The sequence below is a fragment of the Microbacterium oxydans genome (assembly GCF_000956525.1).
Lineage (GTDB): Bacteria > Actinomycetota > Actinomycetes > Actinomycetales > Microbacteriaceae > Microbacterium > Microbacterium oxydans_A.
This window is the reverse complement of record NZ_JYIW01000023.1, coordinates 115,344-171,472: the sequence shown is the minus strand read 5'-3', so window position 1 is coordinate 171,472 and position 56,129 is coordinate 115,344. Positions and strand designations below refer to the sequence as shown.

Below are 56,129 nucleotides of genomic sequence, written 5' to 3'. Positions count from 1 at the left end.
ATCGCCGGAGCTCCGTCGGGCGACGGAGCGGTTCGGGGCCGTCCGTGACTGAGCAGTCGGCGACGGCCGCATCGGCGGGGCCGAGCGTCGGCTACTACGGCGATGACGTCACCGGGAGCGTCGACGTGCTGCTGCAGTTCGCCCGCCACGGCGTGCGCGGATGCCTCTTCATCGGCACGCCGTCGCAGGCGGCGCTCGATCGCGCCGCAGAGACATATGCCGTGATCGGCATCGCAGGCATCGCCCGCTCGCTCACGCCGGATGCGCTCGACGCCGAGGTACGACCGGCGCTCGAGGCGCTGCGCACGCTGCACCCTGCGATCGTCCAGTACAAGGCCTGCTCGACCGCCGACTCGTCGCCCACGATCGGCAGCATCGGACGCGTGATCGAGGTCGCCCGCGACATCTTCGGCGAACGCACGGTGCCGGTGCTGTTCGCGCAGCCGGACTTCGGTCGGTACACCGTGTTCGGGCATCACTTCGCGGCCGAGGGCGGCGTCGTGCACCGTCTCGATCGGCAGCCGACCATGTCGCAGCATCCGTCCACCCCGATGGACGACTCCGATCTCGTCGCCCACCTCGCGCGCCAGACTCGGCTGCCGATCGGCGGGCTGCCGCTCACCGGCTACAGCTCGGCGGGTGCGCTCGCGACCGCCATCGACGGCTCGACGGATGCCGCGGTCGTGCTCGACGCGCTCGACGACACCCACCTCGCGCTGATCGGCGATGCCTTGACGCGGCTGGCCGCCGAACAGCATCCGCTCTTCGCCATCGGGTCCGGCGGACTCAGCAGGGCGTTCGCGCTCGGACACACCCCGACACCACTGCCCGCGGTGCCGGCGCCGGCGGGCCCGGTCCTGGCGATCTCGGGCAGCCGCTCGCCGCAGACCCGCCGACAGGTCGATGCAGCGAGGTCCGCCGGCTGGGCGGTGCTGCCGCTGTCGCCCGATCCGGCGCTGCATCCCGAGGTCATCGAGCTGCTGCGTGCCGGGCGCAGTGTCGTCCTCTCCTCCGAAGGCGCGGCGGCCTTCGCGGATTCGACCGAGGTCCTCGCCGATATCGCTGCGGCGACCACAGCCGTGGCCCACGCCGCCCTGGCCGCCTCGGCGACTCGCCGCTTGATCATCTGCGGCGGAGACACGTCGAGCCGGGTCGTGCGCACGCTGGGCATCGCGAGCGTGTCGATCGCGGCGAACCCCGGTGCGAATGTCGTGGTGCTTCGCGCGCGCAGCGACGATGCGGCGGTCGATGGCATCGAGCTGCTGCTCAAGGGTGGCCAGGTCGGCGACGACGACCTCTTCGAGTCGATCCGAGTCGGGAGCGGACGCCTCGACGGTTGACGGATCCGTGCGGTCGACCCTAAGATATGAAACGATTCATATTTACAGAAAGCGAGTGACAATGTCCGTCCTCACCCCCGATCACCTCGCCGTGCTGGAACAGCAGGCCATCGAACTCCCGAGCTGGGCGTTCGGCAACTCCGGCACCCGCTTCAAGGTGTTCGGCACGCCGGGCACGCCGCGCGACCCGTGGGAGAAGATCGCGGATGCCGCGCAGGTGCACGCCTACACCGCCCTCGCCCCGAGCGTCGCGCTGCACATCCCGTGGGACGTCGTCGACTCGTACTCCGACCTGCGCGCGCACGCCGAGGACCTTGGCGTGCAGCTCGGCACCGTCAACTCCAACACCTTCCAGGACGACGACTACAAGTTCGGCGCACTCACGCACGAAGACGCCGGAGTCCGGCAGAAGGCCATCGACCACCACCTCGCGTGCATCGACGTGATGGATGCCACGGGCAGCCGCGACCTGAAGATCTGGCTGGCCGAAGGCTCGAACTACCCCGGCCAGGCCGACCTGCGCGGGCGCCAGGACCGCCTGCAGGAGTCGCTCCAGCAGATCTACGCCCGCCTCGGCGACGACCAGCGCCTCGTGCTCGAGTACAAGTTCTTCGAGCCGGCGTTCTATCACACCGACGTTCCCGACTGGGGCACGTCGTACGCCCAGGTGAGCGCACTCGGCGACAAGGCGATGGTCTGCCTCGACACCGGCCACCATGCTCCTGGCACGAACATCGAGTTCATCGTGATGCAGCTGCTGCGCCTCGGCAAGCTCGGCTCGTTCGACTTCAACTCGCGCTTCTACGCCGACGACGACCTGATCGTCGGTGCGGCCGACCCGTTCCAGCTCTTCCGCATCCTGTTCGAGGTCATCCGCGGCGGCGGGCTGAACAACCCCGACGTGGCGTTCATGCTCGACCAGTGCCACAACGTCGAAGACAAGATCCCCGGCCAGATCCGTTCGGTGCTGAACGTGCAGGAGATGACGGCGCGCGCGCTGCTCGTCGACCGCGACGCACTCACCGCCGCCCAGAAGTCCGGCGACGTGCTGGCCGCGAATGCCGTCTTCATGGACGCCTTCTACACCGACGTTCGCCCTGCACTCGCGGAATGGCGGGAGTCGCGCGGGCTCGCCGGCGACCCGATGGCTGCGTACGCGGCATCCGGCTACCAGCAGCAGATCGCCGCAGACCGCGTCGGCGGCGTGCAGGCCGGCTGGGGCGCCTGAGCGCGCTGCTCCTTTACCTCTCTCGCGACTTCGAACCAAGGACACGACACGCATGACGAACCCCACAGCCGCCGCCCTGATCGCGCGGAGCAACCGCCTGGGCGCCGACCCGAAGAACACGAACTACGCCGGGGGCAACACCTCCGCGAAGGGCACCGAGATCGATCCGGTCACCGGGCAGCCCGTCGAGTTGCTGTGGGTCAAGGGGTCCGGCGGCGACCTCGGCACGCTGCAGGAGCAGGGCCTCGCTGTGCTGCGCCTCGACCGCATGCGTGCGCTCGTCGACGTGTACCCCGGCATCGAGCGCGAAGACGAGATGGTCGCGGCCTTCGATTACTGCCTGCACGGCAAGGGGGGAGCCGCGCCTTCGATCGACACGGCCATGCACGGGCTCGTGGATGCCGCGCACGTCGATCACCTGCACCCCGACTCCGGCATCGCGATCGCGACCGCTGCCGACGGCGAGGCGCTGACCTCGACGATCTTCGGAGAGAAGGTCGTCTGGGTGCCGTGGCGCCGCCCAGGGTTCCAGCTCGGACTCGACATCGCCGCGATCAAGAAGCAGAACCCGCAGGCGATCGGCTGCATCCTCGGCGGGCACGGCATCACCGCCTGGGGCGACACGTCTGACGAGGCAGAGGCGAACTCGCTGTGGATCATCGACACCGCAGCCTCGTACATCGCCGAGCACGGTGCGCCCGAGCCGTTCGGCGGGGTCCGCGCAGGGTTCGAGGCATTGCCCGAGGCCGAGCGTCGTGATCGCGCCGCAGCCCTCGCCGGCACGATCCGCGGGATCGCCTCGCAGGACCGCGCCATGGTCGGACACTTCACGGATGCCCCCGAGGTGCTCGACTTCCTGGCATCCGAGAAGGCGCCGGAGCTCGCGGCCCTCGGCACCAGCTGCCCAGACCACTTCCTGCGCACCAAGGTGAAGCCGCTGATCCTCGACCTGCCGGCCGCGGCATCCCTCGACGAGCAGGTCGCACGCCTGCACGAGCTGCACGCCGAGTACCGCGCCGACTACCAGGCCTACTACGACGCCCATGCTTCGGCCGAGTCTCCCGTGATCCGCGGCGCAGACCCGCTCATCGTGCTCGTTCCCGGTGTCGGCATGTTCTCCTACGGCGCGAACAAGCAGACCGCCCGGGTGGCCGGCGAGTTCTACGTGAACGCGATCAACGTGATGCGCGGCGCCGAGGCGCTGTCGACATACTCCCCCATCTCGGATGCCGAGAAGTTCGCCATCGAGTACTGGGCACTGGAGGAGGCGAAGCTGCAGCGCATGCCGAAGCCGAAGTCCCACCAGGGCCGCATCGCCTTCGTCACCGGCGCCGCCTCCGGCATCGGGAAGGCCATCGCCACGCGTCTCGCCGCCGAGGGCGCCTGCATCGTCATCGCCGACCTCGACCTCGAGAAGGCTCAGGCCGCCGCGGCCGAGCTCGGGAACACCGATGTCGCGATCGGCGTCGCCGCGAACGTGGCAGACGCCGACGCGATCCAGGCCGCGCTGAACGAGGCGGTGCTCGCATTCGGCGGGGTCGACCTGATCGTCAACAATGCTGGACTCTCGCTGTCGAAGCCGCTGCTCGAGACCACCGAGAAGGACTGGGACCTGCAGCACGACGTCATGGCGAAGGGCTCGTTCCTGGTGTCGAAGGCCGCGGCGCGCGTGCTGATCGACCAGAAGCTCGGCGGCGACATCATCTACATCTCGTCGAAGAACTCCGTGTTCGCCGGCCCGAACAACATCGCCTACTCCGCGACCAAGGCCGACCAGGCCCACCAGGTGCGGCTGCTCGCGGTCGAACTCGGCGAGTTCGGCATCCGGGTCAACGGCATCAACCCCGACGGCGTCGTGCGCGGCTCGGGCATCTTCGCCTCGGGCTGGGGCGCCAACCGTGCGGCGACCTACGGCGTCGCGGAAGAGGATCTCGGCCAGTTCTACGCGAACCGCACGATCCTCAAGCGCGAGGTCGTGCCCGAGAACGTGGCCGATGCCGTGTACGTGCTGACGGGCCCCGAGCTCACCCGCACGACCGGCCTGCACATCCCGGTCGACTCCGGCGTCGCCGCCGCGTTCCTCCGATGACCCCCCGTCGCCGACCCACCCCCTTGTGTGCGAGCGGCCCCCATCCGGGCAGCACGTACCGGGGTGGCTCGCACACAGAGGGGCCGGTCGGCGAGGGAGAGGTGAAGTGAGCGTGCGCGCGGTCGCCGCAGTCGATCTGGGGGCGACCAGCGGACGCGTCATGATCGGGCGGGTCGGCGACGCATCGCTCGACCTGGAACTGGTCACGCGGTTCCCGAACGGCCCCGTCGAACGCGAAGACGGACTGCACTGGGACTTCGCGGCGCTGGTCGAGCACGTGCTCGACGGGCTCGCCGAGGCCGTACGCCGTGAGCCGGCGATCGAGAGCATCGGGATCGACTCGTGGGCGGTCGACTACGGCCTGCTCGACGGCGACGACCTGCTCGCCGAGCCCTTCCACTACCGCGACGACAGAACCGCGCGCGGCGTCGACGAAGTGCACGAGCTGGCGCCGTTCGCCGAGCTCTACGGACGCAACGGTCTGCAGTTCCTGCCGTTCAACACGCTCTACCAGTACCGCGTCGACGCGCGACTGACGGATGCCGACACCGCACTGCTGATCCCCGACCTGCTCGCCTTCCTGCTCACGGGAGTCCGCGTCGCCGAGCGCACGAACGCGTCGACGACCGGGTTGCTCGGCGTGCGCGACGGCGAGTGGGACACCGAGCTCGCCGCGCGCCTCGGCATCCCGACCGCCGTGCTCCCGCCGCTCGTCGACCCCGGCACCGTGATCGGTCGGCTGCGTCCCGACGTCGCCGCCCGCATCGGCGCGGACCTGCCGGTGATCGCGGTGGGCTCGCACGACACCGCCTCCGCCGTCGTCGCCGTACCGATGAGCACACCGAACTCGGCGTACATCTCCTGCGGCACCTGGGGACTCGTCGGGGTCGAGCTGACCGAGCCGGTGCTGACGGATGCCGCGCGCGAGGCGAACTTCACGCACGAGCTCGGGGTCGACGGCCGCTACCGTTTCCTGCACAACGTCACGGGGCTCTGGCTCCTGAGCGAGACCGTGCGCGCGTGGGAGGCGGAGGACGGATCGCCGATCGATCTGCCGGAGCTCCTCGCCGCCGCATCCGCCGTCTCCGGCGACGTCGCCCTCTTCGATGCCGATCACTCCTCGCTCAGCGCGCCAGGCGACATGCCGGCGCGGATCGCGGCGCTCCTCGGCGCGAACGCACCCGCATCACGGCCGGCGTTCACCCGATCGATCGTCGAGTCGATCACGGCCGCGTTCGCGCAGGCCGTGCGCACCGCCGCCGACCTCTCCGGTCGTGACGTCGACAGCATCCACCTCGTCGGCGGCGGTTCGCTGAACCGGCTGCTCTGCCAGGCCACCGCAGACCGCACCGGGCTGCCGGTGCTGGCTGGACCGGTCGAGGCCACGGCGCTGGGCAACGTGCTGGTGCAGGCTCGCGCCCGCGGCGCGGCGCCCGCGTCTCTCGAGGCGTTGCGCGCCCTCGTCGCCGCGACGCACGAGCCGCAGCGCTTCGACCCGCGCGCCTGAGTCGCACATTCCGCGACGACGCCCCCTCGCGCTGCGCAGCGGGAGGGGGCGTCGTGGTGCGCGCAGGTGGTCAGCCCGCGTTCGCAGCGGCGATCAGCTGCTCGACCTGGTCGTACGTCACATCGACACCGGGGAAGCCGACGAGACGGCCGATCGGGAATGACGCCATCATCTTCTGCATCGCCTCGTCGTTCGGGATCATGGATGCCGCCGACGAGTCGGCGCCGCTGAGCTCCTCCATGAAGCCGCCGAGCGCACCCATCACGATGGGACCGGCGACCGGGTGCGCGAGCACGTCACCGACCGAGGAGTTCATCGTCAGCGCGATCTGCACATCGTCGCCCGCGACAGCGACCGAGACGGACGAACGGATGTCACGGCTGGAGGCTGCGACGTCGATCGTGTAGTCGCCGCCCTCGACGACCCAGCGGTCGACCCGCACGTCCCAGTAGGCCAGGTCTTCGCGTCGGACGACCAGCTCGACCGTTCGGCTCTCACCCGCGGCGAGGGCGACCGAGGAGAACGCCTTGAGCTCGCGCGGCGCGCGCTGCACGCTCGACGCCTCCGGAGCGACGTAGACCTGCACGACCTCTCGACCGTCGCGGTCTCCCGTGTTCGTGAGCTCGACCTGCACGGCGATGTCGCCGTCCGCACGCACGGATGCCGTCGTGGCGCCGTACTCGAACGTCGTGTACGAGAGCCCGTGCCCGAACGGATAGGTGACCTCGAGCCCCTTGGCGTCGTACCACCGGTACCCGACCAGCAGGCCCTCGCCGTAGCGCACGTGCCCGAACTCGCCGGGGAAGTTGCCGAACGAGGGGTTGTCCTCCAGGCGGACGGGAACCGTCTCGGTGAGCTTCCCCGAGGGGTTGACGACTCCGTACAGCACATCGGCGACGGCACCGCCGCCGGCCTGGCCGAGCAGCCAGCCCTCGACGATCGCCGGCACCCGGTCTGCGAAGGGCAGGGCGACGACACCGCCGTTGGAGAGCACCACGACCGTGTTCGGGTTCACGTCGATGACGGCGTCGAGCAGCGCGAGCTGATCGGCGGGAAGATCGATGTGGTCGCGGTCGAAGCCCTCGGACTCCTCGGCGGCCGGGAGCCCGAGCAGCACGACGGCGACGTCGGCGGCAGCGGCCACCTCGACCGCTTCTGCCCGAAGATCGTCGGCGGAGCGTCCGGATGCTGCGACGACGCCACCGGTCACGGCGAAGCCTGGTGCGTACGACACGGTGTCGCCGCCGATGGCGCGCAGCTCGTCGAGCGCGGTGTCGACACGCGTCGGGTTGATGAGCGAGGAACCGGCGCCCTGGAAGCGCGGTTCGGTCGCGAACGCACCGATCACCGCGACCTTCTGGTCGGCCGTGAGCGGCAGCACCGCGCGCTGCTCCCGTCCCGCATCGGGTCTCTGAGCCCCGCGAAGGGCTTCGTTCTTCAGCAGCACGATCGAGCGACCGGCTGCCTCGCGGGCGAGGGCATGATGCGCGTCCACATCGAGCGGACCGCTCACTGCCGGGCGCTCCCCTGCCTTGCGCACGAGGTCGATCGCGCGTGATGCCGCGGTGTCGAGCACGCTCTCGTCGAGCTCGCCGGCCCGCACTGCGGCGACCAGCTGCGCATCCGTCCGTCCACCGGAGGCCGGCATCTCGAGGTCGAGACCGGCCGCGACGCCGGCGACGCGGTCGTTGACCGCACCCCAGTCGGACACGACGAGGCCATCGAAGCCCCAGTCGTCGCGCAGCACGCTCGTGAGCAGCCACGGGTCTTCAGAGGTCCAGACGCCGTTGAGCTTGTTGTACGAGCACATGACGGTCCACGGCGATGCATCCTTCACCACGCGCTCGAAGCCGCGCAGGTAGATCTCACGCAGCGGACGAGGGTCGACGTCGGAGCTCGCCCGCATGCGGTCGAACTCCTGGTTGTTGGCGGCGAAGTGCTTGAGCGAGGTACCGACGCCCTGCGACTGCACGCCGCGAACCGATGCCGCGCCGAGGATGCCGGAGACGATCGGGTCTTCGGAGAAGTACTCGAAGTTGCGCCCGCACAGCGGCGAGCGCTTGATGTTGATGCCGGGGCCGAGCACGACGGCGACGTCTTCGATCGCGGCTTCCACGCCGATCGCGGCGCCCACCCGCTCGATGATCTCCGGGTCCCACGACGAGCCGATGCCGACCGCTGGCGGGAAGCAGGTCGCCGGAACGCTGCTGGCGAGGCCGAGGTGGTCGGTGCCGCCGGCCTGCTTGCGCAGCCCGTGCGGGCCGTCGGTCATCATGACCGCGGGGATGCCAGCACGTTCGATGGCCTTGGTGGTCCAGAAGTCGGCGCCGCTGGTGAGCGATGCCTTCTCCTCGAGGGTGAGATCGGATGCCGAGATGTCGGTCATGGTCTTCCTTTCGCGGGCGACGGCGGTGTCCCTGCGAAAACTATATGCCTTTCAGTTTTAGATTCCAAACGACGTTCAGGATTAGGCTGACACCATGGCACGACGAGGTTCATATGCGAAAGGCGTCGCACGACGCGAGGAGATCCTCGAGAGCGCGCTCGAGGTGATCGGCCGGAAGGGCTACCAGAACGCCTCGCTCAAGGAGATCGCCGAGGTCGTCGGCGTGACACCGGCAGCGCTCCTGCACTACTTCGGGTCGAAGGAGGAGCTCTTCACCGAGGTGCTCCGCAAGCGCGATGAGCACGACGGCATGGATCTGAGCTTCCGGGATGCGGCTGAGGCGAAGGCCGGGTTCGTCGACGTCATCCGCCACAACACCGAGGTTCCAGGCCTCGTCGCACTGTTCTCACGCCTCGCGGTCGACGCGGCCGACCCGGAGCATCCGGCCCACCGGTACTTCCTCGACCGCAGCGAGCACATGCGGGAGACCTTCGCGGAGAGCTTCGGCGCCGGGCGCCTCGGACAGCCGACACTCGACCCCGAGACGCTGGCTCGCATCATCCAGGCCGCATCGGACGGGCTGCAGCTGCAGTGGATGATCGATCCGAGCATCGACATGCCCGCCATCATGGAGGCGCTGATCGACGCCCTCCAGTCCGCAGCACCCGAGGCCAGTCGCTGAGCCATCCGCATCCGTGAGGGGCGCCGCCGGAGTACTCGTCCGCTACCGCGCGCGGGCCTTCTCGTCGCGACGGTGTGAAGCGTCAGTCGCGAGCGTCCATCCCGCGAATGCGAGCAGTGGAACCGCAGAGAGCACGCCGATCCACTCCGGGGCTCCGCCGTTGCCGATGAAGACGATGTTCAGAACGATGGCGAAGATGATCGCTCCTCCGAACAGGATCGCCCGGAGCGGCGAGAACAGCACACTCATCCGACGACGGAAGGAGGAGCTGTACGGAGGCGGAGTGGTGCGGCTCCCCTGATGACCAGAGCGTCTAGCGGACATTGCCGTTCGAGCAGGTCTGCTGGGCCGCGGAGTTGCCCTTGATCGCGTTCGGCAGCGCAACGACGTTGTCGGGCGTGGCCGAAGGATCCGGCACTGCACCCTCGGTCGGCGTCGTACCGGGGTCGACCGGAGCCGCTTCCTCGACGACGACACCGTCGCTCTTGGTGTTCTCGTGCGTGATCTGCAGTTGCGCGTTCGCCTCCAGCGCGTCCCACAGGGCCTCGGCGGCGTTGTAGTTCGGGACCACCTTGTTGGGGTTCGCCGAATCCGTGCCGGTCGGATACTGCACGAAGACGATGTCTTCGAACGGGACTTCCTTGACCGCGAGAGCTATCTGCACGATCGTCATCGGGTTGTTCGCGAGCGAGGTGCTCGGCTCGAGGTTGCTGAGCGCCGTGTTGGCCAGCTTGAGCATGACCGGAACGTTGCCGAGCACCTCGCCGCTGATGAGCTTGCGGGCAAGGCTCGACATGTACTGCTGCTGATTGCCGATACGGCCGAGGTCGCTGCCGTCTCCGACTCCGTGTCGCGTCCGGAGGAACTGGAGCGCCTGCAGCCCCTCGACCGTGTGTGTGCCCGCGGCCATGTCGAGGCCGGTGTAGCGGTCCTTGATCGGACTCGCCAGGCATACGTCGACGCCGCCGATCGCGTTCGTGATCTCGATCACGCCGCCGAAGGTGACGGATGCCGCGAACTGGACATCCTGTCCGCTGATCGCCGAGATCGTCTTCACCACGCAGTTGAGCCCTGCATCGGAGTACGCGACGTTGAGCGGCTGCTTGCTCATCGAAGAGTGGACATTCCCCTGCTCGTCGGTGCACTCCGGGATCGGCACCATCAGGTCACGCGGGAAGCTGACCACCGTGATGCGACGCGGCGCCTCGGAGACATGCACCAGCAGGTTCACGTCGTTGAGCGAGCCCTCGGAGTCACTGCCGCTGCAACGGTCGCCGAACAGCGAGGCGTACTTCTCCTCGCAGGTGTCGACACCGGCGAGGACCATGTTGAAGCCGCCCTTGTACTCGGCGATGTCCGGCGGCACGGCTTTCTGGCCCTCGAGTTCGACGGCGTTCGCCGCGACCGTGCTCGACAGGTCGTACAGGACGTATGAGGCGACACCGAACCCGCTCACCAGGACGACCGCGAGGCCGATCGCGATGAACTTCAGCAGTTGGCTGACGGAACTCGGGGTGGGCAGCTGGCCGTGGCGCGCGATCGTGCGGCGTCGGGTCTTCTCGCTCACTCGGGGACCTTTCGATTCAGCATCCGGTGCGGGGCCACCGTGCTCACACTGCGGAGGGTGTGGGATTCGAACCCACGAGACATCTCTGCCCACTGGTTTTCAAGACCAGCTCCATCGGCCGCTCGGACAACCCTCCCGACAGACGAATCTGCCGACAACGCGTGAGTCTAGCCGAGTTCTATTCTCCCGCGTGCACCTGGGCGGGTGCTGGAAGCGTGTTCAGCGCCAGCGCGAGACCGCCGTCGACGACATCCGCCGTCACTTCCGTCGCAGCATCCTTCACCACATCGGGCGCCTGCCCCATCGCGACCGCACGCCCGCCGAGCGAACTCGCCCAGCCGAACATGCCGATGTCATTGCGGCCGTCGCCGGCGACGAACACCTGCTCCCCGGCGAGCCCGAGCTCGGTGCGCACCTGCTCGAGCGCCGTGCCCTTGTCGACGCCCTGCGGTGCGATGTCGAGCCAGGCGGTCCACCCGATCGCATAGGAGACCTCGTTGAGACCGGCATCAGCCACCAGCCGGTGGAAGTCCTCTTCGTCGTGCCCTGGCGAGACCACCACGACGCGCGACACCGGCTCGGCTCCGAGTTCGTCGAAGGTGACGCGCCGACCGCCGTCGAGCGTCCAGTCGTCGAGCTGCTCGGTGTACAGCCGCTGCCCTGAGGCCAGTTCGACCATGTACCGCGCGTCGGGCAGGCGCTCCTGCAGCAGCGCGAGCACGGGGCGGGGGTCGAAGGTCTCGACGTTCCACCGCTCCCACTCGTCGCCGACCCGACGCATCGTCACCGCGCCGTTCGAGCACACCACGTACTCGGCGGTCATGCCGAGCTCCTCCACGTAGCGGCGCGTGGCCATCCAGCTGCGGCCGGTGGCGATCGTGACGACGTGTCCTGCGTCGCGGACGCGCTCCACGGCCTCGGGCACACCGGGGCTCATGGTCTCGTCCTGCAGCAGGATCGTGCCGTCGACGTCGAGTCCGACGAGCCAGGTGGAACTCATGCTGTCGACTCCTGCTCCTCGGCGGGCTCTGCGACCCACCCCTCCGGGCGCAGCACGTCGAGGCCGCCGAGGTACGGGCGAAGCACCTCGGGCACGCGCACGGATCCGTCGGCCTGCTGGTGCGTCTCGAGCAGCGCGACGATCCACCGGGTGGTGGCGAGCGTGCCGTTCAGGGTCGCCACGTGCTGGGTCTTCTTGTCCTGGCCCCCTGAGCCGCCAGCCTGGGTCCCTGCGCCGCCACCCTGGGTCCCTGAGCCTGTCGAAGGGTCCCCACCGGGGCGGTGCCGCACGTCGAGCCGCCGAGCCTGATAGGTCGTGCAGTTCGAGGTCGAGGTGAGCTCGCGGAACGCTCCCTGCGTCGGCACCCAGGCCTCGATGTCGTACTTGCGGGCGGCGCTGGATCCGAGATCCCCGGCGGCCACATCGATCACACGGTAGGAGAGACCCAACGAGGTCAGCATCTCCTCCTGCAGGGCGACCAGACGCAGGTGCTCCGCCTCGGCATCCTCTGGGTTCGTGTAGACGAACATCTCCAGCTTGTTGAACTGGTGCACGCGGATGATGCCGCGGGTGTCCTTGCCGTGCGAGCCCGCCTCGCGCCGGTAGCAGGTCGACCAGCCGGCGTAGCGCAGTGCACCGCGCGACAGGTCGACGATCTCGTCCTTGTGGTATCCGGCGAGCGCGACCTCGCTCGTGCCGACCAGGTAGAGGTCGTCGTCCTTGTCGAGGTGGTACACCTCATCGGCGTGCTCGCCGAGGAAGCCGGTGCCCTGCATGATCTCAGGACGCACGAGGGTCGGGGTGATCAGCGGCACGAAGTCGTTCTGCAGCGCCTTGTCGAGTGCGAGGTTCATGAGCGCGATCTCGAGACGGGCGCCGATGCCACGGAGGAAGTAGAAGCGTGCGCCGGAGACCTTCGCCCCGCGCTCCATGTCGATCGCGCCGAGGATCTCGCCGATCTCCAGGTGGTCGCGCGGCTCGAAGTCGAACGTGGGCACCTCGCCGACGCGGCGCAGCTCGACGAAGTTCGCCTCGCCACCGGCGGGGACGCCGTCGATCACGACGTTCTCGATGCGGGCGAGCGCGGCGGCTGCGGCATCCGATGCCTCGCCGGCCGCCTGCTGCGCCTGCTTGACCCGCTCCGCGAGCTCCTTCACCTGCGCGACGAGGGCGGCCTTCTCCTCCTTGGGAGCCTTCGCGACCAGCTTGCCGAAGGCGTTCTGCTCGGCCCGCAGCTCCTCGAACGCGGTGAGCGCGGCTCGACGCGATCGATCTGCCTCGAGTGCGACGTCGACGGTTGCCTGGTCGTTACCACGGGCAGCCTGTGAACGGCGGACGAGCTCCGGATTTTCGCGGAGCAGTGCGAGGTCGATCATGACCCAAGTCTAGAGCGCGCGTCCGACCCTGATCCCCGCCCGGTCAGCTCCCGCCATGCCTGTGCGAGACGGGCGACGCCCTCGGTCAGGTCGTGCTCGCTCACCTCCGAGAACGACAGCCGGGCGAATCCCCGGAACGCCTCACCGGATGCCGCGAACCACTCCCCGCGCTGATAGGTGACGCCGAGGTCCTGCGCTCGCTCGAACAGCTGCGTGAAGTCGATGTCGCCGTCGAGCCGTGCCCAGGCGAAGAAGCCGCCCTGCGGGTCGGCGACCTCGACCGCATCGCCGAACTCCGAGCGCAGGGCCCCGGTCAGCACCGTCGCCTTGCGGGCATAGCCGGCGCCGGCGGCGGTGATCGAAGGGTCGAGCCGATCGTCGGCCAGCATCCGCTCGACGACCGCCTGCAGAATGCCACTGGTCTGACCGTCGAGGCGGTTGCGCAGCCAGGTGACGCGTTCGGTCAGCGCGGTCGGCACCACGATCCACCCGAGCCGCAGGCCGGGACCGAGCGTCTTAGAGAAGGTGTTCACGGCGAGCACGTGGTCGGAGCCGCGGAACGCTGTGCGCGTCGGCACGGTGGTTCCGGGGAACGCGATGGCCCGGTACGGGTCGTCGGCGATCACGACGAAGCCGTACTGCTCGGCGAGCGCGACGAGCGCGGACTCCCGCTCGGCGCTCAGCGTCACGCCCGAGGGGTTCTGGAACGTCGGCACCGTGAACAGCGCCTTCGGGCGGAGGCCGTCGCGCAGACGCTGCTCGAGCTCGTCGGTGTCGATGCCCGCTGCGCCGACCCGAAGCGGCACGACATTCACGCCGATCAGGTCGAGCACCCGCAGGAAGAGCGGATACACCGGGTCGTCCACGACGATCGTGTCGCCAGGGTCGAGCACGCTGAGCACGGCGAGCGCGAGCCCGTGGGCGCCGCCGTTCGTGATGAGCACCCGCTCGGCGTCGACGCCGTCTCGCGCCGCGATCGCCGCGCGCAGTGAGGCCAGGCCGGGCGCCGGCGTGTACTTCAGCAGGGCGCCGAATCCGTCTCCCTCGGTGACCTCGCGGAAGGCGACTCGATAGAGGTCGAGCGGAAGCAGATCAGTGGCAGGGTTGCCGCCGCCGAGGTCGATGGAGCCGGGCGCGAGTCGGATGAGCGTCGCGTCGCCGAAGCCCTGGCGGACGGGGAGTCCGGCCAGCAGAGCGCTCGGGGTCAGGGCAGTGTGCGTCATGGGTGTCCGATCGGGTCAGGGGCGGAAGAGATCGAGTCGACCAGTCGACGCCGGGTTTAGAGTAGCGCCATGACGATGCCTGCAGTTCGACGCCAGGCAGCGCTCATCTACAACCCGATCAAAGTCGACGAGAAGCGACTGCGGGCGTCCGTGAAGGACCTGAGTCGCGACGCCGGGTGGGAGCATCCGGCCTTCTACACGACCACGATCGAAGACGCAGGGCAGGCCGCGACGGCCGCTGCGCTCGCACGCGGCGTCGACGTCGTGCTCGTGGCCGGCGGCGACGGCACCGTGCGCGCCGTATCGGAGGCGATCGCGAACACGGGCGTGCCGCTCGCGATCCTCCCCAGCGGCACCGGCAACCTGCTCGCGCGCAACCTCGGGCTGCCGCTGGGCGATCCGGCCGAGATGATCCGTGCGGCGCTCGGCGACTTCCGGCATCCGATCGACATCGGCTGGGCGAAGCTCACCCGCGCCGATGCCACGGAATCGGAGCACGCCTTCGTGGTGCTCGCCGGGATCGGGCTCGACGCCGACATGATCGCGAACACCCGACCCGACCTCAAGAAGTCGGTCGGTTGGATCGCCTACGTCGACGGCGCGGCCCGGTCACTCGCGACCGCGAAGCCGTTCAGAACGGTGTATCAGGTCGACGAGGGTCGCCTGCATTCGACGAAGGTGTACAGCATCCTGTTCGCGAACTGCGGCACGCTGCCGGCAGGCATCGCGCTGATCCCCGATGCCTCGGTCACGGACGCGACGCTCGACGTCGCCGTGATCCAGCCGACCGGGGTGCTCGGCTGGCTCGGCGTGTGGCGCAAGATCTGGTGGGACAACTCGGTGCTCCGACGATTCCGCGCCGGCCGCCTCGTGCTCGAACGCCGCGGGAAGGATGCCTCGGTGCACTACTTCCGAGGGCTCGCCGCCGAAGCCGCGGCTCCCGGCCCCACGCCGATCGAACTCGATGGCGACGAGTTCGGTGAGGCCGTGCGCATCACGTGCCGCGTCGACCCGTCGGCACTCCTGCTCGCGCTGCCGGCAGGGCACCCGATCGACTCGCTCTGACGAGCACCGTCGCCGTCGGCGCGGTCAGCTGTTCAGGACCGCGACGTTTCCCTCGAGCCCACCGCCGACGAGCGTGAGCATGAAGCCGTCGTCGTCGACAGCATCATCGGCGAACGCGATGATCGTCGCCCTCGGCGCCATGTCCATCGTGCACATCTTGCCGTCGTCGGTGACGAAGGTCACGGTGCCGGCGTTGCCGGATCCCTCGACCGACTCGACCACGGGAGCGCACGACGAGGAGCCCCAGGTGAGCAGCACCAGGCTGCCGTCGTCGAACCAGCCGGCGGTCGGCTGGTACTCGGTCGATGTGCCGGGTGTGCCAGTGAACTCGGCGCTGCCATCGAGGTCGACGTCGTCCGCGATCTCGCCATAGGTGACCTGCAGCGTGATGTCCTGCGTGGGATCGACGCCTTCCGGCAGCGCGCCGATGCTCGCTCGCGGCGTGAAGTCGGTGGTGCACGCCTTCTCTCCGCCGTCTTCGCTCTCGAGCTCCACCAGCGTCACCGTGACGGTCTGTCCAGCTGCCGAGACCTCATCGACCTGCGGCACGCAGCCCGACGAACCCCAGGTGACGACCGCGAACATGCGACCGTCGTCCAGCAGCGTCGCCTCGATGTCGTTGACGTCTTCGCCGCTCGCTCCCGAGCTGGGCGTCGGCGAGCTCGTCGGCGACTCCGCACCAGGGGTCGCGGTGCAGCCGGCGGTGACCAGCAGGACGGCGGCGAGAGATGAGAGGACGGCTGCGAGACGCGTGCGTGTGGCCATGCTCACAGGGTACTCGTCCGGTATTCCGGATACATCCCGGCGTTCAGGACGCCGGGGGGGGCTACTGCAGCGCCGAGGTCAGGCGAGCCAGGTTGTCGAGGACCGTGGACCGCAACGGCTGCTGCATCCACTCGTCGAGCGTCAGCTCGCGGCTCAGCGAGCGGTACTTGTCCTCCACCTCGCGCATCTCGGCGACGAACTCCTGGCCCCGCACGAGCATCGACACCTCGAGGTTCAGACCGAAGGATCGCATGTCCATGTTGCTCGACCCGATCACCGCGACCTCGTCGTCGATCGTGAGGCTCTTGGTGTGCAGGATGTACGGCTTGCGGTACATCCAGATGCGCACGCCCGACTTGAGCAGCACCTCGTAGTAGCTGCGCTGGGCGTGGTAGACCATCGCCTGGTCGCCCTCTTCCGACACGAAGAGCTCGACCTCGACGCCACGGTCGACCGCGGCGGTCACCGCGAGCAGCAGGGCCTCGTCAGGCACGAAATACGGACTGACGATCATGATCCGCTTCTTCGCGGAATACAGCAGGGCGAGGAACAGGCGCAAGTTGTTCTCGACCTCGAACCCCGGCCCCGACGGCACCACCTGACAGTCGAGGTCGCCGGATCCGATGTCGGCATGACTGATGTCGATGCCCTCCAGCACGGTGTCGGTCTCGCTGTACCAGTCGGCCACGAAGATGGCGTTCACGCTCAGCACGACCGGGCCGTCGAGCCGCACCATGAGATCGACCCAGTGCAGGCCGCGCTTGATGTTCTTCGGCAGGTTATAGGTCGAGTCGGTGATGTTCTGCGAGCCGAGGTACGCGATCTTGCCGTCGACCACGAGGAGCTTGCGGTGGTTGCGCAGGTCGGGACGCTGCATCCGTCCCTTCAGCGGCTGCACCGGCAGCATCAGATGCCAGTCGGCCTTCATGGCGTTCAGCCGCCGGACCGTCGCCTTGTACCGAGGCTTCCAGCGGTTCGCCCAGTGATCGAGCAGCACGCGCACCTCGACACCTCTGGCCGAGACCTCTTCGAGGGCACGGAAGAAGTTGTCGGTGGACTGGTCCGACTGCAGGATGTAGAACTCGACGTGCACGTAGTCCTCAGCCGCGCGGATCGCGTCGGCCATGTCGTCGAGCGACTCCTGGTAATCGGAGATGAGGTGCGCGCCGTTGTCGCCCGAGAGCGGAAGCGCGCCCAGCGTCTGGTTCATCTGCACGATCGGTCCGAACCAGTCGGGAGCGTGCGGACGCAGCGTACCGAAGTGCAGATGCTCACTGGTCTCGGCGATGTACTCGTTGATCTGATCCTGCTTGCGGCGACGCGCTCGCGGGAGCCGCGGGTTGCCGATCAGCAGGAAGAGGAAGACGCCGACGAATGGGATGAAGAAGACGGCGAGCAGCCACGCCATCGCCGCGGTCGGACGCCGGTTGCGCGGGATGACGATGATGGCCGTGATGCGGATGGTGAGATCCAGCACCAGGAGGAACGCGGCGATCCACCATGCCCAGGCCTCTGGCGTCATGGTGTCCCCTCACTGATGCGGTGTCGATCACCGCGGGTCCGCGCCCACGCCTGCGCGTTGGCTACACAGTAGCCGATGGCGGCGACGTCGCTCAGGAGCGGGGAGGGAGGCCTCGCGCTGCGCGCTCCTCGGCCTCGATCTCGGCGTGCACCTTGCGTTCGGTGCGGTCGAAGCGGAGGATGCCGCGGACGACCATGAAGAAGACGATGCTGACGCCGACGGTCGGCAGCAGCGACCAGGCGACCGCGAGCCAGAAGTTCTCCATCCCCCTATCGTACGCGCCCGCCGTGGCCTCGACTTCTCGTCCCCAATCACGGATCGACGCGGAACGCATCCACAGCCCCTCGATCCGCCCTCCGGAACACCCCGGCACGACCACACTCGCAGCATGACCACGGTTCTCCACGCCTCAGATTCCGCCGACTTCCTCGGCATCGTCCCTGCACTGGCCGGCTTCACCCCGCGCCGCAGCATCGTCCTGCTCCCGTTCCACGGCAGTCGCTCGCACGGGGCCATGCGGCTCGACCTGCCGGCAGACGAGACAGACCTCACGCGGTACGCGGATGCCGCGGTCGGTCTGATCGCCCGCCTGGACGGAACGGACGCCGTGGCGCTGGTCGTGTACACCGACGAGCACCCGGAAGCCACGCCGGACGGCCTGGTGCTGCCGTTCGCGGTCGCCGTCGACGCGGTGCTCGGATGCGCCGAGGACACGGGTCTGCGCGTCGTCGACGCGCTGTGCGTGACGCCCGCCGGCTGGTCGAGCTATCTGGTCGACGACCCCCGGCTGGGCGCCTTGGATTCGCTGCCGCCGACGCCAGAGGTGCCAGGGGTGGGCGACGTCGCCGGCGATCAGCTGAGCGGGCTCGACCTCCCCCGCGCCGACCTCGCCGCGAAGGAAGGGGTCGCCCGCGCGCTGCGCGACATCGCGGAGGTGATCGACCACGATGCCGGCGGCGGATTCACCGGGCGGGAGAACCCGCAGGCGCTCGCGGCGTTGGTATCGCTCGACGACATCCCTGCATTCTTCGAGACTCTGCTCGAGCGCCCGGACACCAACCCCACGTCCGCGATCGCAGCGCTGCTCTGGTGTCTGGAGCGACCCGTCTTCCGCGACGTCGCGATCGCGCAGTGGGCCACCGATCTGCACGGAGGCGCGCGCACGCTGGAAGCGCAGCTCGCGTTCGCCCACCACGGACGAGCACTCACCGATGATCTCGGGGCAGTGTTCCTGGGCATGGGGCCGGCGCCCGACCGGGACCGCCTGCGGCTCGCGCTCACCGTGGTCCGTCATGCGGCGGCAACCGCACCTCGCTCGGCGCGGCCAGGACCCCTCACCGCGGCGGCATGGCTCTCATGGGCGCTGGGCCGCTCCAGCCATGCGGCGCACTACCTCGATCTGGTGCGAGCGATAGACCCGGAGTACGGGCTCGCCGCGCTGCTGCAGACCATGGTCGATGCGGCGATGCTGCCGGAGTGGGCGTTCCGCCGAGGGAACACCCAGCTCGCCGACGGTGACGCTACTTGACCAGCGGGAAGAGGATCGTCTCGCGGATGCCGAGCCCGGTGATCGCCATGATCAGGCGGTCGATGCCCATGCCCATGCCACCGGACGGCGGCATGCCGTGCTCGAGCGCGCGCAGGAACTCCTCATCCACGGGCATGGCCTCGACATCTCCTCGAGCAGCGAGCTTCGCCTGCTCGACGAAGCGCTCACGCTGGATCACCGGGTCGACGAGCTCGGAGTATCCGGTCGCCAGCTCGAATCCGCGGATGTACAGATCCCACTTCTCGACGACGCCTGCGATCGAACGGTGCTCGCGCACGAGCGGCGAGGTGTCGACAGGGAAGTCCATCACGAACGTCGGACGCACCAGGTCGCCCTTCACGAAGTGCTCCCACAGCTCTTCGACGAGCTTGCCGTGGGTGGCCTGCGGAGGCAGGTCGACACCATTCGCCTCGGCGAACGCGATGAGGTCGTCGACCGAGTCCTGCGGGGTGACGGTGCGGCCGGATGCTGCCGACAGCGACTCGTACATCGAGATACGGTCCCACTCGCCGCCGAGATCGTACTCGGTGCCGTCCGCCCAGGTGACGGTGGTGGAGCCGGCGACAGCGATCGCGGCCTGCTGCACGAGCTCCTGCGTCAGTCCGGCCATCTGGTTGTAGTCGCCGTACGCCTGGTAGGCCTCGAGCATCGCGAACTCAGGGCTGTGCGTGGAGTCGGCGCCCTCGTTGCGGAAGTTGCGGTTGATCTCGTACACGCGCTCGATGCCGCCGACCACCGCGCGCTTCAGGTACAGCTCGGGCGCGATGCGCAGGTAGAGCTCGGTGTCGAAGGCGTTGGAGTGCGTGATGAACGGTCGAGCCGAGGCGCCGCCGTGCTGCACCTGCAGCATGGGCGTCTCGACCTCGAGGTACTCGTGCGAGGTGAACGTCGCGCGGAGGCTGGCGTTGACGGCGGCGCGGGCGCGCACGGTGGTGCGGGCCTGTTCGCGCACGATCAGATCGAGGTACCGGCTGCGCACGCGGCCCTCTTCGCTGAGCTCGGCGTAGGCGTTGGGCAGAGGCAGGATCGCCTTCGCGGCGATCGCCCACGCATCGGCCATGATCGACAGCTCGCCGCGGCGGCTGGAGATCACCTCGCCGTGCACGAACACGTGGTCGCCGAGGTCGACGTACTCCTTCCAGTCCGCCAGCGACTCCTCGCCGACGTTCGCGAGCGAGATCATCGCCTGGATGCGCGAACCGTCACCCGCCTGCAGGGTGGCGAAGCACAGCTTGCCGGTGTTGCGGCTGAACACCACGCGGCCAGCGACGCCGACCTGCACACCGGTCTCGGCGCCGGCCTCGAGGTCGCCGTACTCGGCGCGCAGCGCGGGGATCGCATGTGTCACGGGAACGCTCACCGGGAACGCACCGCCACCGGCATCCGCGCGCTTCTCGATCAGACGCTCGCGCTTCGCGAGGCGCACGGCCTTCTGCTCGTGGATGTCATCGTCGCCGACCGCTGCAGGGTCGGTCGGGGTCGGCTCGGGCGCGGCGGACGCGTCAGTCATGTGCGGGGCTCCTTGAAAAGTCGTTCCCAGTTTACCGAGGTGGGGTGCCGGCCAGTGAGCGCCCGGTGGGTAGCCTCGAAGAATGGCCTCCACACGGATCATCCGCCTGCTCGCCGTCCTCGCTCTCGCCGCCGCCGCACTCGCGGCGCCGACCGCCGCCACCGCGGCATCCGTGCCATCGGCGGAGTCCGCGGTCTCCGCCGATGTGAACGACTTCTCCTACGCGTCCTGGGATGCGGAGTACGAGCTGAGCCTCGACAGCGAGGGCCGCTCATGGCTGCACGTGACCGAGACCCTCGTCGCGCGTTTCCCCGACTTCGACCAGAACCGGGGCATCGTCCGCGGACTCCCGACAAGCTACGAGGGCGCCCGCATCGACACCACCGTCGTCTCGGTCACGGATGAGGACGGGGCAGCGGTCCCATACGAGACCGAGACCGACGACGGCGTGCTGTACGTGTCGACCGGCGACGACGACTTCGTGCAGGGCCTCACGACGTACGTGATCGAGTACACGATGCGCGATGTCGTACTCGCAGCAGACACCGGCGTCGACGAGTTCTACTGGGACATCCTCCCCCTCGACAGCACGCAGGCGATCGAGCGATTCAGCGCATCGATCGCTGTCGACCCGGCGATGAGCGCGCGGCTCAGCGGATCAGCGCGGTGCTACACGGGGGCGGCGGGCTCGACCGACGAGTGCGATCTGCAGGGACCGGAGATGGAGAACGGCGCGGCCGTCTTCCGCGTCGAGTCCGGCCAGCGTCCGGCCGGCGACGGCGTCACAGTCGCGATCGGCTTCGAATCCGGCACCGCGGCACCCTCCCCAGCACGGCAACCGAACCCGCTGGCCGACGTCGTGCCCGTGGTCGGAGCGGCCGGAGCCGCCGGCCTCTCGGTCGCCGGCTGGGTCGCGGTCTCGATGTTCACGCGGCGCCGCCGGGTCGCCGACGGGATCATCGTTGCACAGTACGACGTGCCGGACCGGATGCCCCCGCTGCTCGCCGCAGCGCTCATTCCCGGCGCGAAGGATCCGGTGCCTGCCGAGATCGTGCATCTCGCCGTCCGCGGCACGCTGCGCATCGAGGAGACCGCCGACACCGAACGCCCACGCCTCCGGCGACTGCCGGGCACCCGCATCCCCGACCAGCTCGATGTCCAGGCGCTCGATGCGCTGTTCGTCGGCGCAGATGCGGACGGCGTGATCGACCTCCCAGCCGAGAGCGAGACGTTCGCTGCTCGCATGGGCGGCCTCGTCAGCAGCGGCGGCGAAGCGGCGAAGTCGCAGGGGTTCATCACCACCGCGCGGTCCCGAGGCGCGATGATCCTGCAGTGGTGCGCGATCGGCGTCGCCGTCGTCGGTCTCGGCCTCGCGCTCTGGGGCGTGATCAGCGGACGCGACTCGGCGATCCCTGGCCTCGTCGCCGTCTCGTTCGGCGCCGTGCTGGTGATGATCTCGAGTTTCTACGTCTTCTCCAAGCACAGCGTGCTGACCGTCGATGGCGCGCGCGAGCTCGAATACCTGCTCGGCGTGAAGGAGTTCATCCGCGTCGCCGAAGCCGACCGGCTGCAGATGCTGCAGTCGTACAGCGGCGCCGAACGACGCCAGGACGGCAGCGCGAACGTGATCGTGCTGTACGAGCGGCTGCTCCCCTACGCGATGCTGTTCGGCATGGAGGACGAGTGGGGCCGAGTGCTCGAGTTCGTGTACTCGCACGAGCAGCACGGCGCAGGGTGGATCGGCGACCCGACGTCGCCCTTCCTGCGGACGCAGCTCACGGTCTTCGCCGTCTCATCGCACGCAGCGGCGACGTACACCGCGCCGTCGACGGGCAGCTCGTCGAGCGCCGGCGGATCCTTCGGTGGCGGTTTCTCCGGTGGCGGCGGTGGCGGTGGCTTCTCGGGCGGTCGCTGAGGCGGAGCATCCGTCCCGCGACGCGCGGTTCTGCGCCCCCGCAGGTGTCGCAGCTGGCCGCTTCGGCACGAGCGACGCGGCCGTCTGCGACCCCTCCGCGGGATGAGCAGAGGTCGAGAGCGCAGATCGCGATCGAAAGTCAGAGCAGGGGCGGCGGATCGGATGCTTCGCGCAGCGCGCGCTCGACCGTGGACTGCACCAGCGCCGAGAGGTAGCCGCCGGGATTCTCGACGCCGATCTCGCGGAGTCGCGCCGTTGACTGGCCGATGATCGACTTGGAGAAGTCAGCAGCGGCCTGGATCGCGTCGGCGTAGACCGCGCGGTCCTCCTCGGCGATGACCACCGGCTCGCAGCCCATCTCGACCGCGAGCGCCTGGGCGATGGGCAGCACCGCCGCCGGTGCCGTCACCGCGGCGAAGCTGGCCGGCAGCTGTCGGAGGTCGATCGAGGTTCCGGTGAAGGTGATCGCCGGGTGCACGGCCAACGGAATCGCGCCGCGCTCGGCGGCAGGGCGCAGCACCTCGATGCCGAATGCGGGGTCGGTGTGCAGCACGAGCTGTCCGACCTGCCACCCGCCGACCTCGGCGATCCCGGCCACGAGCGACGGCAGTTCGTCGTGCGGCACCGCGAGCACGATGAGCTCTGCTCGGCGCACGATCTCGAGCGCGTCCAGCACCGGGACGTCAGGGAGCACCGCAGAGGCGCGCTCATCATCCGACCCGCTGGTGATCCCGACGACCGCGTGCCCTGCCCCGCCGAGCGCAGCGCCGATCACCGGTCCGACACGGCCCGCGCCGATGATGCCGACGCCGAGGCGCCCGTCACGCACCACCGGGTCAGTCCTCGGTCGGTGGCGTCGCCGACCGAGCCGATCGACGCGTCGCGGGAGGCGCCGGCGGGGCGACCGGAGGAGCCGGAGGCAGCGAGACGGGCGGCACAGCGGGTGCGACCGGCGGCGCAGGAGGCGGTGCCGGGGGTGCGGCAGGCGGTGCCGGACGGCTCACCGGTGGCGCAGGCCAAGCGGGCTGTCCGACGGGAGGAGCAGGAGGAGCCGGCCAGACGGGCTGCCCGACGGGAGGAGCCGTCGGCCACGCTGGAGCCGGCGGGTTCGGTGCTGCTGGATATCCGGGCGGCGGAACGGGTTGGGCCATCGGCTGCGCAGCGGCGGCGTGCTCGCTCCAGCGATGCGTCGTGTCGCGCGACGCTGCGGCAGCCGCAGCACGGCTGACGCCGTCGAGCAGCGAGAGCGCGTCGTCGCGCTCGAGTCCGGTGAGCAGCCCGGTGATCGGACCAGGAGCGGTGTGCACCTGCGCACCCGAGACGCGCTGCATCCGATCGATCGGTCCCTGGTTGAGCGAGACGCCCTGCAGACGCGCGAGCGGGAACACCGCGAGCTTGCGCCACACGATGCCCCGGCGCAGCAGCAATCCGAAGTCCGTGACCATGAAGCCGTGACGCTTCCACGAGAACGGCCGTCGCCACCAGGCGCGACGCGGCATCCTGCGGTACGGATCTCCCTCGACCGGGCCGAGCACGCCGTGCTCCCAGATGAAGGGGATCTCTGCGGCAGGCACATCCGGCAGGATCAGTCCGAGCACGCGCTCCACGTCGGCGCGCTTGCCGACCGGCAGCACGATGTTGAACTGCTGCGCGCTGCCCGACTGCTGCTGCGAGATGCTCTTGCCGCTCATGCGGTTGATCTTGATGGTCCACCAGCCGAACGGACGCCACAGCAGCGACTGCGACACCTCGACCGCGAAGATGCGCCCTGGTGGGAGCGTCTCGGTGACGGTCGTGAACAGGCCGTAGGTGATGCGCACGCCGTCCGGCGTGGGCGCGATGGAGTATCGCAACGACTTCGAGATCTGCGCCCAGGTGATACCGACGGTGGCGATCACGAACGGGATGCCCATGCCGAGACCGATCCCGAGGAGGACCAGGCCGCCCTCCGGATCGCCGTCGGAGAGGATGCCGATGGCCGCGCTGCCGATCGCGATCGCGAAGATCACGCCGAAGAACACGAGCCAGATCAGCCCGGAGATCACCTGCGATCCGACGAGGCGACCCGCAGGGATCTTGACGACACTCTCCGGAGCGACATCCTCGAGGTCGACGCCCGCGATCAGCCCGGTGACGCCGTCGTTCATCGAGCCGACGAGCTGAGCCCGGACGGATGCCGGCGCGGCCGGATTCGCGGATGCCGGGTCCGCCGCGCTCTGTCGGGCAGCGCGTGCGCCGGAGGCGAGCCGCAGGATCGATGACCGCACTGACTCTGCGCGAGCGGTCGCGAGGTATTCGAGTTCGACGTTCGCGTCGTTGCCGGCGCCGACGACCTCGAGCTTGGCGAGGCCGATGATGCGAGCCGGGAACGGGCGCGTCAGGTTCACGCCCTGCACCCGGTCGAGGGGCGCACGTCGGTGCGAGCGGAAGATGATGCCCTTGCGCACCTCGACGTGGTCTCCGGTGATGCGGAACTGCTGGAATCGCCACACGACCCAGAAGATCAGGATCAGCACGACGACCAGCGCGAGCACGCTGACGAGTGCGATGAGGATCAGGTTGTTCTGCAGCACCCAATCGACGGGGTCACCACTGGTGTAGTCGCTGTAGTGCGACTCCGGACTGAAGATGTCGACCACCCACGCGATGACCCGGTCGCGCATGTTGGCGACCACGATGCCGGCGATGACGATCAGCGCCAGGCCGCCCTTGAAGAGCGGCGTGAGCGGATGCATCCGATGCCACTCGCCGTCGGCGAGCGAGGTCGAGTCCTGTCCGCGCGGCGCCGGATTCTGCGGAGGCTGCGGCGTCGCGGGGAACTGCTGCTCGCTCACAGGCCGGTCCGGCGGTTCTCGGCGACCTCGATGAGGGTGTCGCGCAGCGCCTCGGCAGCACGCTGCGTGAGGCCAGGGATCTGCACCCCGGTGGTCGCCGCAGCCGTGACCATCTTCAGCTGCGAGACGCCGAAGGCACGGTCGAGCGGACCCTGCGTGATGTCGACGAGCTGCATGCGCCCGTACGGCACGGCGATCATGCGCTGCCACAGGATGCCCTTGCGGAACACGATGTCGTCGGCGCGGAGCATGTAGCCGAGCGCCCTGGCTTGGCGCGGCAGGATGATCAGCGTGATGACGGTGATCAGGATGATCACGCCGGCGGGGATCCAGACCCAGTCCTGTTCGAGGACGATGTTCAGCACCACCGCGGCGGCGATGACCACGGCGAGGAAGATCGCGTTCTGCACGAACTGCGACACGACATAGCGCGGCGAGATCTGGTGCCAGACGCCGTCGAGCTCCAGCCGCCCCTCACGCTTCGGCGCGCGCAGCGCTGTGTACGTCCCCTGGTCGAGCGCTGGGAGGTCAGTGCCCTCCGCCGGGTTCAGGGGTGAGGTCTCGGGGTTCTGAGTCATCAGGATCCTTAGGCAGAGTGCAGAACTGTTCCGCGATGAGTGCGGCGATCACGAGCACGACCGCGCTCGCGATCAATGCCAGCATGGCCACTGTCGACCCTACCGGCGGATCGATCGGACGTGACAGCAGGAACACGAGCAGCCCTGCCCCGACGCCGGCCATGATCGCGCCGACCAGGCTGGACGCGCGGGCGAGGGTCGCGGCCCGCAGGGCGCGGAACGGGTCGATCCTCGTGCCCGTGCGCACGCTGTGCCGCACCGGCCACGCGACACCGAGTGCGGCGACGGCGATCAGGAGCAGCAGCACCGGCAGCAGCAGCGACGGGGTGAACGTCGAGCGCCCGCCCGCGGTGAGCATGTGGTCGAGCAGGTACCCGACACCGGCCCCGAGCAGCACGAGGAGGACGAGGACGCCCAGCGACGTGCGCCTCATGCCTCGCCTCGGGCACGCAGTTCATCGGCGAGGGCGTCGATGCGTCCATGACCGATCAGCTCGGCGTCCGGGTCGAGGTCGAGCCACGGCTCGAGGACGAACAGCCGCTCGGATGCACGCGGGTGCGGCAGCTGCACCCGCGGGTCGTCGGAGACGACGTCGCCGTAGGAGATCAGGTCGAGGTCGAGGGTGCGGTCACCCCAGCGCTCGTGGCGCTCCCGGCCGTTCTCGTCTTCGATCGCGTGCAGCATGCCGAGGAGGATCTCCGGTGCGAGTCGGGTGGTGACGTGAGCGACGGCGTTCACGTAGCCCGGAGCATCCGGGTCCGGACCGTCGACTCGCACGGCGACCGTCTCGAACAGCGCGGAGAGACGCACATCGCTGACCAGCGGCAGGCGCGCGATGCGTTCGGCCGCGGCACGGATCGTCTGCTCCCGATCGCCGAGGTTCGCGCCGAGTGCGACGACGGCGAGCGCTTCGGGTCGTCCCGGCCGGGACGGCGGGATGTGCGGCGGATTGGCCAGATTGCGGCTCATGCGGTGATGTCCTCGGGTTCGGCGGCGCGGCGCGATCGACGCACGGTGACCGCGACGTCGGAGAAGGTCAGGGCGATCGGAGCATGCGGCTTGTGCACCGTCACGGTCGTGTGCTGCACCCGTCGGTCTTCCAGCGCGACGTCGGCGATGCGCGATGCGAGCGTCTCGATCAGGTCGACGGGTTCCCCGGCGACGACGGCTGCGACCTTCTCCGCCAGCTCGCCGTAGTGCACGGTGTCGGCGACGTCATCCGACGCCGCTGCCTGCGCCAGAGACATCGAGAGCCGCAGATCGATCGTGAACTCCTGCCCGTTCTCGCGCTCGTGATCGTAGACGCCGTGGCGCCCGAACACGGTGAGGCCGGTCAGCGCGATCTCGTCGAGGGTGTCCATGCCACCTAGCGTACGGCGCACGACCTGTCGGTGCCGGACTGTTCGCTCAGCGCCCGTCCCAAGCATGTGCGATCGCCAATGCGTCGCGCGTGGTGGCGACGTCGTGCACGCGAACGGCCCAGACCCCCGCACGCAGCGCGAGGGCGCTCGTGACCGCGGTCGCGAGGTCTCGGCGCTGCTCGGTCACCTCGGCGGAGTCGTCGGCGTGCTGCAGCGTCTCCGCGAGGAACCGTTTGCGCGAGGTGCCGATCAGCACCCGTGGGCCGAGGGCGACGATCTCGTCGAGCCCGCGCAGCACGTCCCAGTTCTGCGCCCCCGCCTTCGCGAACCCGATGCCCGGGTCGAGGATGATCCGGGAGGGTGCGATCCCGGATGCCGCGGCTTCGCCCATGCGCTCCTGCAGCTCACCGGCGACCTCGCGCGCGACGCGGCGGTACTCGGCGTGCGCGTACATGTCGTCGGAGAATCCTCGCCAGTGGCCGATCGCGAAGTCCGCACCCGATTCGGCGACGGCTGCCCGCATCTCGGGGTCCGCGAGACCGCCGGAGACGTCGTTCACGATCCGTGCCCCTGCACGAACGGCAGCGGCTGCCGTCGAAGCGTTGAGGGTGTCGATGCTGACCGGAGCACCTGCCGCGACCAGCTGCTCGATCACGGGGATCACGCGCTGCTGCTCGACCTCTGCGCCGACACGCTCAGCGCCGGGTCTCGTCGATTCACCGCCGACGTCGAGCACGGTCGCGCCCTGCGCGCGCAGCAGCAGTCCGCGCGCGACCGCGCTGTCGACATCGAGATAGCGCCCGCCGTCGCTGAACGAGTCAGGAGTGACGTTGACGATACCCCAGATCCCGGTCACCCCTGGGCTCCCGCCCCCTGGGCAGCTGAGCCAACCCCTTGGGTCGCTGAGCCAACCCATTGGGTCGCTGAGCCTGTCGAAGCGCCGGCCCCTTGGGTCGCTGCGCCGCCCCCTTGGGTCGCTGAGCCTGTCGAAGCGCCGATGAGCGTGATCAGCTCGGCACGCGCCACCGGGTCGGTGTACTCCCCTCGGGCGGCGATCGTGAGGGTGGACGCCTCGGGCTGACGCCCGCCGCGCATGGTGACGCAGCCGTGGCTGGCGTCGAGGACGACGAGCACGCCGCGGGTGTCGAGGTGCCCGGCGATCGTGTCCGCGATCTGCTCTCCCAGCCGCTCCTGCACCTGCGGGCGGGAGGCGAGGATCTCGACGACCTTCACGAGCGCGCCGAGACCGACCACCTGCTCACCCGGAAGATATGCGAGGTGTGCGCGACCGGCGAACGGCAGCAGGTGATGCTCGCACACCGAGCGGAAACGGATGTCGCGCAGCAGCACGGCCCCGGAGGGCAGCGTGTCCGGCGCGGGGCCCCTGGTCACGCTGATCGTGCGAGCGAGGGGTTCGGCGGCATCCGCTCCGACTCCGGAGAAGAATTCGGAGTACAGCTCGCCCATCCTGGTCGGGGTCTGCTTCAGCCCCGGCCGATCCGGATCCTCGCCGATCGCCTCGAGCAGCTCACGCGTGAGCCTCTCGACGCGCGCTCTGTCGACGGCCACGCTCAGGCCGTCGCAGGTCGCGCCTGACCGGCACCCGCCGATCCGGTCTGCGTCCGCGCGGTCGCGGCCGGAGCCTCGACGGACGCGGCAAGCGACACGTCCTTCTTCGGCACCTCGATCGGGGGACGCTCCGAGACGGGGCGATCCTCGCTCGACAGCCAGAGCGGACGCTCGGGGAGCTTCTTGATCTCGGTGAAGATCTCCGCGATCTGGTTGTGGTCGAGGGTCTCCTCCTCGAGCAGCGCCAGGGCGAGCTTGTCGAGGATGTCGCGGTTCGCGCTGATCACCTCGTAGGCCTCGTTGTGGGCCTGCTCGATGAGCGCGCGCACCTCTGCGTCGACGCGCTCGGCGACCTTCTCGGAGTACTCGCGGCCACGACCCATGTCGCGGGCCACGAACATGTCGCCGCCTTCGGTGCCGAGCTTGACCGGACCGACCTGCGTCGTCATGCCGTACTCGATGACCATCTTGCGGGCGATCGAGGTCGCCTTCTCGATGTCGTTCGAGGCGCCGGTGGTCGGGTCGTGGAAGATGATCTCCTCGGCGACGCGGCCGCCCATCGCGTACGTCAGCTGGTCCTGCAGCTCGTTGCGGGTGATGGAGTACTTGTCGTCCAGCGGCAGCACCATCGTGTACCCGAGGGCCTTGCCGCGGGGCAGGATCGTGATCTTGGTGACGGGGTCGGTGTAGTTCATCGCCGCTGCCGCGAGTGCGTGTCCGCCCTCGTGGTAAGCCGTGATGAGCTTCTCCTTGTCCTTCATGACGCGGGTACGACGCTGCGGACCGGCGATCACACGATCGATGGCCTCGTCGAGTGCGCGGTTGTCGACCAGCTGCGCGTTCGAGCGAGCGGTGAGCAGCGCTGCCTCGTTGAGGACGTTCGCGAGATCGGCACCGGTGAAGCCCGGTGTCTTGCGGGCGACGACCTCGAGGTCGACACTCTTCGCGAGGGGCTTGCCCTTGCTGTGCACCTCGAGGATCTTCTGGCGGCCCTTGAGGTCGGGGGCGTCCACGCCGATCTGACGGTCGAAGCGACCCGGACGCAGCAGTGCGGGATCGAGGATGTCGGGTCGGTTCGTCGCCGCGATCACGATGACGTTCGCGTTCGGGTCGAAGCCGTCCATCTCGACGAGCATCTGGTTCAGGGTCTGCTCGCGCTCGTCGTTGCCGCCGCCCATACCGGCGCCGCGGTGACGACCGACGGCGTCGATCTCATCGATGAAGATGATCGCCGGCGAGTTCTCCTTGGCGACGTTGAACAGGTCGCGAACACGCGACGCACCGACACCGACGAACATCTCGACGAAGTCGGATCCCGAGATCGAGTAGAACGGAGCGCCTGCTTCGCCGGCGACCGCGCGGGCGAGCAGCGTCTTGCCGGTTCCTGGAGGGCCGTACAGCAGCACGCCCTTCGGGATGCGGGCGCCGATGGCCTGGAACTTCGCCGGGTCCTGCAGGAACTCCTTGATCTCGTGGAGCTCCTCGATCGCCTCGTCTGCACCGGCGACGTCCGCGAAGGTGACGGTCGGCGTCTCCTTGTTCACGAGCTTGGCCTTGGACTTGCCGAACTGCATGACCTTGCCGCCACCGCCCTGCATCGACGACAGCAGCCACCAGAACAGGAGACCGAGCAGGACGAGCGGGAGCAGCAGCGAGATGAATCCGTCGAACCAGGTCGCGCGCGGCACTGCGTCGTTGAAGCCGTCCTTCGGGTCGGCGTCGTTGATCGCGGTGACGACCTCGTCGGCACGGGCGTCGACGTAGTAGAACTGGACGTTCTCCGACCCCTTGAAGGCCTTCGACAGCGTCATGTCGACGCGCTGATCGCCGTCGGTCGTGACGACCTCGGAGACCGTGGTGCCGGCGAGCAGTTTCAGACCCTCTTGCGTGGTGATCTGCTTCGGGGCACCGAGGTTCGAGATCAGCAGGAAGCCGCCGAACAGCAGCAGTCCGATCAGCGCCACGTAGATCAGGGGGTTCCTGGTGATCTTCTTCACATCCATGATCGGATCAGCGTATCGCGAGCGTCCTAGGGGGGCGCTGTGCGTTCACCCACGGCGTATCGCTCGCCCGGGGCTCCCTGATCCCAACCCTCGGGTCACTGAGCCCCACCCTGAGCCCATGATCCCAACCCTCGGGTCACTGAGCCCAACCCCTGGGCCTCTGAGCCCAACCCTTGGGTCGCTGAGCCGAACCCTGGGTCGCTGAGCCTGTCGAAGCGTCAGGAGTAGACGTGCGGCGCGAGCACCGCGACGTCGCGCAGGTTGCGGTAGCGCTCGTTGTAGTCGAGGCCGTAGCCGACCACGAAGTCGGTCGGGATGTCGAAGCCGACGTAGCGGCAGTCGATCTCGACCTTGGCCGCCTCGGGCTTGCGCAGCAGCGCCAGCACCTCGACGGACTCGGCGCCGCGGGTTCCGAAGTTCTCCAGCAGCCAGCTGAGCGTCAGACCGGAGTCGATGATGTCCTCGACGATCAGCACGTGCTTGCCGTTCAGGTCGCTGTCGAGGTCTTTGCGGATCTGCACGACACCGCTGGACTTCGTGCTCGCGCCGTAGCTCGATACAGCCATCCAGTCCATCGGGGCGTGGAAGGGCAGCGCGCGAGCGAAGTCGGCCATCACCATGACCGCCCCCTTGAGCACGCCGACCAGGAGCAGGTCCTTGCCCTCGTAGTCCGCGGCGACCTGCGTCGCCAGCTCATCGAGCTTGGCGAGGATCTCCTCCTCGGTGACGAGGATCTGGGCAAGGTCATCCTGGATTTCCGAGGCGCGCATAGACCGATTTTAGGCGACGCGATCGGATGCTCCGTCCCAGGTGCCGTGCATCGCCGAGGCGCACTCCCCGCACCGCGGCATCCGCACTACTCTGAGCGGTGACACGGGCTCGCGCCCACCGACGGAAGGAAACACCATGGCTCTTGACGACATCCTCACGCAGGTGCCGATCGATGACATCGCAGCGAAGCTCGGCGTCTCCCATGACGTCGCCAAGGCTGCGGTCGAGCAGGGCGGTGCGGTGCTGCTGGGCGGACTCGCCAAGAACGCCGAGACCGAGTCGGGTTCCGCCGCGATCCAGAACGCGCTGAAGAAGCACGAGGGAAAGACCGGGGCGGCGAAGGTCGACGACATCGATCAGGCCGACGGCGGCAAGATCGTCTCGCACATCCTCGGGGCGAAGGAGAAGGAGGTCACGGCCACGCTCACGGAGTCGAAGGCGACAGCGGGCATCGACTTCGGCAAGCTCCTCCCCATTCTCGCCCCCATCGTGATGGGTCTGATCGCGAACGCGAACAAGGGCAAGACCGAGAAGGCGGATGCCGGATCGCAGCAGGAGTCGGGCGGCATCGGCGACCTGATCGGCGGCATCCTCGGCGGCGGGAACAGCAGCGGTTCTGGCGGTGGCGGGATCGGCGACGTGCTCGGCGGTCTGCTCGGCGGCGGCAAGGGCGGCGGCATCGACCTCGGCGGACTGCTCGGCGGGCTCCTCGGCGGCAAGAAGTAGCCGCGGCGCACACCGGGTCGCCGCGCAAGAACGCGCGGCCCCGGTCAGTCGCGCGCCGCGAACACGAGCTGCCCGCCTCGGCGGACGGCTGAGCATCCCGGCAGGTCGATCGGCCCCTGCCCTGACCAGTCGGTGACGAGGCGTGCGACCTCCACCGTCTGGGTGCGGGTGAGGCTGACCCCGAACTCGCTGTCGACCACGAGTCGGATGATCCGGTTGCGGAGTGCGGCCGGGTTCGCGGCGAGCGCGGCGACGCTGACCGAGATGCCGGCTTCGGCGTGCTCGACGATGTCCTCGATCGTCTCGTGGATCATCTCGTCGAACGCCTCGGTGTCCTCTCGGAGCTGCTCAGCCGTGCGAGCGAGTGCCTCGGCGATGCCGGGGCCGAGCTCGGCCTCCAGCACCGGCAGCACGGAGTTGCGCGCACGGACCCTGGCGAAGCGGGCGTCCTGATTGTGCGGGTCCTCCCAGGGCTGGAGATCGGATGCTGCGCAGAACGCCCTCGTGGTCTCGCGGCGCACACCGAGCAGGGGGCGCAGCCATCGGGTGCCTTCTTCGTCCTCCCGCGCCGGCGACATGCCCTGCAGGCTCGCCGCCCCCGACCCGCGGGCGAGTCCGAGGAGCACGGTCTCCGCCTGATCGTCGAGCGTGTGCCCGAGCAGCACAGCGGATGCTCCGGCATCCGCAGCGGCATCCCGAAGCACCCGGTATCTGGCTTCCCTGGCGGCGGCCTCCGGACCACCCGCGCCGTCGACGTCGACCCGCACCACGAGCGCGTCGAGCCCGAGCGCCTTCGCACTGTCGGCCGCGCGGGCTGCCACCTCGGCCGATGCTTCCTGCAGGCCGTGATCGATCGTGACGGATGCCACGGTCAAGCCGAGCCGAGATGCCTCGAACGCGGTCGCTGCGGCGAGCGCGAGCGAGTCCGCTCCCCCTGACAGGGCGACGATGACCGTCGATCCCTCCGGCAGGTCGGCGAGCGCGGTGCGCACTGCGAGGCGGATCTCGGCGATGGCGGGTGAGAGCGATGGCACGGTCCCACGCTAGAACACCCGCCGCGTTCCCGCGGACCGCTCGCGCGCGGGTGCCGACGCGCCTTAGTCTTGCGCCGTGGCAGATCCGAAGAGTCCCCAGCACTTCAAGCCCGAACGCTTCAAGGCGTTCGTCGATGCGGTGGTGGCGATCGCGATGACGCTGCTCATCCTGCCGCTGATGGAATCGGTGTCGGAGGCGGCATCCAGCAGGATCAGCACAGCCGACTTCCTGGCGGAGCATGCAGGACAGCTGCTCAGCTTCGGACTCAGCTTCCTGCTCATCGCGACCTTCTGGATGGGGCACCACCGGCAGTACCGCGATGTGGAGTGGATCACGCCGTGGCTGCTGTGGATCAACGTCGCGTGGATGGCCACGATCGTCTGGCTGCCGGTGCCCACGGCGATGATCGGTCAGATGGACACGGATGCGCTGCAGCCGGTCGTCTACATCGGCACGCTCATCATGACGCAGGTGACGACCCTCGCCGGGTGGTTGTATCTGTCGCGGCATCCCGACCTCTCCACCACCTCGGCGGACACGATTCGCGCCGGTGCGATCGGTGACCTCGCCGCCATCCTCCTGTTCCTGATCGCGTTGGCGATTGCCGCGCTGACATCGCCGCACGGCTACTCTGCTCTGCTCCTGCTGCTCCTGAGCGATCCGCTCAGCCGCCTGCTGAATCGGGTGCTGCACCGCCGAGTAGGCTAGTCCGCGGCATCCAACCGAACTTTTCCTGAGGAGCACACGCATGGGCGCACACGACGCCGTCATCGAGATCCCGCGCGGCAGCCGCGTGAAGTACGAGGTCGACCACGAGACCGGACGAGTGCACCTCGACCGCGTGCTCTACACGACCTTCGGCTACCCGGCCGACTACGGCTACTTCGACAACACGCTCGGCGAGGACGGCGACCCGCTCGACGTGCTCGTGCTGCTCGACCAGGCCATCTACCCCGGCGTCGTCGTCGAGGTGCGTCCGGTCGCAGTGCTGAAGATGAGCGACGAGGCCGGCGGAGACGACAAGCTCGTCGCCGTGCTCGCGAAGGACCCGCGTTGGGCCCACATCCAGGACATCGACGACATCGCCGAGTACACGAAGAAGGAGATCTCGCACTTCTTCGAGCACTACAAGGACCTCGAGCCCAACAAGTGGGTCAAGGTCGACGAGTGGGGCAACGCCGCCGAAGCGCAGCGCATCCTCGACGAGGCGATCGTCCGCGCGACCGAGCAGGGCCACTGACCCCTCTCCCTCACTGACACGCCCCCTCCTGGGCGCGGGTCAGCCCCCCTCTGGGTCGCTGAGCCGCCCCTCCTGGGTCGCTGAGCCTGTCGAAGCGAAAGACCCCCGGTGCCGCTCAGCGGGCCCGGGGGTCTTCTTCGTCTCAGGGGACGGATGCTCAGATGGAGATGCCGCGCGCAGCCATGAAGTCTGCGGGGTTGGTGTACCGCCCGTTGATGTACACCTCGTAGTGGAGGTGGCAGCCGAACGATCCGCCGGTGTTGCCCGCGTACGCGATGACCTGTCCGGCGTTGACCCACTGGCCGCTGCGCACGGCGAACCCGCCCTGCTTGATGTGCGCGTACCCGGTGGCGATGCCCCCGCCGTGCTGGATGCGGACATAGTTGCCGTAGCCGCCGTTGTAGAACGCTGCGTCCACCGTGCCGGAGTGCGCGGCGTAGATCGCCGCACCGCATCCGTTGGCGAGGTCGATGCCGTAGTGCCAGCTCGACGAGCATCCGTTCGAGTTGCACTGCTGCGAGCGGGGGCCGTAGCCGGAGCTGCGCGAGCCGCCGTGCGGACGCACCCAACCGTCGGATCCGGCTGAACCGCCGCCGCCGCCGCCGCCACCACCTCCGCCGCCGTTGTTGTTGTTGTTGGCTGCTGCTGCGGCCGCGGCTGCGCGCGCTGCCTCGGCTGCGGCGGCTGCCTCCCGGCGCTTGCGCTCCTCTTCAGCGACGCGCACGCCCTCCTGGTAGCCGGCGACCGTGGTCGCGGTGGTGTCCTTGAGGGCGGCGAGCTGCGCCTGCATGGTGGCGAGGTTGGCCGACTGCTCGTCGAGCGCTGCCTGCGCGGCATCCGCTGCCTGCTGCGCGGCGACCATCTTCTGCTCCGCGATCTGCTGCAGACGGTCGCGCTCGGCGCGTGCGACGACGGCCTGATCGCTGAGCGACTGCGCGGAGTTGCGGGCGGCGACCGCGTCGTCGTAGACCGACTGGTTGTACTCGAAGAGCTTGTCCATCGTGCCGAGGCGCGAGAGCAGCTCGTCGGCATTGTTCGCGGAACCGGCGAAGAACAGCTCGAGCGAGGTGTCGTCGCCACCGTTGCGATAGAGCTGGGCTGCGACCTGGCCCGCCTTGCGCGCCGACTCGGTGGCGAGGCCGGCCTGCTCATCTGCCTTGGCCTGCAGGTCGTCAGCACGCGCGATGGCTGCGAAGAACGTCTGCTGCGCTTCGTAGAACTCGTTGGAGGCGACCTCGGCGGCTGCCTGGGTCTCGGCGACCTTCTGGGTCAGCGACTGGATGAGGCCCTCGATGCGGGTGACCTCTGCGGCCTTCGCCGCTTCGTTGCCCTTCGCCCGCTGCACGTCGTCCCAGCTGGGGTACGAGGCTGCGTAGGCGGCGGAGACGCCGGAACTGACGCCGAAGGCACTCAGCGCGACGACGCTCAGGGCGCCGAGCCCGAGGGCTCCACGACGGGTGATGCCACTCCTCTGGAAGGCACGGCTCTCGGTCGGGGTCGGTGCGCACCCGCACTCCGCGGATGCCGCTGCAGCTGCATCCGACGCGATCTGGTCGTTCACACGGCCCCTTCCGGCAGTTTCACAAATGCCACACTAACAACAACATTCACATGAGCAACAGGGTGGATTGCACTGCAAGCGGCCCCGCGGGGCCCCCGTCGCCGGCCGAAACACGCCCGGAACACGCCCGGAACACGCCCGGAACACGCCCGGCGGAACGGTACTCCGCCCTCGATTCGCGATTTGCGTCAGACATCCCTTATGCTTGAGCGTCGGCAAGGAAGTCCCCCAGGGGACGGACTCCGGCCCCATCGTTTAGCGGCCTAGGACGCCGCCCTTTCACGGCGGTAGCACGGGTTCGAATCCCGTTGGGGTCACTCTTCCGATACAATTGAAAACAAGTATGGCCCTGTAGCGCAGTTGGTTAGCGTGCCGCCCTGTCACGGCGGAGGTCGCGGGTTCAAGTCCCGTCAGGGTCGCTCCGGTTCGTCGGGCTCTTTCTTCGGAGAGGGCCCTTCGTCTAGGACGCGACAGGTTCGCCGGTCGCACCACGGCTCTGTAGCTCAGTTGGTAGAGCGCACGACTGAAAATCGTGAGGTCACGGGATCGACGCCCGTCGGAGCCACAGGGTGATCATTACAGTCACCTCAGAAACCCCCACCTAGCTTCTAACATGGTGGGGGTTTTGCTTTGCCCTGATCAGAAGCGGTTTCCGAGCCGCTCCCCTGAACTGTTCCGGCCCCGGCACTGAACGAGCAGAACTCCCGATCGTTGGGCGAGCGAAGCGAGACGAAACGCGCTCTCCGGGCGCTTGTGCCGGTTTTGTGCCGGTTCGCCCTCAGATTCGTTCATCCGGGATGATCGCGAATGTCGTCAACGACTCCACGAACCGGAGCATCTTGTCGGGTGCTTTGCGGCCTCGCCTGATCTTTCCCCACAGCGCGAACGCAGCTCCGGCAAGATCCTCTACGGAGTCGAGTTCCCAGGGATCGAGCAACCGTCCGAGCATCTCATTGCTGATGCGAATGCTGGGTTCTGTCTTGCTGCCGGTGTTCAACCAGGCTCCGTCGTCGACTGCCTTCGCGTAGCGAATCGTGCCCCAGTACACCCGCTCGCGATCCCGGTACTCAAGATCGACGCGAGACATGTGCGCACAGTAGTCGCGCACCGTCGTGCGGGTTCCGTTGGCTAGGTGGAGCGCTGTCCTCTCCTCACCAAAGGACGGCACCGTAACGAGTAGCCGCAGGAGCCGGTTCAGTTTGAGGCCCGGATACGAGCCACGGGCGGCACCGTCGCGATCGGTGTAGCTGCGTCCGGGACGGTCGGAGTCAGCAGGCGGAGTATCGAGGGCGATGTGTCCAATCGCTGACGCATCAGCGCCGCGTAGCGTGAAGCCATCCTTCTTGGCAGCACGCTCCTCTTCTGTCGTGAGATTCTCGACCGTCGACGTATCGGTCGCCTGGGAGGCTAAGTCGCAGGGCTCATTGTGCGGACGTGCCCCGAAGCAGGCAGGTCGTCCGTTTCGGGATGGTCGAACGTAGTATACGTCCGCGCCGCAGCCTGCGCAGATCAAATCCCGTCTCAGCTCTTCGCGGAGCGAGTTGTCCGATCTCACGAGAGTTGTCGGTTACTGAAATAGAGAATCCCCGGAAAGACGGGCGAGTGGTGCGCTGCCGAAACTTCCAGTTGTCTCACGACGCTTGTCAATGGTCGCGTTCGCTCTCACCCTGCCTAAAAGGTCGGGCGGACCGTTTCGGTGCAGCAGGTCCCGGGAGGGGGTTTCGGCAGATGCGCGATCGGCGTGTCGTGCAGTCGGCTGGCTACCTCGGTGCGCCCGCCGGAAACGATCGTTATCGGAGGGTGCAACAGGGCTGGCCTCATGGTTGTGCCGCGGTTCCGGAATGAAGATCTCTCGATTGTGTTGTATACCCCCAGGGGGTATCATGTCAGAATGAACGGCTACGACGACAACAAAGCGGATCTGCGCAAGCGGCTGAGCCGTGTTGAGGGTCAGGTGCGTGGGATCGCCCGGATGGTTGATGAGGACAAGTACTGCATCGACATCCTCACGCAGGTCTCCGCGGCGACGAGGGCCCTGGAGACCATGGCGTTGTCGCTGCTCAGTGACCATCTGAGTCACTGCGTCGCCGAGGCAAGTGCGGAGGGTGGCGAGGTTGCGGCCGAGAAGGTCCGTGAGGCCAACTAAGCGATAGCCCGCCTGGTTCGTTCATGATCACACGTCTGTCTAGTTGAAAGGGAACACCATGTCTGATCGCATCGAGCTTGGGCTGAAGGACGCGAATGTTGGTTGCGCATGCTGCGCTGCGTCATCGAACACGGAGACATCTGAGCCTGATGATGCTGCAGTGACAGCGGAGGTGCTTGTTGACGGGATGACGTGCTCGCATTGTGCATCGAGTGTCACTGAGGAGCTGAGCGCTGTTGACGGCGTCGATTCGGTCACCGTGGATCTCAACGCGGGCGGCACTTCCCGGGTGACCATCCACAGCGCTGTCCCGGTTGATTCGGCTGCTGTGAAGGCCGCGGTGGAAGAGGCCGGCTACACCCTCGCGACCAGCAACGTTTGAGTCGCATCTGACGGCTTCCGGCTCGCCCCGGGCGCATTAAGCAAGGAGTTCCGATGAGCCAGCCCGACGAACACACCGATCACACCGCGAACGATAGTCACGCGGGAGCGGCTGCGATGGATCATGACCACGCGGCGATGAGCCACGACCCCGCTGCACCACACGGTCACGGCGGCCATGGTGACCACGGCGGGCACGGTGGCCATGGCGATCATGTGGGCCAGTTTCGGCGGTTGTTCTGGATCATGCTGCTCCTCGCGATCCCGGTAGTCGGGTTCTCGATGATGTTCTCAATGATTCTGGGCTACCCGCTACCCGCTGCCCGACGCGGCGTGGGTCGCGTGGGTGTCACCGGTTCTCGGAACTGTCATGTACGTGTGGGGCGGGGCACCATTCCTGACTGGTGCAGTGAGCGAGCTCCGTGCGCGCAAGCCCGGGATGATGCTGCTGATCGCCCTGGCAATCACCGTGGCATTCCTCGCGTCATGGGGTGCGAGCCTGGGCCTGTTGCATCATGAGCTGGACTTCTGGTGGGAGCTGGCGCTGCTCATCGTGATCATGCTGCTCGGTCACTGGATCGAGATGCGTTCCCTCGCGCAGACGACGTCGGCACTGGATTCCCTCGCCGCGTTGCTGCCCGACGAGGCGGAGAAGGTAGAAGGAGACGCCACCGTCACAGTCGCCCCCTCTGACCTGCAGGTGGGTGATGTGGTGGTGGTGCGCCCGGGTGGGCGGGTCCCCGCTGACGGGCGGATCGTGCAGGGCTCGGCCAGCATGGATGAGTCGATGATCACGGGAGAGTCTCGGCCGGTGCGCCGCAGTGATGGTGACTCGGTGATTGCCGGCACGGTCGCGACCGACTCCGGGGTGCGGGTGGAGATCACGGCGATCGGCGACGATACCGCACTTGCGGGTATCCAGAAGTTGGTGACTGAGGCGCAGAGTTCATCGTCGCGGGCGCAACGGCTCGCGGATAAGGCGGCGGGGTGGCTGTTCTGGTTTGCACTCGGCGCCGCTGCGATCACCGCCATCGTCTGGACTCTCGTCGGACAGCCTGACGCTGCGGTGATTCGCACGATCACCGTGCTGGTGATCGCGTGCCCGCATGCTCTGGGTCTTGCGATCCCGCTTGTTGTGTCGATCGCGACCGAACGCGCCGCCCGCGGCGGTGTGCTGATCAAGGATCGTCTCGCGTTGGAGAGCATGCGCACGGTCGATACGGTCCTGTTCGACAAGACTGGCACTCTCACCAAGGGCACCCCCGCCGTTACCGCCATCGATCCCGTCCCTGGGGCCGACTCTGACCAGCTGCTGGCCTGGGCCGCTGCCGCGGAAGCCGACTCTGAGCACCCCCTTGCCCGTGCGATAGTCAACGCGGCAAAAGAGAAGAGCCTCTCGGTCCGCGCATCGTCGGACTTTGAATCCTCCCCCGCTGTTGGGGTGCGTGCGCGCGTCGACGGACGCATTGTGCAGGTCGGCGGCCCGTACATGCTCGAGCAGGAACACGCGCAGGAGCTGCCCGTGGCCGACCAGTGGCGCGGTGAGGGTGCAATCATCCTCCACGTGCTCGTCGACGGACAGGTCTCGGGTGCGCTGCGCCTGGCGGATGAGATTCGCTCCGAGTCGCGTCACGCGGTCGACGCGCTCCATGAGCGTGGCGTGCAAGTGGTCATGATCACCGGTGACGCTGATGCGGTGGCTGCGTCCGTAGCGGGTGAGCTGGGCATCGACCGGTACTTCGCCGGGGTGCGCCCGGAGGACAAGGCTTCCAAGGTGAAAGAACTGCAAAGCGAAGGCCGCAGGGTCGCAATGGTCGGGGACGGTGTGAACGATGCCCCGGCCCTCGCCCAGGCCGACGTCGGTATCGCTATCGGCGCGGGAACGGATGTCGCGATCGCATCGGCCGGAGTTATCCTCGCCAGCGACGACCCCCGGTCAGTGCTCTCCGTGATCGAGCTGTCACGGGCCAGCTACCGGAAGATGAAGCAGAACCTCTGGTGGGCCGCCGGCTACAACCTCCTCTCCGTCCCGCTCGCGGCCGGTGTGCTCGCCCCCATCGGGTTCGTGTTGCCGATGTCCGTCGGTGCAGTGCTGATGTCCCTGTCGACCATCGTGGTCGCGCTCAACGCTCAATTGCTGCGACGACTGGATCTCCGCCCCGACGCGGTGACGGGCACGTAGCCGAGGAGAGCCGACCGCGTGGACGTAGGCTGAGGAGAACGGGAGGTGAGAATGTTGCTGATCAATGTCGCACAACGAGTGCGGGCACCGCGCACGCTCACCCACACCGTCCTGGCCGTGATCGCGGTCACCGTGGGCATCATCGCCGGGTTGTTGGCGATGCACTCCTTCAACTCGCACGCGACGGCAGCCGGTCACCATGACACGGTGGCTGTCGGCGCGCAGGCCGCAGCGCCGGCGCACCACCATGATGCTCCAGCAGCAGCCCCCTTACCGGCCGCAGCTGCGCAGGACGCGGGGTGCACTACGTGTGGCGGTCAGGATGCGATGACGTGGATGGCGTGTGTGCTCGCTCTCCTGGTCGCCACCATCTTGCTTCAGCGGATCGGGCTCGGTTGGCGGCGTACACCGCTGGCCGCGATGCTCGCGACGATCGACCGGCCCGCCCGGGCTCACGCACCCCTACCGCCCCCGCCCCCGTCTCTCACGGTTCTCTGCATCAGTCGCACGTGATGACGCGCTAGCCCGCTCCGCAGGCAACGCATCCCTTGGCCCGGCAACAGTCGGGCCTCATCACCGACCCTTGGAGAACACTGATGAAGATCCGACCCGCGGCAATCGCCGCACTCACCCTCACCGCAGTACTCACGTTCACCGGCTGCGCCGGAGGCACTGGTTCCGGCGACGATATGGACGGAATGGACCACGGCGGCAGCTCCTCCGCACCCGCAGAGACAGCGGACGCGAACGAGGCCGACATCATGTTCGCCCGCATGATGATCGAGCACCACACCCAGGCCGTCGACATGTCCGACACCATCCTGGGCAAAGAAGGCATCGACGAGCAGGTCACCGCCCTCGCCGAAGACATCAAGGCAGCTCAGCAGCCCGAGATCGAGAAGATGGAGAGCTGGCTCCAAGACTGGGACGCCGCCGACACCGACACGGGCGAAATGGATCACGGCGGTGGCATGATGACCGAAGAGGATATGCAAGCCCTTGACGACGCCACCGGTGTCGAGGCGTCCCGCTTGTTCCTCGAGCAGATGATCGAGCACCACAATGGGGCCATCGACATGGCCCAGGACGAGATCGACAACGGCCAGAACAGCGACGCCGTGAACCTCGCTCAGACGATCGTCGACACTCAGACGGCGGAGATCACCACGATGGAGGAGATTCTCGCGATCCTCTGACCACGAACGGTGTGGCGTGCCCTACCCGGGTGCGCCACACCGCCGGTCAGACGATGCGGACTACTCATGCGTCATCTCACATTCAGCGATGGCAACCATCGTTGACCGGCCCCGGAGGGAGGATGATTGAAGTCGTGAAGATCGAGTTGCTACATATCGCAGAGTGCCCCAGTTGGGTCGAGACGGGGCGCCGCGTTTCCGAGGCGCTCCGAGAAACGGGTCACGACGTTGACTCGACGCTGACCTTTCGACTCGTGCGAACCGAGGAAGACGCCGCGGAAGTCGCCTTCGCCGGCTCGCCCACAATCACGTTGAATGGAAACGATCTGTTCCCTGGTTCGGACCGCACAGTCGACTTAGCCTGCCGAATCTACCGAACGCCTGCGGGGTTGGCCGGGATGCCGACCACCGAACAAATTCGACAGGCCATCACCACTCATGGGGACTGACTCTGAGGTGGAATGCACCTGTTGCGGCCGATCCCTGCCCCGAAGGAAACTGCATTCCCTCGGGAACGATCGTGCGTTCATCTGCCGTCGCTGCGGATGGTGGGTGGCGCTTCGTCTCCGCCGCGACCGCCCGAACGCGTGACCTGCACCGAGGGTTCGATCGGCGCGTCCGGAGTCACACTGTTGCGAGGCTTCGCAGGTCGCGTTCCCACGCCTGCGTAGCCATCTGCACAGCATCCCAGGGGGAGCCGAGAGGCGGCGTGTAGGAGAGGTCGAGGTCACTCATCGTTGCGACGGTCATGCCGTGGTGCAGAGCCGTGGCGTAAGTGTCGACGCGCTTGGAGATTTCTGCGCCGCGGGTGCCGACGAGCTGCGCGCCGAGCAGACGGCCGTCGTTGGCGTCTCCGGTGATGCGGATGCTGATGGGCGTGGCGCCCGGGTAGTACCGCTTGTGGTCGTCCGCGATCGCGGTGTGACTGTGCGGGGCAAGGCCGGCGGCCGTGGCTTCGTGGTCGCGGAGCCCTGTGCGTGCGGCCACGACGTCGAAGACCTTCACGACCTGCGTGCCGAGGCTCCCTGCGAACCGCGTATCCCCACCGATCGCGTTTTCCCCCGCGACTCGTCCCTGCTTATGCGCCGTGGTGCCGAGAGGAAGGTATGTGACGCCGAGCAGGCGATGGTGGGTGACCACCCCGTCGCCAGCCGCCCACACGTTCGGCAGGCCGGTGCGCATCCGTTCGTCGACGACGACAGCGCCGCCCGCGCCCGTGGTTGCGCCGGCCGCAGTGAGAAGGGTGGTGTTGGGTCGCACGCCGACGACGACGAGCACCACGTCAGCAGTGCGGGAGAAGGCTTCACCGTCGTGGGTGCCGGTGACGGTGATCCTGCCACCGTCACGGGCGACGGCTTCGACGCGCGTACCGGTGAGGACGTCGACGCCGTGTCGGGTGAGTTCGTCGTGAACGAGGGAGCCGAGTTCGGGATCGAGGGTGGAGAGAACTTCGGGGCCGCGCTGCAGCTGGGTGACCTGGAGGCCCCGCACGGTGAGCGCTTCGGCCATTTCGAGGCCGACGTAGCCGGCTCCGACGATGATTGCCGTCTCGGGCTGATGTTCGTCGAGGTACTTCTCGAGCGCGAAGGTGTCGCCCATCGAGTGCAACAGGTGCACGCCGTCGTCGGGCCCGAGCTGGTCAAGACCTGCGATGCCGGCGGTTGACGGGGATGCTCCGGTGCCGACCATGAGCTCGTCGTACGCGATCACCGATTCGCTGCCGTCGGCATCGCGGACGGTGAGGCGGCGGCCGTTGACGTCGATGCCGGTAGCGAGGGTGTCAAGTCGGAGGTTCATGCCAGTGGCTTCGAGGTCCGCGTGGGTGCGGTGGGCGAGGGACTGCCAGGGCTGCACCTCGCGGGAGAAGTAGTACGGGATGCCGCAGATCGAGAAGTTCGGGTAGGCGTCAGCCACGACGACAGTGACATCAACAGACGGGTCAAGTTCGCGGGCCCGGAGGGCGGTGGAGATTCCAGCGTCGCTTCCGCCGATCGCTACAAGATGCATGAGGGTGCCTTTCAGGGCTGGTTTTCGAGTTGCTGAGGGACCACGACGTCGCCGGCCGTGCGGGCGGCGGTCGGGTAGAGGGCGAGCAGCACAGCGAGGCCGACCGCGGCCCCGACGAGCTGCGCAGCGATGAACGGCATGACAGAGGCGGGCGCAATGCCCGCAAAGGTGTCGGTGAACATGCGGGCGATCGTCACCGCGGGATTCGCGAACGATGTAGAGCTTGTGAACCAGTACGCCGAGCCGATGTACGCGCCGACCGCGGCCGCCGTGGTCGATCCCTTGCCCGTGCGTGCGAGCGCGAAGATCAACAGCACGAGTCCCGCCGTGGCGACAACTTCCCCGACCAGGTGTCCACCGGTCGCGCGGTCGTTCGATGAGAGCGCGGGGGCGGTGTCGAACATCACTCCCGCCAAGAACGTTCCGGCGATCCCGCCGAGAACTTGGGTGAGCACGTACGGGGCGAGGTCGCGCAGCGGGAGTCCCGTGCCGGACCGGCGTCCGAGCAGCCAATCCGCGATCGACACCACGGGGTTGAAGTGCGCACCGGACACGGGGCCCAGCATGAGGATCAGGACCGTCAGACCGAGCGCGGTGGTCAGGCTGTTCTCCAGTAGTTGGAGGCCGACGTCATCTGGCGAGAGGCGCTGCGCCGCGATGCCGGAACCCACAACGGTCGTGACGAGCAGGCCGGTTCCAAGGAACTCGGCGGCGGCTCGGCGCAGCATGTGAGGTCGCGCGGGCGCGGGCTGGGAGCGGGTAGCAATGTTCATGTCGGCTTATCTTGACCCGAGAGGGGTAGTTCAGTCAAGATTGAAACAATGAACACTGAACGAACCGATCAGGTGGAGGCGCGCGCAGCGAAGCACGCCGCGCTGGGAGACCCCTCACGCCTGCGGATCGTCGACCGTCTCACGCTGGGCGACCTCTCCCCCACCGAAATCGGGGTGGCGTTGGGCCTTCCCTCCAACCTCGTCACACACCATCTGAATGTGCTGGAGTCCGTGGGGATGGTCTCGCGTTCCCGCTCGGAGGCTGACAAACGACGCAGCTACGTTCACCTCACCGAAACCGCACTTCGCGGGCTCACTCCCGGCCGAGTGGAGCGCGCGGATCGCATCGTGTTCGTCTGTACGGCGAACTCCGCCCGGTCGCAACTTGCTGCGGCATTGTGGTCTACCCGCAGCAGCATCCCGGCGTTATCGGGAGGAACACACCCGGCCGAGCGGATAGATCCGGGCGCGGTTGACACAGCCGAGCGCCACGCCCTCGCGCTGCCAACGGAATCACCGCGCGCCCTGACTTCGGTACTGACCGATTCGGATTTCGTGGTGACGGTGTGCGATAACGCTCACGAAGAAATCGGCGTCACGGGGCACCTGCACTGGTCGATCCCCGACCCCGTGCGGATCGGCACCGATGACGCCTTCGATACCGCTTACGACGAGCTGGAGCGCCGCATCGCGGAACTCGCTCCCCGTCTCGCCGCCAGCTGAAACCCAACCCGGAAGAGAACCCGTGACTGACGCTCCCCCAACCGTCCTTTTCATCTGCCAGCACAACGCCGGCCGCTCGCAGCTCGGCGCAGCGCTCCTAGAGCACCTGGCCGGCGACCGGTTCACCGCGACGTCGGCAGGTCTCTCCCCCGCCGACGAAGTGAATCCGGCCGTAGCCGCCACCGTGGCAGAACTCGGAATGAACATCACCGATCGCGTGCCGCGCGCCGTCACAGTCGACGACCTGGATGCCGCCGACATCGTGATCCTGATGAAGCCCGGGCTCACCCTGCCGTCGACGCCTCGCGGGGAACTTCTGGAGTGGTCGTTCCCCAACCCGGAATCGTGGGACGCTGACGCTGTTCGCCCGCTGCGCGAAGCGGTGGCCGAGAAGATTCGTACGGCGATTCTCACCTGAGAAGCGCCGTACGGACGCGGCCCCGGTGCGGCGGCTCAGCAGGCTACGGCGGTGGCGCAGCAGGCGACGGGCGACGGGCGATCCACACGGCCGCCCAACGACACCTTCCACCACTGCTGCACGCGGGAGCGCCAGCCTTCTCGCCGAGTCCCACGTATCCCGTCGATTCTCTCCCGCGCCACACGCTGAAGCTCCAGCCGCCGCGTTAGTTCGATTTCCCTCCGCTTGTAAACCTCGAAAGCGAAATGCGGGTCCATCGTCGACTCCCTCTCGTCAGACGGATGCCGCCATGCGGCCGATCTGGAGGACCTGAGCGGGCGGCGCGCAGCACGAACCGCCCAGCGATGCCCCGGATGCGTCGAACAGTCCCGCCCCACCGCACACTCCCGTGTCCGGCAGCACAAGCTCGACTCGGCGCGCGGCCTCGTGATCGCCGGCCAGCTCAGCGACGACACTGCGGACCTGCTCATACCCGGTCAGGGCGAGGAAAGTGGGTGCTCGGCCATACGACTTCGCGCCGACCAAGTAGAAGTCCGATTCCGGCTGAGCCAGGTCGACCGCGCCCGTGGCAGCGACGGAGCCGCACGAGTGCACGTTGGGATCCACTTCCGCGGCGATACGCACCGGAGCTTGCAGCGTCGCGTCCAGCTCCAGGCGCAGCTCCGACAGGAACGATAGATCCGGTCGGAAACCGGTCAAGACCACCACCCGATCGGCGGTGAGGGTGCGGCCGTCTTCGGCGACCAGCACCGGCCGTTCGCCGTCGCGGGTGACCCGCTCCACGCGGAACCCCGTGACGAGAGAGACCAGGCCGGCGTCGACGAACTCCTTCGCCCTGATGCCGAGCGCTCCGCGGGCGGGCAGCTCGTCGGCCTCGCCGCCTCCGAAAGCATTGCCCGCGGCAGCACGCCGCAGCGCCCAGGTCACTGTCGTGTTCGGGTCGCGGCGCGCCATCTGCCCCAGCGCCAGAACGGCGGTGACCGCTGAGTGCCCGGACCCGATGACCACGGTGTGCTTGCCGCCGAACTGCTCACGATCACGGAAATCAGGGATGCGGTAGGACAGCAGATCCGCGGATGCATGTTCTCCGAGAGCCGGCAGGCCGTCAGCACCAGCGGGGTTCGGAGTATCCCAGGTGCCCGATGCGTCTATGACCGCCCGAGCCTGCAACCGGTACTCGTCGCCTTCCACGGGCTGCACGTGCACGGTGAACGGCTGCTCTCCGCGACCCGCATCCACAAGTCGGTCACGCCCAAGGCGAGATACTCCGACGACTCGGGAACCGAAGCGGATGTGATCGCCCAGCTCGGCGGCGAGGGGTGCGAGATATCCGGTAATCCACTGCTCCCCGGTGGGATATCCCGTCGTGGGGGCGCTCCAGCCCGTGGGCTCGAGAATGCGAACCCCGGCCGCATCAACCAGTTCCGGCCACTCAGAGAACAACCGCACGTGCCCCCACTCGCGCACAGCTGCGGCGGGGCCGTCGCCTGCTTCCAACACCACGACCGGAACGTTGCGCTCCACCAGATGCGCAGCCGCGGCCAGCCCTTGCGGACCAGCACCAATAACAACGACGGGCAACGTGCTCTCCATCAGCCTTCTCCAATACGCATCGACGAACCTCGATGCATCGAGACTTGTCGATGTATCGATAAATGTCAATACGACGTGAGAGAATTCCACCATGCCCTCCCCTCTGACCCTCCTGCCGGCCGATGTCGCAGTCTGCTGCTCGCCGGTTACCGGCGGGGTGCTCACGGCCGCTGAAGCTGAGCGAATCGCCCACACGTTCAAAGCGTTGGGTGACCCGACGCGCGTGCGGCTGCTCTCGCTCATCGCGGCATCAGACGGCGGCGAGGCCTGCATCTGCGACCTCACCGACCCGGTGGGACTCTCCCAGCCCACCGTCTCGCATCACATGAAGCTGCTCGTCGATGCCGGACTCGCGACACGCGAACAGCGAGGCCGCTGGGCGTACTACCGAGTCGTCACGGACACACTCGAACAGGCATCCCGCTCGCTGAGCTCGTGAAACAGCCGCGCAGGTTCCCTCCGAATACGCCGGTCTTAATTACGCCCGGTCACCAGTAGAGCCGTCATCTTGTTGCGCGACACTTCGGGCAGCGGAGATGAGACACGCCGAAAACGCCTGCCGTATCGGGGTTGGGGTGAACGTTAGCGGTGGCCCTCCAGACGCCCGAGCCGCAAACGATCGATTTCGGTGGGACGACCGCTCCGATTTATAGTCCAGTGCTGTGGCTAGGCGAGGCTCGGCCGTGGTTCGCGCGTGAAGAGGGGGACCACGCGGACGAGGACGAGCATCGCGACCAGCTCGACAAGGGTTTGCGTGACTATCGCGAGCGGGGCAATGCGCATCGAGGCGGGAAGGGCGAGAGCGAGCGGTAGGACGACGAGCGAGTTGCGCGTCGCGGTGGAGAACATCACCGCGCGGGTGGCGGAAACGTCTAGTTGTGCGACGCGGCTGGCGAGCTTCCCGATCGCGACGGCGAGGACGACAAATGCGATGTACAGCGGCACTACGCGCAGGAGCGCGGTGATTTGCGATCCAACGGCGGCGATCTGGGAACCGATGACCACGGCGAGGGTCACCATCATCAGCGGCACCATTGCACCCGCCATGATCTTCACGATAAACCGCCCTCCCCGGTAACGACGCGCAAGAGCCTGCACAACCGCTGCTGCAGAGAGTGGGACCACGATCAGCAACAGGAATGCCCGGATGAATGGGCCGATGTCGACCACATCGAGCACAGCGCCACCGGCGAAGAGGAACAGGAACACCGGCAACAGCAAGATCTGGACCAACATCAGCAGCGGTGCGGCTGCGAGCAGTCGCGCGCCAGCACCACCCGCGAGACCGGCGAACACGATGACGTAATCGATGCACGGGGTCAGCAGGACGAACAACACCCCGAGGAGCAGTCCCCGGTCATCGACCACGAAGCGGGAAAGACCCCAGGCGAGCATCGGCACAATGACAAAGTTCGCCACCAGCACCGTGCCGAGAAACCTGATGTCACGGAACGCGCGCTTTACCTCGATGAGCGGGACGCCGAGGAAAGTGGCGAACAACAGCAGCATCAGTGCCGGTTCGATCGAGTGCTCGAGGCTCGGAGCGGTCTGCGGCGCTATCAACCCGATGGCCGCACCCACGGCGATTGCGCCGATGTAGAGGGCGAGTTGATGAGTGTCCCACCACCGGACAACGAATCTCACTCGGTGCTCTCATCATCTGCGCGGATCATGAAAACTGCTCCGGCGATCGCTGCGGCGAAGATCACGATGTCAGCGACGTTCCCGATGAACCAGTTCCCGTAGGCAAGGAAGTCCACGACGTGACCCCGGGCGAACCCAGGATCGCGGAAAAGGCGGTCGCCTGCATGTGAGGCAGCAGCTCCACCGAGCGCACCGACAACGATCGCCCACCCCAGGCGTCGCACTCGGAACGCGAACACGATCGCTGTGACGGCGGCGACGACAGCGAGCAGCGCGAACACCCAGGTGAAGCCTTCACCGAAAGAGAATGCCGCTCCCGGGTTATAGGCGAGTTGCAAACCCAGCAGGTCACCGATCAGCGGGATGCGCTCACGCTCGGTGAGGGTCGCTTCGGCCCACACCTTGGTTCCCTGATCAATCAGCACGACAACCACGGCGATCAAGAGCGCTCCACCAGTGAGCTGCCACCGCCGTGCCGACGACAGCTTGCGCAAAGGGGGCGGGTGAGCCTCTGTCTGGGAGGAGGTCATGCGAGGGCCTCGATCAGACGGACGATGACGCCGGATTCGATCAGGATGAACAGGCCGAGACCGATGAACACGGCGGGTACGAGCCAGTGCTCGACGCGTTCCAGCGCTTCGGTGACGGCCTTGTTGGTGCCGATGAGCCGACCGGCCGCGCACCAGACCGCGACGAGGATGAGGAATACGACGATCATGATCGCGACGTCGCCGGGGGCGCTGGTGCGGAAGATCGGCGTGTAGAGGGAGATATTGTCGGCCCCGTTGGCGATCGTGATCCCTGCGACGCCCCATAGTCCGACCGCGGTGATCTTGGAGTCGTCGTCGTCATCGTCGCCGTTGCGGCGCAAGCCGCGAATGAGCGTCCACACGCCGATACCGAGCGGGATCAGACCCAGGAACCCGACCCATTCGTCCGGAACGATCGTGAGCCCGAGCGCGGCTATCACACTGATCACGACCAGGGTGATGAACCCGAGATACTGGCCTGCGACGATCTGCCACGGGCGGGGTTTCCCTCGACTGGAGGCGAGGAACAGCACGGTGAGCACGACGATGTCGTCGATGTTCGTTGCCGCGAACAGGCCGATCGCTGAACCGATGGTGGCGAGCATCAGTTTTCCAGTTGTGGCGTGCGGGCGCGGGCGGCGCGCAGGCCGTTGAGGATCACGATGACTTCCGCGACCTCGTGGACCAGGACGACGGCCGCGAGTCCCAGGACGCCGAAGAGCGCGAGCGGGAGCAGGGCGGTGATGATCAGCAGGGACAGGATGATGTTCTGGTTGATGATCCGTCGACCGCGACGTGCGTGGTCGAATGCCCGCGGAATGAGGCGCAGATCATGGCCGGTGAAGGCCACGTCGGCGGATTCGATTGCTGCGTCGGAGCCTGTCGCGCCCATCGCGATGCCGATGTCTGCGCTAGCGAGGGCCGGGGCATCGTTGATGCCGTCGCCGATCATCGCGACCGGTCCTGCCTTCGACAGTTCTGCGATCGCGGTCGCCTTGTCCTCCGGGCGCAGCTCCGCTCGCACGTCGCTGATCCCGGCCTGCGCAGCCAGTGCACGAGCGGTACGGGCGTTGTCGCCGGTGAGCATAGTCACGCCGACGCCCTGGCCGGTGAGTGTCCGGACTACGTCAGGGACTTCAGGGCGCAGCTCGTCACGGACGCCGATCGCGGCGACCGGTGACCCGTCGCGGTGCACGATGACGACGGTCATGCCCTGCTCTTCCAGCGATGCGACCCGCTCGACGAGGTCGCCGGCGTCCAGCCAGCGGGGGCTGCCGACGGTGATTGTCGATCCGTCGACGGTGCCGTCGATGCCGTGGCCGGCCTGCTCGGTCACATCTGCAGCTGCCGGTATCCCCGAGGCTGCGGCGGTGATTGCTGAGGCAAGAGGATGTGTGCTGTGCTGCTCCAGCGCAGCCGCCCAGGCCAGCGCCTGGACCTCGGTTACACCGTTCGCGGTGAGTACGGCGGTGACCACGGGTTCGTTGCGGGTAAGGGTTCCGGTCTTGTCGACGGCGACGTGCCGGACCGTACCGAAGCGCTCGAAAACGGCGCCGGACTTGATGATCACACCGAACTTGCTCGCGGCGCCGATCGCAGCGACGACCGTCAGCGGGACCGAGATCGCCAGCGCACACGGAGACGCCGCGACCAGCACGACGAGCGCGCGGGTGATCCACACCTCCGGGTCACCCAGCAGCGAACCGATGATCGCGACGAGCGCCGCGAGGATCAGAACGCCGGGCACCAGTGGGCGGGCGATCCTGTCCGCCAGACGGGCACGCTCGCCCTTGTCGGTCTGCGCTTTCTCGACCAGCTCCACGATCGTCGTGAGCGAGTTATCGGTGCCCGCAGCCGTCGCCTCAACCTCCAGCGCGCCGGCACTGTTGATCGCACCGGCCGACACAACATCGCCAGGCTCGACCTCGACCGGGATCGACTCCCCGGTGATCGCCGATGTGTCCAGGCTGGAGCGCCCGGATCGGACGATCCCATCGGTCGCGATCCGCTCACCCGGGCGGACCACCATGACCTGGCCAACCGTCAACTCTCTCGCCGGTACCTGCGCGGAGACACCGCCCTGCAGCACCGTCGCTGTCTCCGGCACGAGCTTCAGCAGTGCCCTTAGCCCGCCGCGGGCGCGGTCCATCGCCTTGTCCTCGAGCGCCTCAGCGATCGAGTACAAGAACGCCAGAGCTGCAGCCTCCTCCACGTACCCGAGGATGACTGCGCCGATCGCGCTGATCGTCATCAGCAACCCGATGCCGAGCTTGCCCTTGAATAGTTTCCGGATCGCGCCCGGCGTGAACGTCGACGCGCCCAGCAGTAGTCCGACCCAGAACAGCACCAACGCCGGGATCTCTAAGCCGGACCACTCGAGGATCAGACCCCCCAGGAACGCGACACCCGAGAAGATCGGCACCATGATCCCGCGGTCTTTCCACCAGGGCCGCTCAGCCTCTTCGTGTTCCTCTCCCGCCGTGGCGGCAGGCTCATGCTCGCAACCACACGCCTCGCTCACGCGCCAGCCCCCGCTCCGCAGCAGCCCGCCACCGTGCACGCCGAGTCCACGCACGGGGCGTGCACGTCGACAGCCAGCGTCACGTCCACCAGTGCGACGAGGGCAGCAGCTAGGTGCGGGTCGGCGATTTCGTATCGGGTCTGACGGCCCTCCGGCTCGGCAACGACGATGCCGCAATCGCGCAGGCAGGTGAGGTGGTTCGACACGTTCGAGCGCGTCAGCTCCAGTTCGCGCGAGAGCACAGCGGGATAGCTCGGTCCGTCGAGCAACGTCATTAAGATCCGGGAACGGGTCGGATCAGCCATGGCCCGGCCGAGTCGGTTCATCACATCAAGACGGGAAGCAATGGTCAGCATGCACTGAACTATACAGTGACCGCTGACTGGTTATCAATTCGATCGAATGTTATGGCGTTCTGTTCGTCGCCGCGTCAACCAGTCGTGAGGTGCGCGATCCTGCTGTGGTGGACGACGCCGCATGCCGCCGGGCGCTCGATAGCGATCGTCCCGCGAAACTGCAGCCGGAGGCTGTCGTTCGGGAATAGGCCGGTGCCTGTTGAGTTACATACCCCCAGGGGGTATGTTGTGGGTATGAACGGTTACACCGACAACAAGGCGGATCTGCGCAAGCGATTGAGTCGGGTTGAGGGTCAGGTGCGAGGTATCTCGCGGATGGTCGATGAGGACAAGTACTGCATCGACATCCTGACGCAGGTCGCTGCGGCCACGAAGGCGCTCGAAACGGTGGCCTTGTCGCTCCTGGGTGACCATCTGAGCCATTGCGTCGCTCAGGCAAGCGCTGAGGGTGGCGAGGTTGCGGCGGAGAAGGTCCGCGAAGCTAACGACGCCATCGCTCGCCTGGTCCGTTCATAACCACACGTCTAACGATCTGGAGAAACTCACTATGACTGACCGCATCGAACTCGGACTGAAGGACGCAAACGCTGGTTGCGCATGCTGCGCAGCCCCATCGAACATCGAGGCATCCGCTCCTGTGGCGGCCCCGGTCTCGGAAGAGGTACTGGTCACGGGAATGACGTGCTCGCACTGTGTGTCGAGCGTCAGTGAGGAACTGAGCGCGCTTGACGGTGTCGCGTTCGTCGCTGTCGACCTGAACGCCGGCGGCTCGTCCCGCGTGACGATCCACAGCGCAGCCCCTGTCGATCCCGCTGCCGTGAGGGCTGCGGTCGAAGAGGCCGGTTACAGCCTCGCGACCAGCCAGGCCTGATTCACTTATCCGTCCGCACCCGGCTCGACCCCGGGCGCATCGAACAAGGAGTTCTGATGAGCCAGCACGACGAGCACACCCATCACATCGCACACGAGAATCCCGGCACCGCGCCGACGGCGCAGCATGACCACGCGGCGATGAGCCACGACCACGGCGCTCCTCAAGGTCACGCGGGCCACGGCGGTCACGCGGGCCACGGCGATCACGTGGGCCAGTTCCGGCGGTTGTTCTGGATCATGCTGGTCCTTGCGGTCCCGGTTGTCGGGTTCTCGGGGATGTTCTCGATGCTGCTCGCGTACCCGTTGCCGGAAGCCGCCTGGGTTGGGTGGGTGTCCCCGGTTCTCGGGACGGTCATGTACATCTGGGGTGGGGCCCCGTTCCTCACCGGCGCGGTGAGTGAACTTCGTGCCCGCAAGCCCGGAATGATGCTCCTGATCGCCCTCGCGATCACGGTCGCGTTCCTCGCATCCTGGGGCGCGAGCCTCGGCCTCCTCCATCATGAGCTGGACTTCTGGTGGGAGCTGGCGCTGCTGATCGTGATCATGCTGCTCGGCCACTGGATCGAGATGCGCTCCCTCGCACAGACCACCTCAGCACTGGATTCCCTCGCTGCACTGCTGCCCGACGAGGCGGAAAAGATCGAAGGCGACACGACCGTGACGGTCGCCCCGTCCGATCTGCTGGTGGGTGACGTGGTGGTGGTGCGCCCAGGCGGGCGGGTGCCCGCTGACGGGCGGATCGTGCAGGGCTCGGCCAGCATGGACGAGTCGATGATCACCGGCGAGTCCCGGCCCGTGCGCCGCAGCGACGGCGACCAGGTCATCGCCGGCACCGTCGCCACCGATTCCGGGGTGCGGGTCGAGATCACCGCGATCGGCGACGACACCGCTCTCGCGGGGATCCAAAAGCTGGTGACCGAAGCGCAGAATTCATCCTCGCGCGCGCAGCGGCTCGCAGACAAGGCCGCCGGGTGGCTGTTCTGGTTCGCGCTCGGCGCCGCCGCGATCACCGCCATCGTCTGGACGATCGTCGGCATGCCCGACGCCGCCGTGATCCGCACGATCACCGTGCTGGTGATCGCCTGCCCGCACGCGCTCGGTCTGGCGATCCCGCTCGTCGTGTCGATCGCCACCGAGCGTGCCGCTCGCGGAGGCGTGCTGATCAAGGACCGTCTCGCGCTGGAGAGCATGCGCACCGTCGACACCGTCCTGTTCGACAAGACCGGCACGCTCACCAAGGGCACCCCCGCCGTGACCGCGATCGACCCCGTCTCCGGGACCGACCCTGACCAGCTGCTGGCCTGGGCCGCGGCCGCGGAAGCAGACTCCGAACACCCCCTCGCCCGCGCGATCGTCAACGCGGCGAAAGAGAAGACCCTCACGGTCCCCTCGTCAGCCGATTTCGAATCGTCCCCGGCGGTCGGGGTCCGTGCACGTGTCGATGGGCGCGGGGTGCAGGTCGGTGGCCCGTACATGCTCGAGCAGGAACACGCCTCCGAGCTACCGGTCGCCGACGAGTGGCGCCGTGAGGGTGCGATCATCCTCCACGTGCTCGTCGACGGACAGGTCGCGGGTGCCCTGCGCTTGGCGGATGAGATCCGCTCGGAGTCGCGTCACGCCGTCGAGGCCCTCCACGAGCGTGGCGTGCAGGTGGTCATGATCACCGGTGACGCCGACGCGGTCGCAGCCTCCGTCGCGGGCGAGCTCGGCATCGACCGGTACTTCGCCGGGGTCCGACCCGAAGACAAGGCCTCGAAGGTGAAAGAGCTGCAAGGCGAAGGGCGCAAGGTCGCGATGGTCGGAGACGGTGTCAACGACGCCCCCGCGCTCGCGCAGGCCGACGTCGGCATCGCCATCGGCGCCGGGACGGATGTTGCGATCGCGTCCGCGGGCGTCATCCTCGCCAGCGACGACCCCCGGTCGGTGCTCTCGGTGATCGAACTGTCGCGGGCCAGCTACCGGAAGATGAAGCAGAACCTCTGGTGGGCCGCCGGCTACAACCTGCTCTCCGTCCCCCTCGCCGCCGGAGTGCTCGCCCCGATCGGGTTCGTGCTCCCGATGTCCGTGGGCGCGCTGCTGATGTCCCTGTCAACCATCGTCGTCGCGCTCAACGCGCAGCTGCTGCGCCGACTGGATCTGCGCCCGGACGCCGTGGCCGGTAAGTAGCGAGAAACAGTTAGGTCGACGGACGTAGGCTGGGGCGAACGGGAGGTGAGTATGTCGCTGATCAAGGTCTCACAACAGGTGCGCGGACCGCGCACGCTCACCCACACCGCCCTGGCCGTCCTCGCGATCGCCGTGGGCATTATCGCCGGCCTACTGGCGATGCACTCCTTCAACTCGCATGCGACGGCCGCCGGTCACCATGACACCGTCACCGTCAG

At 67.8% G+C, this 56,129-nt stretch carries 53 protein-coding genes, 4 tRNA genes and 2 pseudogenes (2 of these 59 cut by a window edge); 27 read left to right on the top strand and 32 right to left on the bottom strand.

What is annotated here, in order from left to right; all coding sequences use genetic code 11:
• The 5 genes from RS83_RS08225 to RS83_RS08205 form a co-directional block, all read left to right on the top strand.
• Window positions 1-52, top strand: partial view of a RuBisCO large subunit C-terminal-like domain-containing protein gene (locus RS83_RS08225; RefSeq protein ID WP_045279020.1) — the 3' portion only. 1,202 nt of this gene lie to the left of the window's left edge; 52 of the gene's 1,254 nt are visible here — the last part of the coding sequence; its start codon lies off the left edge, out of view; it ends in the stop codon at window positions 50-52.
• Complete coding sequence (locus tag RS83_RS08220) at window positions 45-1,340, top strand: four-carbon acid sugar kinase family protein (RefSeq protein WP_045279019.1); 1,296 nt, start codon at window positions 45-47, stop codon at window positions 1,338-1,340. The genes RS83_RS08225 and RS83_RS08220 overlap by 8 nt, the downstream gene beginning before the upstream one ends.
• A 61-nt stretch (window positions 1,341-1,401) precedes the next feature.
• Complete coding sequence (rhaI, locus tag RS83_RS08215) at window positions 1,402-2,568, top strand: L-rhamnose isomerase (protein ID WP_045279018.1); 1,167 nt, start codon at window positions 1,402-1,404, stop codon at window positions 2,566-2,568.
• 52 nt (window positions 2,569-2,620) lie between these two features.
• Window positions 2,621-4,657 (top strand): bifunctional rhamnulose-1-phosphate aldolase/short-chain dehydrogenase, encoded by a 2,037-nt coding sequence (locus RS83_RS08210; protein WP_045279017.1) that lies wholly within the window; start codon window positions 2,621-2,623, stop codon window positions 4,655-4,657.
• Window positions 4,658-4,763: 106 nt separating this feature from the next.
• Entirely contained in the window at window positions 4,764-6,164 is a 1,401-nt protein-coding gene (locus RS83_RS08205) for a rhamnulokinase (RefSeq protein ID WP_045279016.1), read from the top strand.
• A gap of 70 nt (window positions 6,165-6,234) precedes the next feature.
• Here the strand turns inward: RS83_RS08205 and RS83_RS08200 are convergent, their stop codons facing one another.
• The gene (locus RS83_RS08200; RefSeq protein ID WP_045279015.1) at window positions 6,235-8,550 is read right to left on the bottom strand and encodes a glycoside hydrolase family 3 C-terminal domain-containing protein; all 2,316 of its coding nucleotides are present in this window, start codon (window positions 8,548-8,550) and stop codon (window positions 6,235-6,237) included.
• Between the two features lie 94 nt (window positions 8,551-8,644).
• Between RS83_RS08200 and RS83_RS08195 the strand changes: the two genes are divergently transcribed.
• A complete protein-coding gene (locus RS83_RS08195; protein ID WP_045279014.1) occupies window positions 8,645-9,232 on the top strand; it encodes a TetR/AcrR family transcriptional regulator in 588 nt (195 codons plus the stop codon).
• A gap of 42 nt (window positions 9,233-9,274) precedes the next feature.
• On the opposite strand, the gene RS83_RS08190 is transcribed toward RS83_RS08195, so the two are convergent.
• The 6 genes from RS83_RS08190 to RS83_RS08165 form a co-directional block, all read right to left on the bottom strand.
• Window positions 9,275-9,481 (bottom strand): hypothetical protein, encoded by a 207-nt coding sequence (locus RS83_RS08190; RefSeq protein WP_156153156.1) that lies wholly within the window; start codon window positions 9,479-9,481, stop codon window positions 9,275-9,277.
• Between the two features lie 64 nt (window positions 9,482-9,545).
• Complete coding sequence (locus RS83_RS08185; RefSeq protein WP_045279012.1) at window positions 9,546-10,799, bottom strand: LCP family protein; 1,254 nt, start codon at window positions 10,797-10,799, stop codon at window positions 9,546-9,548.
• Window positions 10,800-10,850: 51 nt separating this feature from the next.
• Window positions 10,851-10,935 (bottom strand) — tRNA-Ser (locus tag RS83_RS08180).
• Between the two features lie 42 nt (window positions 10,936-10,977).
• Window positions 10,978-11,799 (bottom strand): HAD family hydrolase, encoded by an 822-nt coding sequence (locus RS83_RS08175; protein ID WP_045279011.1) that lies wholly within the window; start codon window positions 11,797-11,799, stop codon window positions 10,978-10,980.
• A complete protein-coding gene (serS, locus tag RS83_RS08170) occupies window positions 11,796-13,175 on the bottom strand; it encodes a serine--tRNA ligase (protein WP_045279010.1) in 1,380 nt (459 codons plus the stop codon). The genes RS83_RS08175 and serS overlap by 4 nt, the downstream gene beginning before the upstream one ends.
• The gene (locus RS83_RS08165) at window positions 13,172-14,398 is read right to left on the bottom strand and encodes a PLP-dependent aminotransferase family protein (protein WP_045279009.1); all 1,227 of its coding nucleotides are present in this window, start codon (window positions 14,396-14,398) and stop codon (window positions 13,172-13,174) included. Before RS83_RS08165 ends, serS begins: the two co-directional genes overlap by 4 nt.
• 69 nt (window positions 14,399-14,467) lie before the next feature.
• On the opposite strand from RS83_RS08165, the gene RS83_RS08160 reads away from it, so the two are divergent.
• Window positions 14,468-15,463: a diacylglycerol/lipid kinase family protein gene (locus RS83_RS08160; protein ID WP_045279008.1), complete on the top strand. Its 996-nt coding sequence runs from the start codon at window positions 14,468-14,470 to the stop codon at window positions 15,461-15,463.
• Window positions 15,464-15,487: 24 nt separating this feature from the next.
• Here RS83_RS08160 and RS83_RS08155 read toward each other — a convergent pair whose 3' ends face one another.
• The 3 genes from RS83_RS08155 to RS83_RS18955 form a co-directional block, all read right to left on the bottom strand.
• On the bottom strand, window positions 15,488-16,228 hold the full coding sequence (locus RS83_RS08155; protein WP_045279007.1) for a hypothetical protein: 741 nt from the start codon (window positions 16,226-16,228) through the stop codon (window positions 15,488-15,490).
• A 61-nt stretch (window positions 16,229-16,289) separates the two neighbouring features.
• Entirely contained in the window at window positions 16,290-17,750 is a 1,461-nt protein-coding gene (gene cls, locus RS83_RS08150) for a cardiolipin synthase (protein WP_045279006.1), read from the bottom strand.
• Window positions 17,751-17,841: 91 nt separating this feature from the next.
• Window positions 17,842-18,015, bottom strand: coding sequence for a hypothetical protein (locus RS83_RS18955; RefSeq protein ID WP_197072090.1), 174 nt, complete (start codon window positions 18,013-18,015; stop codon window positions 17,842-17,844).
• Window positions 18,016-18,138: 123 nt separating this feature from the next.
• Here RS83_RS18955 and RS83_RS08145 point away from each other — a divergent pair, with 123 nt between their 5' ends.
• Window positions 18,139-19,278, top strand: coding sequence for a DUF4192 family protein (locus tag RS83_RS08145; RefSeq protein WP_045279005.1), 1,140 nt, complete (start codon window positions 18,139-18,141; stop codon window positions 19,276-19,278).
• On the opposite strand, the gene lysS is transcribed toward RS83_RS08145, so the two are convergent.
• Window positions 19,271-20,809 carry a lysine--tRNA ligase gene (gene lysS, locus RS83_RS08140; RefSeq protein ID WP_045279004.1) on the bottom strand — a complete coding sequence of 513 codons (1,539 nt, stop codon included), beginning with the start codon at window positions 20,807-20,809 and terminating at the stop codon, window positions 19,271-19,273. The genes RS83_RS08145 and lysS overlap by 8 nt on opposite strands.
• 82 nt (window positions 20,810-20,891) lie before the next feature.
• Here lysS and RS83_RS08135 point away from each other — a divergent pair, with 82 nt between their 5' ends.
• Window positions 20,892-22,724, top strand: coding sequence for a DUF2207 domain-containing protein (locus tag RS83_RS08135; RefSeq protein WP_045279003.1), 1,833 nt, complete (start codon window positions 20,892-20,894; stop codon window positions 22,722-22,724).
• A 139-nt stretch (window positions 22,725-22,863) separates the two neighbouring features.
• Here the strand turns inward: RS83_RS08135 and RS83_RS08130 are convergent, their stop codons facing one another.
• The 10 genes and pseudogenes from RS83_RS08130 to hpt form a co-directional block, all read right to left on the bottom strand.
• Entirely contained in the window at window positions 22,864-23,556 is a 693-nt protein-coding gene (locus RS83_RS08130; RefSeq protein WP_045279002.1) for a DUF2520 domain-containing protein, read from the bottom strand.
• A 4-nt stretch (window positions 23,557-23,560) separates the two neighbouring features.
• Entirely contained in the window at window positions 23,561-25,558 is a 1,998-nt protein-coding gene (locus RS83_RS08125) for a PH domain-containing protein (protein WP_045279001.1), read from the bottom strand.
• Complete coding sequence (locus RS83_RS08120; RefSeq protein ID WP_045279000.1) at window positions 25,555-26,136, bottom strand: PH domain-containing protein; 582 nt, start codon at window positions 26,134-26,136, stop codon at window positions 25,555-25,557. The genes RS83_RS08125 and RS83_RS08120 overlap by 4 nt, the downstream gene beginning before the upstream one ends.
• The gene (locus tag RS83_RS08115) at window positions 26,087-26,569 is read right to left on the bottom strand and encodes a DUF3180 domain-containing protein (protein ID WP_045278999.1); all 483 of its coding nucleotides are present in this window, start codon (window positions 26,567-26,569) and stop codon (window positions 26,087-26,089) included. The genes RS83_RS08120 and RS83_RS08115 overlap by 50 nt, the downstream gene beginning before the upstream one ends.
• Window positions 26,566-27,105: a 2-amino-4-hydroxy-6-hydroxymethyldihydropteridine diphosphokinase gene (gene folK, locus RS83_RS08110; RefSeq protein WP_045278998.1), complete on the bottom strand. Its 540-nt coding sequence runs from the start codon at window positions 27,103-27,105 to the stop codon at window positions 26,566-26,568. Before folK ends, RS83_RS08115 begins: the two co-directional genes overlap by 4 nt.
• Window positions 27,102-27,497, bottom strand: coding sequence for a dihydroneopterin aldolase (gene folB, locus RS83_RS08105; RefSeq protein ID WP_045278997.1), 396 nt, complete (start codon window positions 27,495-27,497; stop codon window positions 27,102-27,104). Before folB ends, folK begins: the two co-directional genes overlap by 4 nt.
• Before the next feature lie 46 nt (window positions 27,498-27,543).
• Window positions 27,544-28,353 (bottom strand): dihydropteroate synthase, encoded by an 810-nt coding sequence (folP, locus tag RS83_RS08100; protein ID WP_045278996.1) that lies wholly within the window; start codon window positions 28,351-28,353, stop codon window positions 27,544-27,546.
• Window positions 28,354-28,484: 131 nt separating this feature from the next.
• Window positions 28,485-29,066: pseudogene (folE, locus tag RS83_RS08095) on the bottom strand (GTP cyclohydrolase I); the annotation flags it as partial.
• Between the two features lie 2 nt (window positions 29,067-29,068).
• The gene (ftsH, locus tag RS83_RS08090; RefSeq protein WP_045278995.1) at window positions 29,069-31,069 is read right to left on the bottom strand and encodes an ATP-dependent zinc metalloprotease FtsH; all 2,001 of its coding nucleotides are present in this window, start codon (window positions 31,067-31,069) and stop codon (window positions 29,069-29,071) included.
• Window positions 31,070-31,287: 218 nt separating this feature from the next.
• The gene (gene hpt, locus RS83_RS08085; protein ID WP_045278994.1) at window positions 31,288-31,839 is read right to left on the bottom strand and encodes a hypoxanthine phosphoribosyltransferase; all 552 of its coding nucleotides are present in this window, start codon (window positions 31,837-31,839) and stop codon (window positions 31,288-31,290) included.
• A gap of 136 nt (window positions 31,840-31,975) precedes the next feature.
• On the opposite strand from hpt, the gene RS83_RS08080 reads away from it, so the two are divergent.
• Entirely contained in the window at window positions 31,976-32,566 is a 591-nt protein-coding gene (locus tag RS83_RS08080) for a DUF937 domain-containing protein (RefSeq protein ID WP_045278993.1), read from the top strand.
• Between the two features lie 44 nt (window positions 32,567-32,610).
• On the opposite strand, the gene tilS is transcribed toward RS83_RS08080, so the two are convergent.
• Window positions 32,611-33,600, bottom strand: coding sequence for a tRNA lysidine(34) synthetase TilS (tilS, locus tag RS83_RS08075; RefSeq protein WP_045278992.1), 990 nt, complete (start codon window positions 33,598-33,600; stop codon window positions 32,611-32,613).
• Between the two features lie 76 nt (window positions 33,601-33,676).
• Here tilS and RS83_RS08070 point away from each other — a divergent pair, with 76 nt between their 5' ends.
• The gene (locus RS83_RS08070) at window positions 33,677-34,309 is read left to right on the top strand and encodes a TMEM175 family protein (RefSeq protein WP_045278991.1); all 633 of its coding nucleotides are present in this window, start codon (window positions 33,677-33,679) and stop codon (window positions 34,307-34,309) included.
• Window positions 34,310-34,349: 40 nt separating this feature from the next.
• Complete coding sequence (ppa, locus tag RS83_RS08065) at window positions 34,350-34,841, top strand: inorganic diphosphatase (protein WP_045278990.1); 492 nt, start codon at window positions 34,350-34,352, stop codon at window positions 34,839-34,841.
• 157 nt (window positions 34,842-34,998) lie between these two features.
• On the opposite strand, the gene RS83_RS08060 is transcribed toward ppa, so the two are convergent.
• Window positions 34,999-36,402, bottom strand: coding sequence for a M23 family metallopeptidase (locus RS83_RS08060; RefSeq protein WP_045278989.1), 1,404 nt, complete (start codon window positions 36,400-36,402; stop codon window positions 34,999-35,001).
• A 244-nt stretch (window positions 36,403-36,646) separates the two neighbouring features.
• Here RS83_RS08060 and RS83_RS08055 point away from each other — a divergent pair.
• The 3 genes from RS83_RS08055 to RS83_RS08045 all read left to right on the top strand — a co-directional run bounded on the left by RS83_RS08055 (window position 36,647) and on the right by RS83_RS08045 (window position 36,967).
• A tRNA-Glu gene (locus RS83_RS08055) sits at window positions 36,647-36,719 on the top strand.
• Window positions 36,720-36,747: 28 nt separating this feature from the next.
• A tRNA-Asp gene (locus RS83_RS08050) sits at window positions 36,748-36,821 on the top strand.
• A 73-nt stretch (window positions 36,822-36,894) separates the two neighbouring features.
• Window positions 36,895-36,967: transfer RNA gene (locus RS83_RS08045), tRNA-Phe, on the top strand.
• A 213-nt stretch (window positions 36,968-37,180) separates the two neighbouring features.
• Here RS83_RS08045 and RS83_RS08040 read toward each other — a convergent pair.
• The gene (locus tag RS83_RS08040; RefSeq protein ID WP_045278988.1) at window positions 37,181-37,489 is read right to left on the bottom strand and encodes a hypothetical protein; all 309 of its coding nucleotides are present in this window, start codon (window positions 37,487-37,489) and stop codon (window positions 37,181-37,183) included.
• 804 nt (window positions 37,490-38,293) lie between these two features.
• On the opposite strand from RS83_RS08040, the gene RS83_RS08035 reads away from it, so the two are divergent.
• From RS83_RS08035 to RS83_RS08010, 5 genes and pseudogenes are all read left to right on the top strand, one after another.
• A complete protein-coding gene (locus RS83_RS08035) occupies window positions 38,294-38,548 on the top strand; it encodes a metal-sensitive transcriptional regulator (protein WP_045279081.1) in 255 nt (84 codons plus the stop codon).
• 58 nt (window positions 38,549-38,606) lie between these two features.
• Complete coding sequence (locus RS83_RS08030) at window positions 38,607-38,930, top strand: heavy-metal-associated domain-containing protein (protein ID WP_082071580.1); 324 nt, start codon at window positions 38,607-38,609, stop codon at window positions 38,928-38,930.
• A gap of 53 nt (window positions 38,931-38,983) precedes the next feature.
• A pseudogene (locus RS83_RS08025) lies at window positions 38,984-41,111 on the top strand (heavy metal translocating P-type ATPase).
• Between the two features lie 596 nt (window positions 41,112-41,707).
• Window positions 41,708-42,307, top strand: coding sequence for a DUF305 domain-containing protein (locus RS83_RS08015; protein WP_045278986.1), 600 nt, complete (start codon window positions 41,708-41,710; stop codon window positions 42,305-42,307).
• Between the two features lie 134 nt (window positions 42,308-42,441).
• Entirely contained in the window at window positions 42,442-42,756 is a 315-nt protein-coding gene (locus tag RS83_RS08010) for a hypothetical protein (protein WP_045279079.1), read from the top strand.
• A gap of 175 nt (window positions 42,757-42,931) precedes the next feature.
• Here the strand turns inward: RS83_RS08010 and RS83_RS08005 are convergent, their stop codons facing one another.
• Window positions 42,932-44,314: an FAD-dependent oxidoreductase gene (locus RS83_RS08005; protein WP_045278985.1), complete on the bottom strand. Its 1,383-nt coding sequence runs from the start codon at window positions 44,312-44,314 to the stop codon at window positions 42,932-42,934.
• A gap of 11 nt (window positions 44,315-44,325) precedes the next feature.
• Entirely contained in the window at window positions 44,326-45,042 is a 717-nt protein-coding gene (locus RS83_RS08000; RefSeq protein WP_419760974.1) for an aquaporin, read from the bottom strand.
• 93 nt (window positions 45,043-45,135) lie between these two features.
• Here RS83_RS08000 and RS83_RS07995 point away from each other — a divergent pair, with 93 nt between their 5' ends.
• Both RS83_RS07995 and RS83_RS07990 read left to right on the top strand, forming a co-directional pair.
• Entirely contained in the window at window positions 45,136-45,810 is a 675-nt protein-coding gene (locus tag RS83_RS07995) for a helix-turn-helix domain-containing protein (protein ID WP_045278983.1), read from the top strand.
• Between the two features lie 22 nt (window positions 45,811-45,832).
• Entirely contained in the window at window positions 45,833-46,228 is a 396-nt protein-coding gene (locus RS83_RS07990; protein ID WP_045278982.1) for a low molecular weight phosphatase family protein, read from the top strand.
• 273 nt (window positions 46,229-46,501) lie between these two features.
• Here the strand turns inward: RS83_RS07990 and RS83_RS07985 are convergent, their stop codons facing one another.
• Window positions 46,502-47,821, bottom strand: a complete 1,320-nt coding sequence (locus RS83_RS07985; protein ID WP_045279078.1) for an NAD(P)-binding domain-containing protein — start codon at window positions 47,819-47,821, stop codon at window positions 46,502-46,504.
• 91 nt (window positions 47,822-47,912) lie between these two features.
• Between RS83_RS07985 and RS83_RS07980 the strand changes: the two genes are divergently transcribed.
• A complete protein-coding gene (locus RS83_RS07980; protein WP_197072089.1) occupies window positions 47,913-48,260 on the top strand; it encodes an ArsR/SmtB family transcription factor in 348 nt (115 codons plus the stop codon).
• Window positions 48,261-48,487: 227 nt separating this feature from the next.
• On the opposite strand, the gene RS83_RS07975 is transcribed toward RS83_RS07980, so the two are convergent.
• Genes RS83_RS07975 through cmtR form a run of 5 tightly spaced genes read right to left on the bottom strand, consistent with a single transcriptional unit; the run spans window position 48,488 to window position 52,872 of the window.
• On the bottom strand, window positions 48,488-49,408 hold the full coding sequence (locus RS83_RS07975) for an arsenic resistance protein (protein WP_269429884.1): 921 nt from the start codon (window positions 49,406-49,408) through the stop codon (window positions 48,488-48,490).
• Between the two features lie 53 nt (window positions 49,409-49,461).
• Window positions 49,462-49,995 (bottom strand): signal peptidase II, encoded by a 534-nt coding sequence (locus RS83_RS07970; RefSeq protein WP_231587744.1) that lies wholly within the window; start codon window positions 49,993-49,995, stop codon window positions 49,462-49,464.
• Entirely contained in the window at window positions 49,992-50,600 is a 609-nt protein-coding gene (locus tag RS83_RS07965; RefSeq protein WP_045278978.1) for a cadmium resistance transporter, read from the bottom strand. Before RS83_RS07965 ends, RS83_RS07970 begins: the two co-directional genes overlap by 4 nt.
• Window positions 50,600-52,516, bottom strand: a complete 1,917-nt coding sequence (locus RS83_RS07960; RefSeq protein WP_045279077.1) for a heavy metal translocating P-type ATPase — start codon at window positions 52,514-52,516, stop codon at window positions 50,600-50,602. The genes RS83_RS07965 and RS83_RS07960 overlap by 1 nt, the downstream gene beginning before the upstream one ends.
• On the bottom strand, window positions 52,513-52,872 hold the full coding sequence (cmtR, locus tag RS83_RS07955) for a Cd(II)/Pb(II)-sensing metalloregulatory transcriptional regulator CmtR (RefSeq protein WP_029259145.1): 360 nt from the start codon (window positions 52,870-52,872) through the stop codon (window positions 52,513-52,515). Before cmtR ends, RS83_RS07960 begins: the two co-directional genes overlap by 4 nt.
• A 234-nt stretch (window positions 52,873-53,106) precedes the next feature.
• On the opposite strand from cmtR, the gene RS83_RS07950 reads away from it, so the two are divergent.
• The 4 genes in view from RS83_RS07950 to RS83_RS07930 are tightly spaced (at most 56 nt apart) and all read left to right on the top strand, a layout consistent with a single transcriptional unit that may run on beyond the window.
• Complete coding sequence (locus tag RS83_RS07950; RefSeq protein ID WP_029259144.1) at window positions 53,107-53,388, top strand: metal-sensitive transcriptional regulator; 282 nt, start codon at window positions 53,107-53,109, stop codon at window positions 53,386-53,388.
• Between the two features lie 31 nt (window positions 53,389-53,419).
• A complete protein-coding gene (locus RS83_RS07945) occupies window positions 53,420-53,743 on the top strand; it encodes a heavy-metal-associated domain-containing protein (protein WP_029259143.1) in 324 nt (107 codons plus the stop codon).
• Window positions 53,744-53,799: 56 nt separating this feature from the next.
• The gene (locus RS83_RS07935; RefSeq protein ID WP_197072088.1) at window positions 53,800-55,911 is read left to right on the top strand and encodes a heavy metal translocating P-type ATPase; all 2,112 of its coding nucleotides are present in this window, start codon (window positions 53,800-53,802) and stop codon (window positions 55,909-55,911) included.
• Between the two features lie 51 nt (window positions 55,912-55,962).
• Window positions 55,963-56,129: the start of a DUF6153 family protein gene (locus RS83_RS07930; protein WP_052678987.1), read on the top strand. Its footprint extends 295 nt past the window's final position; 167 of the gene's 462 nt are visible here — the first part of the coding sequence; the start codon lies at window positions 55,963-55,965; its stop codon lies off the right edge, out of view.

Excerpts from the sequence above, each read along its gene's own strand:
- RS83_RS08165 (WP_045279009.1), bottom strand. The coding sequence starts at position 14,398 with ATGACGCACACTGCCCTGACCCCGAGCGCTCTGCTGGCCGGACTCCCC.
- RS83_RS08145 (WP_045279005.1), top strand. The coding sequence starts at position 18,139 with ATGACCACGGTTCTCCACGCCTCAGATTCCGCCGACTTCCTCGGCATC.
- RS83_RS08195 (WP_045279014.1), top strand. The coding sequence starts at position 8,645 with ATGGCACGACGAGGTTCATATGCGAAAGGCGTCGCACGACGCGAGGAG.
- RS83_RS08175 (WP_045279011.1), bottom strand. The coding sequence starts at position 11,799 with ATGAGTTCCACCTGGCTCGTCGGACTCGACGTCGACGGCACGATCCTG.
- rhaI (WP_045279018.1), top strand. The coding sequence starts at position 1,402 with ATGTCCGTCCTCACCCCCGATCACCTCGCCGTGCTGGAACAGCAGGCC.
- RS83_RS07965 (WP_045278978.1), bottom strand. The coding sequence starts at position 50,600 with ATGCTCGCCACCATCGGTTCAGCGATCGGCCTGTTCGCGGCAACGAAC.
- RS83_RS08080 (WP_045278993.1), top strand. The coding sequence starts at position 31,976 with ATGGCTCTTGACGACATCCTCACGCAGGTGCCGATCGATGACATCGCA.
- RS83_RS07980 (WP_197072089.1), top strand. The coding sequence starts at position 47,913 with ATGCCCTCCCCTCTGACCCTCCTGCCGGCCGATGTCGCAGTCTGCTGC.
- RS83_RS07995 (WP_045278983.1), top strand. The coding sequence starts at position 45,136 with ATGAACACTGAACGAACCGATCAGGTGGAGGCGCGCGCAGCGAAGCAC.
- RS83_RS08115 (WP_045278999.1), bottom strand. The coding sequence starts at position 26,569 with ATGAGGCGCACGTCGCTGGGCGTCCTCGTCCTCCTCGTGCTGCTCGGG.
- serS (WP_045279010.1), bottom strand. The coding sequence starts at position 13,175 with ATGATCGACCTCGCACTGCTCCGCGAAAATCCGGAGCTCGTCCGCCGT.
- RS83_RS18955 (WP_197072090.1), bottom strand. The coding sequence starts at position 18,015 with ATGGAGAACTTCTGGCTCGCGGTCGCCTGGTCGCTGCTGCCGACCGTC.
- RS83_RS08160 (WP_045279008.1), top strand. The coding sequence starts at position 14,468 with ATGACGATGCCTGCAGTTCGACGCCAGGCAGCGCTCATCTACAACCCG.
- RS83_RS07985 (WP_045279078.1), bottom strand. The coding sequence starts at position 47,821 with ATGGAGAGCACGTTGCCCGTCGTTGTTATTGGTGCTGGTCCGCAAGGG.
- RS83_RS08190 (WP_156153156.1), bottom strand. The coding sequence starts at position 9,481 with ATGAGTGTGCTGTTCTCGCCGCTCCGGGCGATCCTGTTCGGAGGAGCG.
- folB (WP_045278997.1), bottom strand. The coding sequence starts at position 27,497 with ATGGACACCCTCGACGAGATCGCGCTGACCGGCCTCACCGTGTTCGGG.
- lysS (WP_045279004.1), bottom strand. The coding sequence starts at position 20,809 with ATGACTGACGCGTCCGCCGCGCCCGAGCCGACCCCGACCGACCCTGCA.
- RS83_RS08030 (WP_082071580.1), top strand. The coding sequence starts at position 38,607 with ATGTCTGATCGCATCGAGCTTGGGCTGAAGGACGCGAATGTTGGTTGC.
- RS83_RS08015 (WP_045278986.1), top strand. The coding sequence starts at position 41,708 with ATGAAGATCCGACCCGCGGCAATCGCCGCACTCACCCTCACCGCAGTA.
- RS83_RS08005 (WP_045278985.1), bottom strand. The coding sequence starts at position 44,314 with ATGCATCTTGTAGCGATCGGCGGAAGCGACGCTGGAATCTCCACCGCC.
- RS83_RS08210 (WP_045279017.1), top strand. The coding sequence starts at position 2,621 with ATGACGAACCCCACAGCCGCCGCCCTGATCGCGCGGAGCAACCGCCTG.
- RS83_RS07945 (WP_029259143.1), top strand. The coding sequence starts at position 53,420 with ATGACTGACCGCATCGAACTCGGACTGAAGGACGCAAACGCTGGTTGC.
- RS83_RS08155 (WP_045279007.1), bottom strand. The coding sequence starts at position 16,228 with ATGGCCACACGCACGCGTCTCGCAGCCGTCCTCTCATCTCTCGCCGCC.
- RS83_RS08000 (WP_419760974.1), bottom strand. The coding sequence starts at position 45,042 with ATGCTGCGCCGAGCCGCCGCCGAGTTCCTTGGAACCGGCCTGCTCGTC.
- cmtR (WP_029259145.1), bottom strand. The coding sequence starts at position 52,872 with ATGCTGACCATTGCTTCCCGTCTTGATGTGATGAACCGACTCGGCCGG.
- RS83_RS08120 (WP_045279000.1), bottom strand. The coding sequence starts at position 26,136 with ATGACTCAGAACCCCGAGACCTCACCCCTGAACCCGGCGGAGGGCACT.
- RS83_RS07950 (WP_029259144.1), top strand. The coding sequence starts at position 53,107 with ATGAACGGTTACACCGACAACAAGGCGGATCTGCGCAAGCGATTGAGT.
- RS83_RS07935 (WP_197072088.1), top strand. The coding sequence starts at position 53,800 with ATGAGCCAGCACGACGAGCACACCCATCACATCGCACACGAGAATCCC.
- RS83_RS08035 (WP_045279081.1), top strand. The coding sequence starts at position 38,294 with ATGAACGGCTACGACGACAACAAAGCGGATCTGCGCAAGCGGCTGAGC.
- RS83_RS08135 (WP_045279003.1), top strand. The coding sequence starts at position 20,892 with ATGGCCTCCACACGGATCATCCGCCTGCTCGCCGTCCTCGCTCTCGCC.
- hpt (WP_045278994.1), bottom strand. The coding sequence starts at position 31,839 with ATGCGCGCCTCGGAAATCCAGGATGACCTTGCCCAGATCCTCGTCACC.
- RS83_RS08040 (WP_045278988.1), bottom strand. The coding sequence starts at position 37,489 with ATGTCTCGCGTCGATCTTGAGTACCGGGATCGCGAGCGGGTGTACTGG.
- cls (WP_045279006.1), bottom strand. The coding sequence starts at position 17,750 with ATGACGCCAGAGGCCTGGGCATGGTGGATCGCCGCGTTCCTCCTGGTG.
- ftsH (WP_045278995.1), bottom strand. The coding sequence starts at position 31,069 with ATGGATGTGAAGAAGATCACCAGGAACCCCCTGATCTACGTGGCGCTG.
- RS83_RS07970 (WP_231587744.1), bottom strand. The coding sequence starts at position 49,995 with ATGACCTCCTCCCAGACAGAGGCTCACCCGCCCCCTTTGCGCAAGCTG.
- ppa (WP_045278990.1), top strand. The coding sequence starts at position 34,350 with ATGGGCGCACACGACGCCGTCATCGAGATCCCGCGCGGCAGCCGCGTG.
- RS83_RS08200 (WP_045279015.1), bottom strand. The coding sequence starts at position 8,550 with ATGACCGACATCTCGGCATCCGATCTCACCCTCGAGGAGAAGGCATCG.
- folK (WP_045278998.1), bottom strand. The coding sequence starts at position 27,105 with ATGAGCCGCAATCTGGCCAATCCGCCGCACATCCCGCCGTCCCGGCCG.